Raw genomic sequence first — 57,671 nt, 5'->3', positions numbered from 1 at the left:
TGGTGTGATTGCTGACATCGCTGACTCCTGTGGTGGCTAAGAGAAGGTGGCCCGACCTGTTGGTCGCCAGTGAAAAGATAGTCCATCCGCGCGCGGTTGTACCTCCGGGGCCACACTTTCAGAATACAGTAATTAACGACCGCAGCGATTTCGTTAAACAGCAAGGCAATGGCTTTTATATTGTTAAGCATAAACTCAGCTTGTCAGTTTATTCTTCCCGCTCACTGAGGGAGAGAAATAATGGCACAACATAATTTTGAAAATGATAATAAATATCATCAGCGTTCTGAGCAGGCGCGAAGGAGTACCCTGGTTAGCGTGGTGGTCAATATTTTTCTCTCCGCGTTGCAGATTGCGGTGGGAATATATTCTGGTTCCCAGGGGTTAATTGCCGATGGCATGCACTCTTTTTCCGATCTGCTCGCCGATGGCGTCGTGCTGGTGGCGAATAAAAAGAGTCGCCGACCGTCTGACCACGATCACCATTATGGCCACTGGCGTTATGAGAACGGCGCCTCTCTGGTCCTCGGCGCGATCCTGGTGCTGGTCGGGGTCGGTATGCTGTGGTCTGCCGCGGGTCATCTCGCGCAACCGCAGACGATTCCGCCGGTGCACAGCGTGGCGCTGTGGATGGCGCTGACGGCGCTGGTGGTCAAAGAGGGGCTGTTTCGCTATATGCTGGCGGCCGCCAGGCGGCTGAACTCCTCGCTGCTCATCGCCAACGCCTGGCATGCCCGCTCAGACGCCGCGTCATCACTGGTGGTGGCGCTGGGGATTATCGGTAATCTGGCCGGGTTCGCCTGGTTCGACCCGCTCGCCGCGCTGGCGGTAGGGCTGGTGATTACGCGGATGGGCTATCGTTTCGCCGCCACCGCGCTGCACGATTTAATGGACCGCGCTGTCGATGAAGAGACGCAGCGGGCAATCGCCGGCACGCTGCGGGCCACGCCGGGCGTGGCGGGTCTGCACGATTTGAAAACCCGTAAGGCGGGGGATCTGGTGCTGGTGGATGTCCATCTCGAGGTAGCCGGAGAGCTGTCGGTCGCTGAAGGGCATCAGATTGCCCGGCAGGCGCGGGAGCGGGTCATGGCGCAGCATCCGGTGCTTAATGTGATGGTGCATCTCGATCCCTGCGCGGCGGTTGCCAGTTCGCCGGGGGAGGCAAACTGCCTGACGTCATAAGCGGAAAATAGACTGGCTCAGCGGTTATTTTATCCCTGAGCCATTATTCCTCGCGCCTTCCGCCCGCGCATTGATTGCCTGAACGATAAATAAGGCTCATACTGAGCCGGCCATTACCATCGCTAAATAATGGCGCAGATCTGCCCGTTGCAGTTAACGATAAAATAAACCAATCGGTTCATAGATAATCTCTATTCTTTATTTCGAGATAATGACCAGAGCGGTAATTCAGGAAGTCAGACAATGATCATTCGGCCAGAACAACACTGGTTTCTTCGCCTATTTGACTGGCACGGCTCCGTGCTGTCAAAAATCATCTTTCGTCTGCTGCTTAATGTGCTGATGTCCATCATCGCCATTATCAGCTATCAATGGTACGCGCAGCTGGGGATCCACTTAACGGTGGCGCCGTTCAGTCTGCTGGGCATCGCGATAGCGATTTTCCTCGGCTTTCGCAACAGCGCCAGCTACAGCCGCTTCGTCGAGGCGCGCAATCTGTGGGGGACGGTGCTTATCGCCGAACGCACCCTGGTGCGCCAGCTGCGCAATATCCTGCCGGCGGAACACGATGCCCATCAGCGCATCGTCAGCTATCTGGTGGCCTTCAGCTGGAGCCTGAAGCACCAGCTGCGCAAAACCGATCCGACGGCTGACCTGCGGCGGCTGCTGCCCGAGGAGAGGGTGACGGAGATCCTCGCCAGTTCGATGCCCACCAACCGGATCCTGCTGCTGGCCGGTAACGAAATTGGCCAGCTGCGCGAGGCGGACAAGCTGAGCGACATCACCTACGGGCTGATGGACAATAAGCTCGATGAGCTGGCGCACGTGCTGGGCGGCTGCGAAAGGCTGGCCACCACCCCGGTGCCGTTCGCCTATACCCTGATCCTGCAGCGCACCGTGTACCTGTTCTGCACGCTGCTGCCGTTCGCCCTGGTCGGGGATCTGCACTACATGACGCCGTTTGTCTCGGTCTTTATCTCCTACACCTTTTTATCCTGGGATTCGCTGGCGGAAGAGCTGGAGGATCCTTTCGGCACCGCCGCCAACGACCTGCCGCTGAACGCGATGTGCAACACCATTGAGCGCAATCTGCTCGACATGACCGGTCAACATCCGCTGCCGGAGACGCTGCGTCCGGACCGTTACTTCAACCTGACCTGAACCCCTGCGCGCCGGGCAGTTTCCGCTGCCCGGTCATCACTTTCCCGTCCCCGCGTGACCCGCCGCGCAGAGGGCGGCGATAAAAGCAAAATTTGCAAATAAGTTAAATTTAACACCCGATAGATAACATCAATTATACAGATTTGTGGCGTATGTTATTATTCGGTTAACAAACGCAGTACCTACGCTTTCCCATCGTACTATCCTTGAGAAACAGCATTCTTATCAGGTGACGCCGCGCACACCTCGCCTCGTCGCCGGAGTCGTCGCACGCTTTTTTTCGGCCGGCGGCGGCCAGAACAGAGCAGCAGGAGTAAAAAGATGACCAATAAAAGACGCGCGGTTCCCGGTGTTCACCCCTATGACGGTCCGGCAGGCGGATGGGGCGCGCTGAAGGCCACGGCCATTGCCGTGCGTACCCAGATGGATGCCTTCGAGGCGCCCGCCACGCTGCTGCGAACTAACCAGCCGGATGGGTTTGACTGCCCGGGCTGCGCCTGGCCGGATAAAGAGCATAAATCCACTTTTCAGTTTTGCGAAAATGGCGCCAAAGCCGTTACCTGGGAGGCGACCACCAAACGGGTGACGCCAGCGTTCCTCGCGGCTAACACCGTGACCTCCCTGCTGGCGAAAAGCGATTTTGAACTGGAGGGCTATGGCCGCTTAACCCATCCTTTGGTCTACGACCGCGCCAGCGATACCCTGCGACCGGTGGCGTGGGAGGCGGCCTTCGCCCGTATCGGCGAGATCCTTCGCGGCCTGCAGCCAGATGAAGTTGAATTCTACACCTCCGGACGGGCCTCCAATGAAGCGGCGTGGCTGTTTCAGCTGTTTGCCCGCGAGTACGGCACCAATAACTTTCCCGACTGCTCTAACATGTGCCATGAATCTACCAGCGTGGGCCTGCCGCAGTCGATCGGCATTGGCAAAGGCACCGTCTCCCTCGACGATTTTGACCAGACCGAGCTGGTGATCTCCATCGGCCATAATCCGGGCACCAACCATCCGCGGATGATGGGCACTCTGCATGAGCTTTCCCGCCGGGGTGTGCCGATTATCGTTTTTAACCCATTGCGTGAGCGGGCGCTGGAGCGTTTTGCCGACCCGCAGAACGTGATGGAGATGGCGACATATCGCTCGACGCCGATCGCGTCGACCTACTACCAGGTACGGGCCGGCGGCGACGCGGCGGCGCTGAAAGGGATCGCCAAAGCGCTGCTGCAGCTGGAGGAGGAGCAGGGCCAGGTGCTCGACCACGCGTTTATTGCGCAACATACCCAGGGGTTCGCCGCCTTCGCCGAGGATCTGCACGCCACCCGCTGGCAGGATATTGAGCAGGAGTCCGGTCTGACGCGCGAGTCGCTAACCCAGGTCGCCGTGGCCTACGCCAAATCCACGGCCACCATCGTCACCTACGGCATGGGCATCACCCAGCATAATAAAGGCACCTCCAACGTCCGGCTGATTGCCGACCTGCTGCTGATGCGCGGCAATATCGGCAAGCCAGGAGCCGGGATCTGCCCATTACGCGGCCATTCAAACGTGCAGGGAAACCGCACCGTCGGGATCAGCGAAAAACCCACTGCGGCCTTCCTCGACAGCCTGCAGCGGGTGATGGGGATCGCGCCGCCGCGGCATCATGGTCACGATGCGGTGAAGGCGCTGGAGGCCATGATCGCTGGCGACGCCAAAGCCCTGATCTGCCTCGGGGGCAACTTCGCCGTGGCGATGCCGGATCACGAACGCGCTTTCCCGGCGATGCGCAACCTTGAGCTCAGCGTTCACGTCGGCACCAAGCTCAACCGCTCGCACCTGTTGACGGCGAAAGAGACCTTTATTCTGCCGTGTCTGGGCCGCACCGAGCTTGACCTGCAGGCCAGCGGCCGACAGTCGATCACCGTCGAGGATTCGATGTCGATGGTACATGCCTCCTCAGGCAAGCTTAAGCCCGCCTCGCCGACGCTGCGCTCGGAGCCGGCGATTGTCGCCGGTCTGGCGAAGGCCACTCTGCCGGCCAGCAAAGTCGACTGGCTGTATCTGGTGGAAGATTACGACCGCATTCGCGATCTGATCGAACAGACCATTCCGGGGTTCGAGGATTACAACCAGCGCATTCGCCACCCCGGGGGCTTTCGCATGCCGCTGCCGCCGACCGAGCGTATCTGGCCTACCGCCACCGGCAAAGCCATGTTCTCGGTTTTCAAAGGCGTGCATGAGAACGTGGTGGTGGAGGGAGAGGATGTGATGCGCTTAGTGACCCTGCGCAGCCACGACCAGTACAACACCACCATCTACGCTATGGATGACCGTTACCGCGGCGTTTTTGGCCGTCGCGACGTGCTGTTTATGAACGAGCAGGATATGGCCGACCAGGGCCTGGAGCATGGCGATCGGGTGGATATCCACACCGCGCTGCCGGGCAGCGCGTTGACGCTCAGAGATATCACCGTGGTGGCCTACGGCATCGCGCCCGGCACCGTCGGCGCCTATTATCCGGAAGCCAACGTGCTGGTGCCCTTGAACTATCTGGATGAAGAGAGCGGTACGCCCTCCTATAAGTCAGTTCCTGTCCGCCTGACGCTGCGCTCGAAAGAGATTCGCCCGCTGGCTGGCGCGCGTTAAAGAAGCAGGGCGTTGGGCGGCGTCGCGCCGTCCTGCGCCCCGTCGCCCCTCCTGTCCTCGCTTGAATTTATCGGTGATGAAACTAACATTCTGGTAACCTGTGCGCGGCCCCGGGGGTGAACGGCGGGGTTCAAACGGGAAAGAGAATGGATATTAAGCAACTCAAGTATTTGATCGCGCTCGATCAGACGCGCCATTTTGGCCAGGCGGCGGCAGCCTGCCATATTACCCAGCCAACCCTCTCCATGCGCATTCGTAATCTGGAAGAGGAGCTGAACCTGACCCTTATCCAGCGCGGGCAGCGCTTTGAGGGTTTTACCCCTGAGGGGGAGCGGATCCTCGCGTGGGCGCGGGCGGTGCTTGCCGCCCATGACGGCCTGGCGGCGGAGGCGGCCATCTGTCGCGGGCAGATGGTCGGCCAGCTGCGGGTTGGTATGGTGCCACTGGCGAGCCTCAACCCGATGCAGCTGATTAAACCCCTCGCGGAGAAATACCCGGCGCTGCAGTTCAGCCTGCTGTCAATGACCTCGGAGCAGATTATCGATGGCGTCAGCCGCAACCAGCTGGACCTGGGGATCTGTTACCTGCAGCATCTGGATGAACGCCTGTTTAAGATCGCCCGGCTGCCGCAAACCCGGATGGGACTGCTGCACGATAAACGCCATTTCGACTTCAGCGCCGGGACGCCGGGCTGGGATACGCTGGCGGCGCTGCCCCTTGGCTTTCTGACCAAGGGAATGTACTACCGGGAATCCATTGAAATCAGCTTTAAGGCCAAAGGGCTAACCCCGACGTCTGTCTTTGAAAGCGATTCAACGTTTCAGATTATCCAGGCGGTGCAGGCGGGGATCTGCTGCGCCATTATGCCGCTTAACAACGGCCTCGAAGCGCTGAGCGATAATCTTGAAATTCTGCCGATCGCCGAAACCCAGGTCGATTCGCAGCTGGCGCTGATTATGCGCCAGCAGGAGCCGGTCTCGTCCCTGGCGGAAAAATGCTTCGCCGAGGCGCAGGGGATTTTTGGCTGAGGCCAGCCTCAGATATTCTCCAGTCGAATGCCCCGGGTTCTCGGGCCGAAGATCCCCACCGACAGCATCACCATCAGCATACTGACGACGATAAAGCTAATCACCCCCGGCGTGCCGGCATATTGCAGAATAATGCCGATCAGGATGCTGGTCACCGCGGTCGAGAGACGACTGAACGAGTAGCAGAAGCCGACGGCGCGGGCGCGAATATGGGTCGGGAAGACCTCGGCCTGGTAGGCGTGGTAGCTGATGGTCAGCCAGGCGTTGGACCAGGTGATCATAAACCCGCAGATCACCAGCAGGATAGGATTGTTTTGCAGCGCAAACAGGGTGCCGAAGATGACGGTCATCAGCGCGGAGAGTACGATCTGCCACTTGTTCTCAAAGCGATGCACGAAGCGGGTGCAGAACAGGCAGCCCAGCGGATAGGCGAGGGTGATAAAGAAGGCGTACAGCAGACTGTGGGTGATACTGGCCCCCTGACCGGAAAGCAGCGCTGGCAGCCAGTTGCCAAAGCCGAAGAAACCGATCGCCTGGAAGAAATTCATCACCATCAGCATCAGGGTTCGCTGCCGGTACTGCGGCGCCCAGATTTCGCCGAAGGTGCCGCGTTTGACGACGCTCTGTGCCGCCTGCACATGCTTCGGCGACGGCGTCAGGCCGCAGCGGGCTTCCATGGCGCACATCACCGCATGCGCTTCATCATGCCGCCCTTTGCTTTCCAGCCAGCGGGCTGACTCCGGCAGCTTTTTGCGGATAAACCAGATCGCCAGCGAGAACAGCGCACCGAAGATGATCACCCAGCGCCAGCCGCTGAGGCCGAAGAGGGTGGTTGGCACCAATATCCAGGACATCAGCGCTACCGCCGGAACCGACAAGAACTGAATAAAGAAGGCAAAGGCGAAGGCTTTATTGCGCAGGTGGGTAGGTACCCATTCGCTGAGGTAGGTGTCAATGGTCACCAGCTCAATGCCGAGGCCGATTCCCACCAGAAAGCGGAAGAAGATCACTCCTTCCGCACTGCTCTGGGTCGCCATCAGCAGCGAGAAAAAGCCGTACCAGGCGAGCGCCACCATAAAGGTCAGGCGGCGCCCCAGCTTGTCCGCCAGCGGCGCCAGCAGACTCGCGCCGATAAACAGCCCCATAAAGGTGGCGGAGGCAAAGGCCGCCTGATCGGCGATGCCAAAGATCCCCGCCGCGCCGGTGTGGAAAATACCCTCCGCCAGCAGGCCCGCGCTGATGTACCCGGTCTGGAACAAATCGTAGAGCTCAAAGAAGCCGCCGAGGGAGAGTAGGGTGATAAACGACCATAACCCGAAGGAGGCGGGCAGCGCGTCAATGCGTCCGGTTAAGCTGGCGTGCGGTTGTCCTGGCGAAGCATAGGGCGATTCGCCGAGAACCTGGGTGGTAGACATGGTGTTGTGTTCCTCAGGAAGAATGGTTTGCCTGCTAATGTTAAGTGATTGTTAATAGTTTTAAATTTTTAATCTTTAGCGTTAACGGCAATCTTTAGCGTAAGATCGCGCCATGCAGGGTAAAAGATGATATTCATGCTGCTTTTCGCCGCACGCCAAGGGAAGAATTGAAGTAAATCACCGTGGGCGGCAATGTTCTCCGCCAGGCTATGTCGCGCTGCGCAGGGCCAGGCCCAGGGCCAGACAGAGTAAACGAATCCTCACTGGCGGCGTTTTCCCGCTTTACCCGCTATTGCGCCGGGCTATAATGTGCCCACTTTCATACAGGAGTCATGCGTTGGACAGTCATCCTTATTGTTATTCTCCGGCAAGTTAACGCGACTATTTTCGCTGCTTGCCGAACCGGCGGGCAGCAATCTTTGATTACCGGATTGCCTCCCTGAATGTAGTGATTCGCGACCGAACGCGAGAGGCATCGTTATGTTTCTGTTTCCCACCACCTTATTTCCTCCACCATCATCCGCCCGCTAATTGCCCGGCGCGGCTGAGCGCGACATCAATACATTTTTATTGCTTTCTGTTATCTGGAGGAAGGCGCGATGGTATTTCCTTATATGACACATTTACTCGCGGCAATGCTGCTGGGAGCGCTGATCGGCGCGGAAAGACAATGGCGGCAACGTATGGCCGGTTTGCGGACCAATGCGCTGGTGGCCACCGGCGCGGCGGTGTTTATTCTTAGCGCGATGTCGGCCTCGCCGGACAGCCCGGGGCGCATTGCGGCGCAGATCGTCTCCGGTATCGGCTTCCTGGGGGCGGGAGTGATTATGCGCGATGGCATGAACGTTCGCGGCCTCAATACCGCCGCCACCCTGTGGTGCTCGGCCGGTATCGGTGTCCTTTGCGGCCTGGGGCAGTTCTGGAACGCGACGGCGGCGACGCTGATTATTCTGTGCGCCAATATCCTGCTCCGCGAAGCGGCGCAGCGTATTCATGCCTTGCCGGGCGCCGGTGACGAAGAAAAACGCTATATCTTACGCGTCACCTGTTTGCGCGAGCATGAAAAGGCCGTGCGTCAGCTGCTGCTGAATATTGCTCAGCAGCAGAGGTTCACCCTGCAGGGATTACAGTCGGCGGCAGCAGACACGGCGGATCAGCTGGAGATTTGCGCGGAGCTGATTAGCCATAAGCAGCATCAGAAAACGCTGGCGCAGATTATGGCGCAAGTGGGCGTTCAGCAGAACGTCACCTCGGTACACTGGCGCGTCGGAGAAGCGTAGAGACAGGCGGTGGGGCAGCGGAAACGGCCGCTGGCCGCGCGATTCGCCAACCCGTGGTAAAGCGGCTAGAATGGCCTCCTGCCGGAGGTTATAAGAATGTTAAATAATGGATGTGTGCCGTCGGAATCTGGCCAGACTATGACGACGGCTGATTTTCGCTTTACCCGCGTGATGGCCGAGCAGGCGGCGCGTGCCCGTCTGACGCTGGACGACGATCAGCTGTCGCTCATCGCTCGCCTGGACGCCCTGGGCCAGCAGCTGTTGTCCGCGCCCGGCACGCCGCAGGGACTGTACGTCTGGGGACGCACCGGGCGAGGGAAAAGCTATATTCTCGATCACTTTTTTGCCAGCCTGCCGCTTGCCGCCCGGCGTCGGGTCCATTTTCATCACTTCTTCCGCGAACTGCACCAGCGGCTGAATGCCCCCGGCGCGCCCGGCCTGCAGACGGTGATGATGCAGATGACCTCCGGCTGCCGCCTGCTGTGTTTCGACGAATTTCATCTTCACGACCCCGGCGACGCCATGCTGATGAAGGCGCTGCTGGAACACCTTTTTCAACGGGGCATCGTGCTGCTGGCAACCTCTAACTACCCGCCGGAGATGCTGCTGCCTAATCCGCTGTATCACGATCGCTTTTTACCGTCGATCGCGCTGATCCGCGCCCACCTGGCGGTCGTCGCACTTAACGGCGAGGAGGATTATCGCGAACGGCATCTGAGCCAGGATAACGCCTTCTGCAGCGGGCGGCTATGGGTTAACCCGGGCGAATCACAGCGTCAGCTGTACGAGCTGCCCTCGCTGCCTGCCGAACCGGTCCCGCTGGAGGTAGGCTACCGCACGCTGCAGGCGGCCGCGGCGTCACCCGCCTTGCTCCATTTCTCTTTTGCCCAGCTCTGCCAGGCCGCCACGGCGGTGATGGACTATCTGGCGCTCAGCGAACGTTATGCCGTCTGGTTACTGGACGAGGTGCCGCCGCTAGCCACGGTAGGGCCGGCGGCCCAGCAGCGCTTTATCAACGTGATTGATGTGTTGTATGAAAAGCAGATCCGCCTGCTGCTGGTGACCCGCTGCGACCTGGAGACGCTGGTGGCCGGGGTGGAACTGGAGGATATTCAGCGAACGCGGAGCCGCCTGCAACAGCTGCCGCGGGCGGTATAAAAAAAGCCCCGGCGGGTGCCGGGGCGAGGGGATCACAGGTCGAAACGGTCGAGGTTCATCACCTTGGTCCAGGCGGCGACAAAGTCATGCACCAGCTTCTGCTGCCCGTCGGCGCAGGCGTACACTTCCGCCAGGGCGCGAAGGACCGAGTTGGAGCCAAACACCAGATCCACGCGGGTGGCGCTGTACTTCGCTTCGCCGGTTTTACGGTCGCTGCCGGTAAACAGCTCCGCCCGATCATCGGCCGGTTTCCAGACGGTGGCCATATCCAGCAGGTTGACGAAGAAGTCATTGCTGAGCACGCCGACGCGGTCGGTAAACACCCCGTGTTTGCTGCCGTCGTAGTTGGCGCCCAGCACGCGCAGTCCACCCACCAAAACCGTCATTTCCGGAGCGGTTAAGGTCAGCTGCTGCGCTTTATCGATCAGCAGCGTTTCCGTCGACACACCGCCCTCGATGCGACGGTAGTTGCGGAAGCCATCCGCCAGCGGCTGCAGCAGGTCAAACGACTCGACGTCGGTCTGCTCAGGCAGGGCGTCGACGCGGCCAGGGGTAAACGGCACGTTGACGCTGACGCCAGCCGCCGCCGCAGCCTGCTCAACGCCGACCACGCCAGCCAGCACGATGATATCGGCCAGCGACGCTTTGCCGGAAGCTCGCTGGATCGCCTGTAGGGTCGGCAGCACCCGGCTGGCGATAGCATTGACCGGCCAGTCCTTCTGCGGGGCCAGCGCCAGACGCGCGCCGTTGGCGCCGCCGCGCTTATCGCCGCCGCGGAAAGTGGAGGCGGAGGCCCAGGCTACCGATACCAGCTCACTCACCGACAGGCCGGCGCCGGCGATGGCGGTTTTCAGGCTGGCGATGTCTTCCGCGCTCGGCTGATGGGTGGCCGCCGGCAGCGGATCCTGCCAAATCAGATCTTCTTTTGGCACTTCCGGCCCGAGGTAACGGGATTTCGGCCCCATATCGCGGTGGGTCAGCTTGAACCACGCCCGGGCGAAGGCCTCGTTAAAAGCCTGCGGGTCGTTGAGGAAGCGACGGGAGATCTTCTCAAACTCCGGGTCGAAGCGCAGGGTCAGGTCGGTGACCAGCATGGTCGGTTTGCGCTTTTTCCCCGGGTTAAACGGATCCGGGATAATTTCCGGGGCGTCTTTGGCTTCGAACTGGATAGCGCCCGCCGGGCTGCGGGTCTGCACCCATTCGTATTTGAACAGGTTCTCGAAAAAGTAGTTGCTCCACTGGGTGGGCGTCTGCGTCCAGACCACTTCCAGACCGGAGGTAATGGCATCCGCGCCTGCGCCGCTGCCGTAGCTGGAGTGCCAGCCCAGGCCCTGTGCTTCCAGCGGCGCGGCTTCCGGCTCGGCGCCGACGTGGCTGGTTTCTGCGGCGCCATGGGTTTTACCCAGCGTGTGGCCGCCGGCGATCAGCGCGACTATTTCTTCATCGTCCATCGCCATATTGCCGAAGGTGGCGCGAATGGCCGCGGCGGCGGACAGCGGCTCGCCGCTGGCGTTCGGTCCTTCCGGGTTAACGTAAATCAGCCCCATTTCGGTGGCGCCGATGGCCTGTTTCGCCAGGCTTTCCGGGTGACGGTGGGCCAGCCACTCTTTCTCATCGCCCCAGTCAACGTCCAGATCCGGTTCCCAGACATCTTCACGACCGGCGCCAAAACCGAAGGTGCGGAAGCCGGCGTTTTCCAGCGCCACGTTACCCGCCAGCATGTAAAGGTCGGCCCAGGAGATTTTCTGGCCATATTTCTGTTTCACCGGCCACAGCAGACGGCGGGCCTTATCTAGGCTGACGTTGTCAGGCCAGGAGTTCAGCGGCGCAAAGCGCTGCTGCCCACGACCCGCGCCGCCGCGACCGTCAACGGTGCGGTAGGTGCCGGCGCCGTGCCAGGCCATACGAATAAACAGACCGATATAGCTGCCCCAGTCTGCTGGCCACCACTCTTGCGAATCGGTCAGCAGCGCTCTGAGGTCAGCCTTCAGCGCGGAGTAATCGAGCTTTTTAAACTCTTCCCTGTAGTTAAAATCCTCACCCAACGGGTTGGAACGACTGGAGTGCTGGTTCAGCAGATCGACACGCAGCTGGTTAGGCCACCAGTCGCGGTTGCCGGTGCCGCTGCCGGCGCTCTGCTTGGGCGTCTCGGCGTGGAAAGGGCACTTTCCGGCGGATGCGTTGTTGGATGGGTCGTTAGACGTGCTCATATCAGGCTCCGTTTGCTTTTGTGAATGCCGTTACGATATACACTGCTACCAATAAGCGATATTTGAATGAGTCTACGGATTTAATAGCTAATTCCGTTCAACGAAGGGCGAAACACCCTCTTATATGACCTGGCGGATCCAGGGGTAAAAAATACACCTCACCATTAACCATAGACGTAACGAGACGGCAAAGGAAACGATCTGCGTCAATCGGGCCGAAGGAATGCTAATTGTTTGAGATATGACAATTTTACTATGAGAAAAGGATGAGGGTTTTCCGCTGAGCGAGCGTAACGAATGCCCGGCGCAGGGGTTGTTGGCGGACACAGAATAAGCTAATACTTAGACACCATGTGACTGGCGCTAAAGACAGAATACTGTTGGGGAGCATGGTCGACGTCGCCGCGCGCCTGGGCATTACCGCTATCTGGAGATAAGTTATGCCTGAATTCGCTTCATTAATGGCCTTTGCCGCGGTGGCGCTGGGATTAGTGTTAACCCCCGGCCCCAATATGATGTATCTCACTTCGCGTTCGATTTGCCAGGGAAAACGCGCTGGCTTTATCTCCCTTGCCGGGGTTGCCGTGGGCTTTTTCTTCTATATGCTGTGTGCCGCTTTCGGCATTACCGCGTTGGTTTTCGCGGTCCCTTATGCCTACGATGCCTTGCGTTTATGCGGGGTCGCTTATTTGCTCTATCTGGCGTGGCAGGCGATAAAACCAGGAGGGAGGCCGATATTCGCGGTGCGTGAATTACCTGCGGACAGTGGGCGTAAGCTGTTTCTGATGGGATTTATCACCAGCCTGGCGAACCCCAAAGTTGCTATCCTCTATTTGTCCCTGCTGCCGCAGTTTATCACCCCCGGACTCGGTAGCGTGCTCAGCCAGTCGTTAATGTTAGGCTGTACTCAGGTATTAATCAGTGTGGCGGTGAACGGCCTGATTATCTTGCTGGCCGGGCAGGTGGCGTTATTTCTTAGCCGGCGGCCGGGCTGGCAACAATTTCAACGCTGGCTGATGGCGACGGTACTGGCCGGAATGGCGGTTAAGATCGCTTTTGAGGCCAGAAAATAACCGGGTTTGTCGGGAAAAGGGAGGCCAGCGATATCCGTCGCTGGCTAACCTCGCACCCTGACGCCTTTCTGCCACAGAGAAAGGCTCTCCAGGCTCTAACATGCTGAAACATTTCTGCCAGATCATTAGCAACCTTTCAGTAGGGCTAACGCCGCGATAAGGCTATGCTTCCCGGCCGTTACGCCGTTGGCTTTTCCCGTGATCCAGGTGATGTACCGCTAATGCCCCTTTTGAGAGATGAAATTCGCGACCACTCCGCGGAAGAGATGCTGTTTATCCGCCGGGCCGCAATCGCCTTTCTGCTGGTGGTGGTCTGCTTTGGCGTGCTGATTTTCAACCTCTACCATCTGCAGGTGGAGCAGCACGATTTCTACCAGACCCGCTCCAACCAAAACGATATTAAAATGCTGCCCATCGCCCCCAGCCGCGGGCTGATATTCGATCGCAACGGCATACCGCTGGTGCAGAATATTACCCTGTATCGCCTGCAGGTGATCCCGAGCAAAATTCCCGATATGGCCGCGCTGCTGCAAACCCTGACGCCGATTGTCGACCTGACGCCGGACGACATCGCCAGCTTCCGCGACGATATGCACCACAGCAGCCGCTATAAAGCGGTTACCCTCAAATCCGACCTCAGCGACGTGGAGGTGGCCCGCTTCGCGGTCAACGAATTCCGTTTCCCCGGGGTGACGGTGGAGAGCTATCAGCAGCGTGAATACCCCTACGGCGCAGAGCTGGCGCACGTGGTGGGCTATGTGTCGAAAATCAACGACAGCGACCTGCAGCGGCTGGCGAAAGATGGCGAAGAGGAGAACTATGCTGCCGACCACAATATCGGCAAGCAGGGGATCGAGGGTTATTACGAAAAAGCGCTCCACGGCACCACCGGCTACCAGGAGGTGGAAGTGGACAACCACGGCCGGGTGGTGCGTCTGTTGAAAGAAGTACCGCCGGTGGCCGGGAAAAACCTCTACCTGACCCTTGACCTGCACCTGCAGCAGTATATTGAGTCGGTACTGAAGGGGCAGCGCGCGGCGGTGGTGGTGGTCGATCCCCGGGATGGCGGGGTGCTGGCGATGGTCTCCAGCCCCAGCTATGATCCTAACCCGTTCGTCAAAGGTATCGGCTATCAGGCCTATAAATCGCTGCTGGATAACCCGGACCGGCCGCTGATCAACCGCGTCACCCAGGGGCTGTATCCCCCGGCCTCGACGGTGAAGCCCTATATGGCGCTGTCGGCGCTCTCCGCCGGCGTGATCACGCCGAACACCACCTTCTTCGGGGCGCCGACGTGGACCCTGCCGGGCACGCAGCGTCGCTACCGCGACTGGCTGAAAACCGGCCACGGCATGCTCAACGTGACCAAAGCCATTGAAGAGTCGGCGGATACCTTTTTCTACCAGGTTGCCTTCGAGATGGGCATCGACCGGATCCATGAGTGGCTGAGCAAATTCGGCTACGGCCAGTCCACCGGCATCGATCTCAATGAGGAGTATAGCGGGGTGCTGCCCAGCCGGGAGTGGAAACAGCGAGTGCATAAAAAGCCCTGGTACCAGGGGGATACCATCTCCGTCGGTATCGGCCAGGGATACTGGATCGCCACCCCCATCCAGATGGTGAAAGCGCTCACCACGCTCCTGAACAACGGTAAGGTGCAGGACCCGCATCTGCTCTATTCGATGAAGCAGGGCAATCATGTGGAACGCTATCAGCAGCCGGCGAACCTGCCGCAGGTGGGCGATCCAAAATCCCCGTACTGGGGCATTGTGCGCAACGGCATGTACGGGATGGCGAATTTGCCCAACGGCACCGGCTACAAGCTGTTCCATACCGCGCCGTACCAGATTGCGGCGAAGTCCGGGACTTCGCAGGTGTTCAGTCTGAAGCAAAACCAGACCTATAACGCCAAAATGATCCCGGTGCGTCTGCGGGATCACATCTTCTATACCCTGTTTGCCCCTTATCAGCATCCGAAGGTGGCGATGGCGCTAATCCTGGAGAACGGCGGCGGGGATGGGGTGGTGGCCGGACCGACGGCGCGCGCCATTCTGGACCATATTTTTGTCCCGCAGCAGGCGCCGGCGGCCGCAGCCGACGTGCCGCAGCGGGAGAGCGCGGACGCCCAGTAAGCGGCTGGACTTATTCCGCAGGCGCATCGTTCATAGAAATTGGTTATTTGTCCCGTCATCTTCCCGGCGGCATAGTATTTTAGGGAACATGACGAGCGAGGAGGAAGGGTGACACGTAACCGATTATTGCTGGTTCAGACCGGGACGCCGCCGGCAGCCATCCGTGAGGAGCATGGCGATCTGCCGCGCTGGTTCCGCACGCTGCTGGCGCCGTGGCAGGCGCAGCTCACCGCGGTACGGGTGTTTGAGGACGAGCCGCTGCCGGCGCCGGATCGCCAGACGGTGGCGGTGCTGACCGGCTCCTGGGCGATGGTGACCGACCGTCTGGCATGGAGCGAACGGACCGCCGACTGGGTCCGTCAGGCGGTGGCTATCGGCATGCCGCTGTTCGGCGTTTGCTATGGCCATCAGCTGATGGCTCATGCCCTGGGCGGCGAGGTGGCGTATCATTCCGCCGGACGGGAAAGCGGCAGCCAGACCGTTTCGCTATCGCCGTGGGGTGTCGACGACCCGCTGCTGCGGGGCCTGCCGGCCGCATTTCCCGCGCATCTGAGCCATTTGCAAACCGTGACCCGTCTGCCGGAGGGGGCCACGGTGCTGGCCGCATCCTCCCACGATCCCCACCAGATCGTGCGCTACGGGCCGCACGCGGTCTCCACGCAGTTTCACCCGGAATTCACCGCGCCGATTGCCCGCTCGCTGATCCGCTACCGGGAGGCGGTGCTGCAGGCGGAGGGCATCGACGCGAAGCGATTACACGATGAAGTGCAGGAGAGCCCGCAGGCCGCGGCGATCCTCTCGCGCTTCGTCAGTGCCTATCTGACCCCTGATGCCCCCGGCCATTAATCCCCGGCAGTGAACAGTACCTGCCAGCGGCGACGACGGCGGGACATCTCGTAGGCCAGGTCGTCGACCTCTTCAACGCGCAGCGCGTCAGCCGTCTGCGGCGTCAGCTCCGCTAAACCATACTTCTGACGCAGGACGGCCAGCGCTTGCGCCTCGGGCGGCGTCCGGGTGCGAACCTGTGCGGCCAGGCGCTGCTGTAGCGGCCTGAAGGTCGCTTCATCCAGCGGCGGCAGCTGGCGCAGAAAGGTGTTGCAACAGCGCAGCAGCGCCACGGCGCGGCGATCCGGGGACTGGAGCGCCATCAGCAGCCCGTCGCGATCGGCGACGCGCTGATAGCGGCAGCTCACCACATAGCCGATCTGCTGCTCCACCCGCAGGCGCTGGAAAAAGAGTGGCTCACAGCGCTGCGCCAGCACCCGCAGGGCCGCCAGCGAGGCGCCTTCCGGCAGCGGAATAAAGACCAGCAGCGCTGTATCGCCCCCGGGGAAAGTCAGCCGTTCGACGCCGCGGCGGCAGGGGCCAGAGAGGTTGCCCGGCGGGTTAACCCGGGCGCTAAGCAGGCTCAGCTGTCGCGCGATCCACTGCGCATCCTCTGCGCTGCCGCCGGTCAGAGCCGCCAGCCAACCTTCCTGATGCTCTGATGCGCCCAACCGATCGGGGAGCAAAGCCATGAGATGACGGATAGCAATACTCTCCGGCGGCGGGGCCAGCGGGGCGACCGGGAGTGCGAGCTGCCGCACAATGGCCTGCAGAATCGCCGCCGGCCGTTGGCCGGACGCTGGCCACTGCAGGAGCAACTGCCAGCTGCCGTCGACGCGATGCCACTCGCCGCGGCCCCCGGCGTGGCGCAGCGCGGCGAGCAGCGGGCGCAGCTGTTCCCCGCGCGCCAGCCCTTCGGCCATATCGGGCGAGCAGTAGAAGGGCGGTCGGAGCAGGAGCCTCGGCGGCTCGCCCGGTGACGGGAGGTGGAGCAGCGGCGCGGCTTTCTCCGGGTTTTCCGCGGCGAGGCCGCCAGCGGCTTGCGGATAAAAAGCGAATTCCAGCGCCGGGTCAGAGACCGGGCGGCGCCACCACCGGCTAAGCGGCAGGCTAAAGCCCTGGGTGGCAACAGGCTCCCCTGGGGAAATGGTCTGGCAGGCCAGGCTGACCGTGGGGGCGGCCTGCAGGGCGGCGCAAAAATCGGCGAACCCGACGGGCGGCCCGCCGGGGGCAAAGCCGAATGCCCGCTGGCGCAGCTGATCGAGGGGCGACAGCGTTTGAAAACGGCGCCAGGACAGCTGATAGTAGTGTTGCTGCTGGTCTGGCGTCGTCTGCCGTAGCGCCTGCAGCCAGTGGGTTATCTGCTGGTCGACCTGTTCCGGCCGGTCGCTGGCGAAGACCAGCGCCAGCCAGCCGAGGCGCTGATCCTGATACAGCCAGCTCAGCGCCACCTCTTGCGCCTGGCCACGCTGGCGTAGCCCGGCCATCAGGCTGCCAGGGGCTTCATCAAGCAAAAACTCGCGCAATAACGTGACGTTGTCACTTAAGGCGATCAGCGGGCAGCGCCACAGCGCGGGCTGGCTGGAGACCGCCAGCTGCAGTGCAGTGGACTCGCCCAGGCGCAGCGGCAGCGCCGGCGGCGGAGCCTCGCCTGCGGCAAGCCCGACGGCGAAACGGGCCGCCAGCTCGCCGAGCGCCTCCAGCGACTGCGGCCCTTGCAGCCAGAGCTGCATCCGCCGGGCGACGTAATGGGTGTGGTGAAAATCACGTAACGCCGCCTGCAGTGCAGGGAGATCGCCCGCCAGCACGTCGGCATTGCCTACCTGAAAGCGGCGAAAGGCCGCGGGCGCGCTGGCGGCGTGGCGCACGGCGGCATCCCGGCGCGACGGCTCATGCTGCTGGATCAGGCGGTACTCGGCGTCAATCACCGCCACTTCACGCTGAATATCTTCCCTGAGCAGCCGCGGCGCCTGCAGCATCTCCTGTAGACGCGCGACACCGTCAGCCAGACCATCGGCGGCGACCTCGAAAAAGAACGCGCTGTGGCGGGCCAGGGTGGTGGCATTCACGCTTCCGCCCTGGCGCTGCACCCAGCCCATCAGCCGGTCATCATCCCGGTAGCGCTCACCGCCGTAAAACAGCAGATGCTCCAGCAGGTGCGCCAGACCGGGAAAGCGCGATGGTTCGTGGTGGCTGCCGGCGGCGACCCGCGCCAGGGCCGCGGCGCGATCGGCATGCGGCTGATGGACCAGGGTGGCCTGCAGGCCGCCCGGCAACGTGACGGTGCGTGTCGCCAGCGTCATTACAGGTCCCGGGTTTTGTAGATCAGCTGCGAGCGGGTACGGTTGCGGAACTGCAGCTGGCTGACTTTTATGTCGCTGCAGGCCGCTTCGCGCCGGGCGTCGAGGATTTTGTGATGATGCGGCGATTTGCTGCACACCGGGTCGGCGTTATCGGCGCTGCCGGTCAGCATAAAGGCCTGGCAGCGGCAGCCGCCGAAGTCTTTCTCTTTTTCATCACAGGAGCGGCACGGCTCCGGCATCCAGTCATACCCGCGGTAGCGATTGAAGCCGAACGAGTCATACCAGATCGACTCCAGGCTCTGCTCCAGCACCGACGGAAACGCCACCGGCAGCTGACGCGCGCTGTGGCACGGCAGGGCGGTGCCTTCCGGGGTAACGCTGAGGAAAATCGATCCCCAGCCGCCCATGCAGCCTTTCGGCCGCTCTTCGTAATAGTCCGGGGTGACAAACAGCAGGTTGGTGAGATTGCCGCTGGCGGCCATTTTCTGCCGGTAGTCGGCGACCACCTGCTCGGCGCGGGCGATCTGTTCCCGGGTCGGCAGCAGCCCCTCGCGATTGAGGAACGCCCAACCGTAGAACTGGCAGGTGGCCAGCTCAACGTCATCCGCTTCCAGCTCAATGCACAGCGCGATAATTTTATCCAGCTGATCGATGTTGTGCCGGTGAAGAACGAAGTTGAGCACCATCGGGTAGTCGCGCGCTTTTACCGCCCTGGCCATCGCCAGCTTCTGCTGGAAGGCTTTTTTGTTACCGGCCAGCGCAGCGTTGAGCACCTCATCGCTGGCCTGGAAGCTAATCTGGATATGGTCCAGCCCGGCCTCGCTGAAGGCGTCAAGTTTGCTCTCCGTCAGCCCTATGCCGGAGGTGATCAGGTTGGTATAGAATCCGAGGTCGCGCGCGGCGCGGATCAGCTCTGGCAGATCTTTACGGGTCAGCGGCTCGCCGCCGGAAAAGCCCAGCTGTACGCTGCCCATCGCCCGCGCCTGGCGAAAGACCTCGATCCATTGTTCGGTGGTCAGCTCCTTGTCCTGTTGGGCGAAGTCCAGCGGATTCGAACAGTAGGGGCACTGCAGCGGGCAGCGGTAGGTTAGCTCCGCCAGCAGCCACAGCGGCGGATTGACGGCGGGTTTACTCTGGCTCACGGCAGGTGATCCACTTCTGTTGACAGGCTATCTGCAGGAACTCGATGACGTCGTCATCGACGCCACCGGCTTCCGGGAAGCGTTCGTTGAGCACGGCGATAATTGCCGCGACGTCGCGCCGGCCATCGACCAGCTCGAGGATCGCCGCGGCGGTCTCATTGAGTTTAGCCATTCCCTCCGGATAGAGGATCACATGGCTCTCCTGGGCAGCTTCCCACTGCAGACGGTAGCCGCGACGAAAGGCGACGATGGAGGTTTTTTGCATGGTTACACCAGTCGGGTCGTGTGCCAGGCCGCCTTGTCGGTGACCGTATGATAGGGCGGGCGCTGCAGGGCATAGGCCATGGTCATGGCGTCAAGCATCGACCATAAAATGTCGAGCTTAAACTGCAGGATCTCCAGCATCCGGTTCTGTTTTTCAGCGCTGTCGCAGTAGGCCTTCGCCAGCGCCAGGCCATGCTCCACGTCGCGGTTGGCCTGGCTCAGACGGCTGCGGAAGTAAAAATAGCCTTCCTCTTTGATCCACGGGTAGTGCTGCGGCCAGCTGTCGAGGCGCGACTGATGGATCTGCGGGGCGAACAGCTCGGTCAGAGAGCTGCAGGCCGCCTCCTGCCAGCAGGCGCGACGGGCGAAATTAAGATAGGCATCCACCGCGAAGCGCACGCCGGGCAAGACGTGGCGCTCGCTGAGCAGATCGTCGCGGCTCAGACCGACCGCTTCTCCCAGCCGCAGCCAGGCTTCAATCCCGCCGTCCTCGCCATGGCTGCCATCGTGGTCGAGGATCCGCTGCACCCATTTGCGCCGGGTCTGCGCGTCCGGGCAGTTGGCCATGATCGCCGCGTCTTTCAGCGGAATGGTGGTCTGGTAGTAAAACCGGTTCGCCACCCAGCCCTGAATTTGCTCGCGGGTCGCGTCGCCGTTATGCATGGCGATGTGGTAAGGGTGGTGAATATGGTAGAAGGCGCCTTTGGCCCGCAGGGCCTCTTCAAAGGCCTGCGGCGACAGCGTGTCGGTGATCAGCATGCGGTTTCCTGAAGGGTGATAGCCATCCCGTCCCAGCTCACTTCAATCCCCTGTTGCGTCAGCGCCTGGCGCTGGGGAGACCGCTCGTTAAGGATCGGGTTGGTGTTATTGATATGAATAAGAATTTTACGTTTTGCCGACAGGGAGGCCAGCAGGGCCATCATCCCGTGCTCATCACCGAGCGCCAGGTGGCCCATATCGCGGCCGGTATTGCGCCCAACGCCGGCGGCCTGCAGTTCGTCATCCTGCCAGACAGTGCCATCGATCAGCAGACAATCCGCTTTTTGCAGCCATGGCAGAATGGTCTTATCCGGTTCACCGAGCCCCGGTGCGTAGAACAGCGTCTGCCCGTTGCGGCGGTTTTCGATAAACAGCGCCACGTTATGGCCCGGCAGCGGCCGGTCGCGATACGGTGAATAGGGCGGCGCGTTGCTGGCGATAGGCACCGCGGTAAACTGCAAATCAGGACAGGCGTCAACGGTAAAAGGCTGCTGCGGCGCGATGGGGTGATGCACCAGGCCGCCGTTCCAGTGTCGAAGCATGGTAAACACCGGGAAACCGGTGGAGAGATCCTCATGGACCTCCGGGGTGCACCACACCTGGTGCGGGCAGCCTTCGCGCAGGCTCAGTAACCCGGTGGTGTGGTCGATCTGGCTGTCGGTGAGAATAATGCCGCCGATATGCGTTCCGCGCAGCACGCCGGCTTTATTTAACTCGGGCGTGTGGGCGATCTGCTGACTGATATCCGGCGAGGCGTTGCACAGCACCCACTCCTGACCGTTATCGCTGACGATGATCGACGACTGGGTGCGGGCGCTGGCCTGGATCGTGCCGTCGCGCAGACCCTGGCAGTTGGCGCAGTTGCAGTTCCATTGCGGGAAACCGCCGCCGGCGGCGGAACCGAGGACTTTAATGAACATGAAGACGGACCGGGTAATGTAAAAAGATGCCCGCGCGAACGGCGGGCGGGGCGATTAGCGGTTAGAAATGTACAGCGTCACTTCCAGACCGAGACGTAAATCGATAAAAGCAGGTTTCTTCCACATGTTTTGTTCCTCTTAAAAATGACCACAGGCCTCACGGATAATGCAGGATCTGTGACGGCCGCCGCATATTGCGCTTCACCGGGTGAGAGATCAACCCGGAATCTGTAAGGATTTAACTTTATGTTTACAATATAACCTATTGTTGCCAAACATGTTTTAATACCCGCAGCCAGTTACGCCACAGCAGCTTATCCAGCACCAATTGATCATTGCCGCTGTCACGCAAGGCATTGATTAGCAGCGGTAAGCCGGCCACATCCCCCAGCGCGTCCGGCAGGGTGACGCCGTCAAAATCCGAACCGAGGGCCACATGATCCTCACCCATTATGTTAATAAGATAGTCGATATGCCGGACGATGGTGGCGATGGGCGTGTCGCTATCGCGCCGTCCGTCGGCGCGCAGGAAGGCGTTGCCGAAATTGACGCCCACTACGCCGCCGCTGTCGCGGATCGCCCGCAGTTGCCTATCGGTCAGGTTGCGCGGCTGCGGGCACAGGGCGTGGGCATTGGAGTGGGTGGCCACCAGCGGGGCGGTGGAATGGTGGGCGGTATCCCAAAAAGCCTGTTCATTCATGTGCGAAACATCGATCTGCATCTTCAGGGCGTTGGCCTGGGCGATGAGCGCGATGCCCTCGCCGGTAAGACCCGGCCCGCTGTCCGGGCTGCCGGGAAAGGCGCCGGTGACCCCGCAGCCGAAGCGATTAGCGATATTCCAGAACGGACCGATGCTACGCACCCCGGCGCGATAAAAGTCCTGCAGATCGTCGCCTTGCGCGTCGAACCCGCCGGCGCCTTCGATGTGCGCCACCATCGCCAGCGCTTTATCCTGACGACAGCGTTCGATATCCGCCGCGCTCAGGCACAGCCGCGCGCGGCTGGCGTCATGGGCGCAAATCGCCTTGAGAATAGCCAGCTGCTGCCAGAGGATGGTTAATGGATCCCACGCCTGGCTGGCGTACTGCGGCGCCATACGGGCGATGTACTCCTGCGGCGGCACAAAGAGGGCGAACAGGCCGCCGGCCAGACCGCCCTGGAGAATACGCGGATAATCGAGGTGGCCGTTCTCTATCCCGGCAAAGAAGGCGGTCACCGGATCCTCGCGATGGTGAAGCCAGAGATTCAGCAGCAGGTCATTGTGACCATCAAAAATCGCCATAGCGGGCTCCTGGGTTATCAGGTGGTAAAAATGGCTGACACGGTAGCGGATTTATGCCCGGGGGCAAGCAGAAATTCACAAGCCCGCAACAATTGCCAACGTGAACTGTGTATCACACTGTATCCCGCGGCGGGTTCCTGACATTAAGAGATAAAAATGGCCCCGGTCGGGCACATGGCGGATACAAATTTCCGCTTAACTGGTCACGTACTCTCTTGACGAAGATAAAAGGTGAGAAAGCGATGAACAGATTATCCCTGATCCGGTATACCAGCGCCGCGGCGCTGGGGTTATCCACCCTGTGGTCCGCCGCCGTTTGCGCCGCTGAAGACGCGGGGGCGTTCGACAAAATCCACCAGATCCACGCTGGCGATCTGAATATTGGCTACGTGGATATCGGTCCGCGGGACGGCCAGCCGGTGATTCTGCTGCACGGCTGGCCCTACGATATTCAGAGCTATGCCCAGGTGGCGCCGGCTTTAGCGCAGAAGGGTTACCGGGTGATTGTGCCGTATCTGCGCGGCTACGGCGCCACCCGTTTCCTGTCGGCGAAAACGCCGCGTAATGGTCAGCCGTCGGCGATGGCGGCCGATATTGTCCATTTGATGGACGCCCTGAACATCAGGCAGGCAGATCTGGCCGGCTTTGACTGGGGGGCGCGCACGGCGGATATCGTCGCCGCGCTGTGGCCGCAGCGGGTGAAATCCCTGGTCTCGGTGAGCGGGTATCTGATCAGCAGTCAGCAGATTGGCGAAAAACCGCTGCCGCCGCAGGCGGAGCTGTCGTGGTGGTATCAGTTCTATTTTGCCACCCCGCGCGGCGAAGCCGGTTACCGGCAGAACACCCACGACTTTGCGAAATTTATCTGGCATCAGGCGTCTCCGCAGTGGCAATTCAGCGACGCGACCTTTGCCAAAACCGCCCAGGCGCTGGATAACCCGGACCACGTGGCGATCACCATCAGCAACTACCGCTGGCGCCTGGGGCTGGAGAAGGGGGAAGCGAAGTATGCCGGCTATGAACAACGGCTGGCGGCGCTGCCGCCGATAAACGTGCCCACCATCACTCTGGAAGGGGCGAATAACGGCGCGCCGCATCCGGCTCCGGCCAGCTACCGGGCCAAATTTACCGGTAAATATGAGCACCGGGATCTGCCGGGGGCGGTAGGCCATAACCCGCCGCAGGAGGATCCGACGGCGTTTGTGCAGGCGGTGGTGGACGCCGATCGGTTGTAACCCGCGACTTGCCGGCGGCGCGACGTTGCGCTTCCGGCAACACGGCTTATGCTTGTGAAGAGTTTATTTTGCCGCAGGAGCAGCCTTTGGAGCGTATTGACCACATCCTGGTCGTCGATGACGACCGCGACATCCGGGAACTGATTGTCGACTATCTGGAAAAATCGGGATACCGCGCCAGCGGCGCGGCGAACGGCAAAGCCATGTGGTCGGTGCTTAAAAACCATCAAATCGACCTGATTGTGCTGGATATCATGATGCCGGGCGAGGATGGCTTAACGCTCTGTCGCCAGCTGCGCGCTAACCCGCAGCAGGATATTCCGGTGCTGATGCTCACCGCCCGCACCGACGACAGCGACCGGATCCTCGGCCTCGAGATGGGGGCGGACGACTATCTGGTGAAGCCCTTTGTGGCCCGCGAACTGCTGGCGCGCATCAAGGCCATTTTACGCCGCACCCGGGCGCTGCCGCCCAACCTGCAGATCACCGAGGCGGGCAGGCTGATCGCGTTTGGCGACTGGCTGCTCGATACCGCCGCCCGCCATCTGCTGGACGACAGCGGGGCGATTGTCGCCCTCAGCGGGGCGGAATATCGACTGCTGCGGGTGTTTCTCGACCATCCCCAGCGGGTGCTGAACCGCGATCAGCTGCTTAATCTGACCCAGGGACGCGACGCCGAACTGTTCGAACGGTCAATCGACCTGCTGGTGAGCCGACTGCGTCAGCGCCTGCGGGAGGATGCCCGGGAGCCGGCCTATATTAAGACGGTGCGCAGCGAAGGCTATGTGCTGTCGGTCCCGGTCTCCATCCGCGAGAGGCATGAATGAGGTTCTGGCCCGTCTCGCTGCAGTCGAGGCTGATGGCGCTGCTGTTTCTGGCGCTGCTGCTGGCGAACACCTTAACCCTGTCGCTGCTGTTTTATGAGCGAATGAGCAGCGCCCGCAGTGTGATGCTGGGCAATCTGGCGTCTGATGTCGCCACCAGCGTGGCGATCCTCGACCGTCTGCCGCCCGCTGAACGCCCGCAATGGCTGCCGAAGCTGGCGCGCGGCAACTACCGCTATCAGCTGGACGCCGGCGAACGCGGCGACTACCCGGACAGCTGGCGCGCCCGGGACGCGGCGCGCTCCCTGCAGGAGGCGCTGAGCGCACAATATCCGGTGAGTATTGTGGCGATCCCCGGTCCGCGTCAGCATATCCAGGCCCATATTACCCTCCACGATGGCGCCCCCTTGACCCTCGACCTGTGGCCGAAGCTACCGCCCATCGCCCGCTGGCTACCGGTGGTGCTGATCGCTCAGTTTGTCCTCCTGCTGGCCTGCGCCTGGTACGCGGTTCGCCAGGTACTGCTGCCCATCACCCGTTTTACCCATGCGGTGAATGCGCTTGAGCCGGCCAGCGACACGGCGGGAACCATGGCCGAGCAGGGGCCGGAGGAGGTGTGCCGTGCCGCACGCGCGTTTAACGCGATGCAGACCCGCATCCACGATCATCTGCAGGAGCGGGCGCGGATCCTCGCCGCCATCTCCCACGATCTGCAAACGCCGATCACCCGGATGAAGCTGCGGGTGGAGATGGCCGACCAGCCGGAACTGCGCGACAAACTGCTGCAGGATCTCGACAATATGACCCGCCTGGTGCGCGAAGGTATCGCCTTCGCCCGCACCTCGCAGCCGCTGGCGGAGGCGCGCCAGCGGCTTAACCTTGACGCCTTTCTCGACAGTATCGCCTGCGATTATGCCGACGTTGGCCGGCCGGTGCGGTTTTGCCCCGAGGAGAGCGCCGGAGTGGTGTGGATCCCACCGCAGGCCCTGCGTCGGGTGATGACTAACCTTATCGATAACGGGCTGAAATTCGGCGCCACGGTAACGGTAACCCTGACCCGCGACGCCGCCGGGGATATCACTATCCATGTGCTGGATGAGGGGCCGGGGATCCCTGAGGCATCGCTGCAGGCGGTGCTGCAGCCCTTTTTTCGCCTGGAGGCCTCGCGCAATCGCGATACCGGCGGCACCGGTCTGGGACTGGCGATCGCCGCGCAGCTGGTCAGCCAGATGAACGGCACGCTGCGCCTGTCCAACCGCCCGCAGGGCGGGCTGGACGCCAGCGTGCGTCTCGCCGCGCAGGGATTGTATCCTGCTGTATCTCCGGCGCAGTTGGAAAACTAAGCCGACAATTCTCCCGCTTTCCTGACACATCCGCCCTACATCTCCTTGCTGTAATGTCGTGGCTGCCACTCCCGGCAGCGACGACACAATGAGGAGAAGGCGATGTCGATATTAATTGCGTTTTTCGGTGGGATGTTAACCCTGCTGAGCCCCTGTACGCTGCCGGTGATCCCGCTGCTGTTCGCCAGCGTCCGGGGCCGCCGGGGGCAGCTGGCGATCATGCTGGCGGGAATGGCGCTGATGTTTGGCGCTGTCTCGTGGCTGGTGACGGTCACCAGCGGCTGGGTGGTCAATCTGACTCTGGTTGGACGCAGCCTGGCGCTGGCGTTCTTCGCCCTTGTCGGGCTGAGTCTGCTTTCGCAGCGCATCGCACAGCGGCTGACTTCACCGCTGGTGGCGCTGGGGAATCAGCTTAACGACGCCAGCTCACGCCAGCGCGGCTGGATCGGTTCGTTGCTGGCCGGGCTGGCGGTGGGTCTGCTGTGGGCGCCGTGCGCCGGGCCGGTACTGGGGGCGATACTGAGCCTGGGCTTTGTGCATTCGGGCCAGGCGACCACCGGTGGGTTGCTGCTGGCCTACGGCAGCGGCGGGGCGCTGATGTTATTCCTGCTCGGGTGGTGCGGCGCGACGTTGATTGCCCGTCTGCGTCGCGGGCTGGCGTTCGGCGAACGGCTGCGCCGGCTGGCGGGGGTGGCGATGCTGGCCTCGGTGGCGCTGATCGCCAGCGGCGGCGACCGCTATTTGCAAAGCGCGGGAGGGTGGAGTCAGGCGCTGGAGCAGCGGCTGGCCGCCCGTCTGCCGCAGCCGACGCAGAAAATGGTTCTGCAACCGATCGCTATGCCCGAGCCCAGCAGCGCCATGCCTTCGCTGGTGGGGGGCAGCGCATGGCTCAATAGCCCGGCGTTAACCCCGGAGCGTCTGAAGGGCAAAGTGGTGCTGGTGGATTTCTGGACCCGGGAGTGCATCAACTGCCAGCATACCCTGCCTTACGTGCGCGACTGGGCGAACAAATACCGCGCGGCCGGGCTGGTGGTGATTGGCGTGCATACTCCTGAATATCCCTGGGAGCGTTCGCTGCCGCTGCTGCGCCAGGCGGTGAAGGAGTGGCGAATAACCTACCCGGTGGTGGCGGATAATGAGTACAGCATCTGGAACGCCTTTGGCAATCAATACTGGCCGGCGCATTACATTTTTGACGCTCGCGGGCAGCTTCGCTATACCGCCTTCGGCGAAGGGGATTATGCCCGCCAGGAGCAGGTGATCCAGCAGCTGTTGCAGGAGAGCAAAGCCTGACCCGCGGCGCAGGCCTCTGGCGGATGGATCCCTCCAGGCCTTATACCTGATGCCGGGCGGCGCTGCGCTTGCCCGGCCTACGGGGTTACGGAGCCGCGTGTAGGCCCGGTAAGGCGCAGCCGCCACCGGGCACTGAAACGGGAACGGCGCAGAATACCCCTTGCCGGTGACTGCCGAACGGTTCCCTCTCCCTTCGGGAGAGGGTTAGGGGAGTTATCGTGACACTGTCACCTTTCAACCCACCCCTGCAGGGCCTCGGTCATCAGTTCGCCGAGCAGCGCGACCGCGGCGGAATGGGGTTCCTGACGCGGGGTTTGTTGCAGACTGACGGCCAGACTGCCAGGGGATGGCAGCAGTCCGCCGGCGGGGCGCAGATTGCCGGGCATGCCGATGCGGGTGCGAACCGTCAGCCCCAGGCCGGCCTGCACCGCCGCCCAGATGCCGCTCAGGCTGTGGCTGACGAACACCACCTGCCAGGGGATCCCAGCGGCATCGAGACAGGCAATGGCGCGGGAACGCATCAGGCACGGGCTGTCGAACATCACCAGCGGCAGCGGCTCGCCGGACGCCAGCAGCGCGCGAACGTCAAAGTCAGGATGCGCAATCCACGCCAGCGAACAGCGGCCCAGCCCCGGACCCTGATCTTCGGTTTGCCACAGCAGCGCCAGATCCAGCGTCTCCTCCGCCAGCGCCTGGCGCAGCGGGCCATTGCGATCCACCCTCGCGACTATCCGCACCTGCGGATGGTGGCGGGTAAACTGCCCAAGGATCCCCGGCATCAGCGATTCGCCAAAATCTTCCTGCATGCCAAGGTGAATTTCGCCGGTGAGCCGCTCGCCCTGCAGCGCGCGCAGGGTTTCATCATTGAGCGCCAGCAGCCGTCTGGCGTAGCTCATTAACTTTTCGCCTTCCGCGGTCAGCGCCAGGTGCCGCCCCTGCTTAACCACCAGCGCGGCGCCGCACTGGCCCTCCAGCTTTTTAAGCTGGGCGCTGACGGCGGAGGTGGAGCGCGCCAGACGCTGCGCTGCCAGGGCGAAGCTGCCGCACTCCATGCCGGTCACAAAGCTGCGCAGGGCGTCGAGATCGAGGCCGGGTAAGCGTTTCTCCATTATCATCCTTATTACCGGGACGTTAGATTCTGGCGATTGCCATTATCGGGACCATACTGTGGCATCGCGGCGGGCAGGCGTCAACGGACCTACGGCGAGAAGCGTAGAAGCGCGTCGGTAGCGCAGGCAGGAATAAAAAAAGCCGATAAGAGAACTTATCGGCTTAGTACTGGCTGGGCTGGCCGCTGAGCGGGGCGACAGGCGCCGCCTCGCTCAGGCAGATTATTGCGCCAGCAGCTCCTGTGCGGTGCGTTCCACCAGGTTAAGCAGAACCTTCACATCATCCAGCGTCACCACCGGGTTCAGCAGGGTCAGCTTCAGGCAGGTAACGCCGTTGTGCTCGGTCACGCCGACGTTAGCGCGGCCGGAAGCCAGCAGGGCGTCGCCGACGCGCTGGTTGAGCAGGGCGATTGCCGCCGCGTCGCTCTGCGCCATCTGCGCCGGACGGGAACGGAACAGCACGCTCGCCAGCTGCGGCTGCATCACCAGCTCCAGCGTCGGCTGAGACTTCACGTACTCCGCGACGTTTTTCGCCATCGTGATGCCGTGATCGATGATCGCCGCATACTGTTTCTGGCCCAGCGCTTCGAGGCCCATCCACAGCTTCAGCGCATCGAAGCGACGGGTGGTCTGCAGCGACTTAGACACCAGGTTCGGTACGCCGTGTTCTTCATCGAACTCGGAGTTCAGATAGGCCGCCTGATAACGCATCAGCTCGTAATGGCGGGCATCCTTCAGCAGGAACGCGCCGCAGCTGATGGTCTGGAAGAACTGCTTGTGGAAGTCCAGGGTAACGGAATCCACCAGCTCCAGACCGTCAAGGTAGTCACGATACTGCTCAGACAGCAGCAGCGCGCCGCCCCAGGCTGCGTCAACGTGCAGCCAGATCTGATGCTCCGCGGCGATACCGGCGATGTCGCGCAGCGGGTCGATAGCCCCCGCGTCGGTGGTGCCGGCGGTGGCGACGATCGCCATGATCTGCTCGCCGTTAGCCTGCGCTTGCGCAATCTTCGCCTGCAGATCGGCCACGTCCATCCGCGCGAATTCGTCGGTTTTCACCAGCGTGACCGAGCGGTAGCCGAGCCCCATCAGCGCCATGTTCTTCTGCACCGAGAAGTGGGCGTTTTCGGAGCACAGTACTTTGTACTTGCGGATATCCCCCGGCAGCCCATCCTGCTGGATGGAGTGTCCCTGACGGGCGAAGAAGGCGTCGCGCGCCAACATCAGCCCCATCAAGTTGCTCTGGGTGCCGCCGCTGGTGAAGACGCCGGCGTCGCCTGCCGGATAGCCGACCCGGGCGCGCAGCCACTCGATCAGCTTCATCTCAATGATGGTCGCCGACGGGCTCTGGTCCCAGGAGTCCATGCTCTGGTTGGTGGCGTTGATCAACACTTCCGCCGCCTGGCTAATCACCAGGCTCGGGCAGTGCAGGTGCGCCACGCACTGCGGGTGATGCACCGACAGACTGTCTTTCAGGAAGTACTCGATTGCACGGTCAATCGCCGCCTGGTTACCCAAACCCTGTTCGTTAAACTCAAGGGAGATACGCTCACGCAGTTCGTCAACGCTTTTCCCCTGATACATCTCAGGTTGCTTCAGCCACTGCACAACGGCCTGACTGGTCTGCTCGATAACCTGCTGATAGGCCTCAACGCTCTGCGCCGAACCAGCAAGAATCGGATTCAATGTGGACATGGTGGTCACTTACTCCACTCAGACCGGTTTTACGCCGGCGGCCAGCAGGGCCTGTTCAAATTTGTCGAGGAACACATCCAGTTCCGCGTTGCTGATCAGCAGGGACGGCAGCAGGCGCAGCACGCAGCCGTGACGGCCACCGCGCTCCAGAATCAGGCCCGCTTCAAAGCATTTCTTCTGCAGCAGGGCGGAGAGTTCGCCGTCAGCCGGGTAGCAACCCATGTGATCCTGCGCTTCGTTCGGCTTGACGATTTCGATACCGATCATCAGACCGAGACCGCGAACGTGGCCGATTACCGGGTAGCGTTTCTGCAGCTCCGCCAGTTTGCCTTTCAGCAACTCGCCCTGGGCGGCGACTTTGTCGGCAATCTTGTTGTCGCGCAGATGACGCAGGGTGGTCAGGCCGGTAGCCATCGCCAGCTGGTTGCCGCGGAAGGTGCCGGTGTGGTGACCTGGTTCCCAGGCGTCGAACTGCTTTTTAATGCCCAGCACCGCCAGCGGCAGACCGCCGCCAACCGCTTTCGACATCACGATGATGTCCGGCTGAATACCGGCGTGTTCGAAGGCGAAGAATTTACCGGTACGGGCAAAGCCAGCCTGCACTTCATCGACGATCAGCAGAATGCCGTGCTCTTCGGTCACTTTGCGGATGCGCTGCAGCCACTCGACCGGCGCCGGGTTCACGCCGCCTTCGCCCTGAACGGCTTCGAGGATAACCGCCGCCGGTTTACGGACGCCGCTCTCCACGTCGTTGATCAGGTTTTCGAAGTAGTAGGTTAGCGCTTTGACGCCGGCTTCGCCGCCGATGCCCAGCGGGCAGCGGTACAGGTGCGGGTAAGGCATAAACTGGACTTCCGGCATCATGCCGTTGACCGCCGCTTTCGGCGACAGGTTGCCGGTGACCGACAGTGCGCCGTGGGTCATCCCGTGATAGCCGCCGGAGAAGCTGATCACCGCGGAACGGCCGGTGTATTTTTTCGCCAGCTTCAGCGCCGCTTCCACGGCGTCAGCGCCGGAAGGACCGGTGAACTGCAGGCAATACTCTTTCCCTTCGCCCGGCAGGCAAGAGAGCAGGTATTCGGAGAAACGATCTTTTAACGGGGTAGTCAGATCGAGAGTATGTAACGGCAAGCCGCTGGTAATGACACTTTGGATGCTCTGCAATACATCAGGGTGGTTGTGGCCCAGAGCGAGAGTACCGGCGCCGGCGAGGCAGTCCAGGTACTGTTTGTTATCCGCATCCGTCAGCCACACGCCTTCAGCTTTAGTGATAGCCAGCGGTAACTTACGCGGGTAACTCCTGACATTCGATTCAAATTCGGCCTGACGGGCCAAAAAGGTTTCGTTGTTTGCGTCTAATAAATCAGCACGTAAAGTATCAATACGGACTTTATCCGTCATCATATCACTCCCACAACCAGCATTGCGGTTGAACGCTGGTTGAATAATTGGTGTAAGGAATTGAATTGGCATTCATAAAGCGCGCACAATATATGGCTTTTTAAATCCGCATTCAACGTTTTATTGATTGCGTTATTTTGACGCTATTCTTACCGGGGTAAAAATTAACATAACCTGCTGAATTATAATAAAAAAACCCAAGGTAACGATAACCCTTTAAAGTGTAATTATTAGTGAGAAAGTCTCTATATTTTTATTGCCGCTGCGTTAAAGCGCTGACGGAAAGCCTTCCGTCAGCGATAGCAAGAGTCAATGCAGCTCAACCGCATAATTTGTTAAAGGTGTAACTTTTTTCACCAACTTATTGTTATATAAAAACTGTTCGTAAGTGCCATAGCGCGCTTTATCCAGCGCCGCCGGATCGGTGGCGAACAGCGGCACGGTTTGCAGCCACGCCTGATGGTTAAGCTCGGTCTTCAGCTCCGGGTGCGCGGCGGCGAACGCCTCCCAGCTCTCCTGCGGATGGGCGCGCAGGTAGCTGACCCCGGCCTGCAGGGCGGTGAGGAATTTACGGATTTTCGCCTCATGAATCGCGTCGCGGTGGGCGACAATCACCAGCTCGTCATAGGCCGGCACGCCGTAATCTTCGACGTTCATCACTACCGGCGTTTTGCCCTGCAGCTTCAGCTCCTGCGCTTCTATATTACGGTAGCCGCCGATGACCGCGTCCACCTGGCCTGCCAGCAGAGCGCTGGTCAGCTGAAAATTGACGTTGACCAGCTTGATACTGGCCGGATCGATCCCCGAATGCTGTGCCATGGTCGCCAGGGTGGCCTGCTCAATGCCGCTGACCGAGTAACCCACCTTCCTGCCTTGCAGATCCGCCGGGGTTTTGATCTGCTTATCGAGGGCGATCACCGTATTCAGCGGCGAGTTGATCAGGGTGCCCACGCGCACCAGCGGTAATCCTTCGTCAGCGAAGAAGTGCACCTGCGGCTGATATGTGATGGCCAGGTCTGCCTGACGGGCGGCCACCATACGGGGCGGCAGCGCCGGATCCGACGGAGGGACAATCTTGACGTCCAGACCCTGGGCCTTAAAGGCGCCGATCTGCTCGGCCACCATAATCGGCGCATGGTCGGGGTTAATATACCAGTCCAGCACCAGGGTGAGCGGTTCATTGGCCAGCGCGTGACCGCTGAGCAGCGCCGTCAGGGTTGCCCCGGCGAAAAGCGACGTTTTCATCTGTTTTCCTTTATTACTTCATGATTATTCCGGCGACCAGTCGATCAGCCGGTGCAGCAGGGTGTCTACCGCCAGCCACAGGAAGAGGGTCAGCAGCACTAAAATAAACAGCGCGGCGAAGCAGATATCGGTTTGCAGCCGCGCGTTGGCATTGAGCATGACGTAGCCCAGTCCCTCGGCGGAGCCGACCCATTCGCCGATAATGGCGCCGATGGGGGCCACCGCCGCCGCCATGCGCAGGCCCGAGCCCAGCGCCGGCAGGGCGGCCATCAGGCGGACATGCCGTAGCTGAGCGCCAAAGGAGGCGTTCATGCTGCGCGCCAGATCGAGATAGTCGTGGTTGACCCGTCGCAAGCCGTCAAAGAAGGCGGAAGTGACGGGAAAGAAAATCACCAGCACCGCCATCGCCACTTTGGCGCTCATGCCAAACCCCAGCCACAGCACCAGCAGCGGGGCGAGGGCAAAGACCGGGATCGCCTGGCTGGTGAGCACCAGCGGCATCAGCCAGCGCTGCAGGCGCGGGGAGAGGATCATGCCCAGCGCCAGCGTGACGCCGAGCGCCACCCCCAGCGCCAGGCCGCTGAGGATCTCGCTGAGGGTAATCAGCGTGTGCCAGCCGAGATAGGCGCGATTGACCCACAGCGCCTCGGCGACCGCCGCCGGGGAGGGTAAAAGAAAGCGCGGAATGCCGCTGCGGCTGGCCAGCCCCCAGAGAAGCATCAGTCCGCAGAACACCATGCCGCCGCGCCAGAGACGTCCGCTCATGAGTGGGCCCTCATCAACTGCTGCAGCAGCGCCGCCTGGGCGTTCAACAGCTCGGGCGCGTCCGGCGCGCGCGGCGGCGCGCCGGTGAGGTGATGGCTGTCGTCGATCTCCCCGTCGGCGGCCGAGAGGACCAGCAGACGGTGGCTCAGCCGGCAGGCTTCCAGCGGATCGTGGGTGATCAGCACCACCGTCCGCCCCGCCAGCAGAGTGGCCGCGAGGGTCTGAATGCGCGTGCGGGTGAGGGTGTCCAGCGCCGAGAAAGGCTCATCCATGAGCACGATGGGCCGGTCCTCATACAGGGTGCGGGCCAGCGCGGCGCGCTGACGCATCCCGCCGGAGAGCGTCGCCGGCCGGGCGTCGGCGCAGGAGGCGAGCTCCACCTGTTCCAGCAGGGTGGCGACCCGGGCGTGATCCACTTTCTCACCGCGCAGCCGCGCGCCGAGGGCGACGTTCTCCCGAACGCTCAGCCAGGGGTAAAGCAGATCTTTCTGCCCCATCCACGCCAGGCGGCCGGGTATCGGCTTGCCGTCGCTGGCGACCACTTCCCCGCAGGTGGCGGGGGCCAGGCCGGCCATGACCCGCAGCAGGCTGGTTTTTCCGGCCCCGCTGGCGCCGAGCAGCGACACCCACTGGCCGCCGGGGACCGTCAACGACAGATTGTCGAACAGGCGGCGGTCGCCGAAATGGAGGCTCAGATTGCGGACCTCGATACCTGGCGCCGTCACGCCCGGGACTCCGCCGCGGCGTTGAGCCCCATCTGCCAGAACTGCGCCTCAAGGCGGGTGGCGGTGGTGAAGATGTCGCTCAGTTCAGTGATTCGGGACTCGCTTCCACGCTGTTGCCACACGGTCTCCAGCAGCGCCAGCGCGGCGCTGACGCCCTGCAGATAGCCTTCATCGCCGTAGTTGCGGATCCACGAGGCGTAAGGATTGTCGTCCAGTCGGGTGGTGGGGTGATGCAGCAGGCCCAGACCGATTTCGGCGTAACCCGCTACGCAGGGCATCAGAGCGACCAGCAGATCCAGCGCGTCGCCTGAATGGCCGATATCCAGCACGTAGCGGGTATAGTTGATGGTTTCCGGCGCTTCGGGCTGGGCGGCCATCTCCGGTTCGCTAATGCCCCACTGGGCACAGTAGCCGACGTGCAGCGGCACTTCGTTAAGAATGGCGTTCATGGAGGCGGCCGCGGCGCGCATCTCCGGCAGCGTGCGCAGTTTACTCACCAGCAGCGCGTAGCTGCGGGCGAAATGGATCAGAAACAGATAATCCTGGGTGAGATAGCGACGAAATGCGCTTTCAGCAAGGGTGCCTTCGGCGAGCTGCCGGACGAAAGGGTGCGCCACATAGTGCTGCCAGTCAGCGGCGGCCAGCTGGCGTAAACGGCCATAAAGACCTTGGCTAAAAGCGGGAACAATCACAGGACCTCCAGTTGTGCAGGGGAGATCCGGGCGTGCAGGGGTGTGAACAGGCAATGGCGGTAATGCTGGCAAAATTGCCGACCCGTCCCTTCGCTGGCATGACCCAGATCAGGTTCAAAGGGTTCGGCTTGCGCCATCTCAGCCCTCACGGGACACCCCTCGGTAGCGCTATGTTATACGACATTCACCTTATGAATACAATCATCGCGCCGTCCGGCGGAGCGAAGGCGGCTTTCTGTGACGGCCAGCTCTTTTTTGTCCAAAAATACCCAAAAAACAGGCCACTGCGCGTTGGTGAGGGTTCTCCGGTTACGTTATATTTTCCTTATTCCGTTGTAATAATCCTGTTCGCCACGCGTGTCGTGCGCGCCCCAACGCCCTGGAGTGAGCATGAAATTCCCGCTGTCCACGCTGGCGCTTCTGTTCCTGTTGTGCCCGCCTGGCGATGCCGCCGATCTGTTCGATGCGGAAGATGGCATGCTCGACATGAGTCAGTATCTGGCAGAAAACCGTTACGGTTTTCTGCCGGTGCCGCTGGCGATAACCGAGCCGGCCATCGGCTATGGTGGCGGACTGTTTGGCCTGTTTTTACACGGCAAAGGTAGCCGGGAGGGCGGGCAGTTTATTCCTCCGCCGCTCACCGCTTTTGGCGGGGCCGCCACGCAGAATGGCACCTGGTTTATTGGCGGCGGTCATCGTCACACCTGGCAGCATGATCGCATTCGTTACCTGGCGGGCGCCGGCTACGCTAACGTCAATCTGGATATCTATTCCGGCGATACTGGCGACTTCAGCCATGCTAAACCGGTGCAGACGCAGACCAAAGGCGTCGCCGCGCTGCAAAAGCTGCTGTTTCGCCTGGGCGACACGCCGTTGTTCCTCGGAGCCTCCCAGGTGTATGCCCGGGCGGATGTCTCTACCGATAATCCACGGCTCAACCGGGTGTGGCAGCAGGTGCTCGGGCAAAACAGCACCTCTTCGGCGCTGGGGGTGGTGGCGGAATATGACACTACCGATAATATTTTCTATCCTCAGAGTGGGTTAGCACTGAAGGGGGAATATCGGTTTTTCCGTTCGCTGCTCGGGGGCGATTATCACTACAACACTTTTTCGCTGGACGGAAAGGTGTTTATTCCGCTCAGCCAGACGCTGACCCTGGCGGTCGCGGGCAATTATCAGTCCTTAACCCACCATGATAAGCATCTGATGCCGATGGCGCGTCCTTATATCGCGTTGCGCGGGATTTCGCGCTACCGCTATCAGGGCGACTACGTGGCCACGGCGCAAACCCAGCTGGCCTGGGCGGTTACTCCGCGCTGGATCCTGCAGGGATTCGTTGGCGCCGGGAGCGCCGCTGACGCGGCGGATACGCTATGGGAAGAGTCAGAGGTGGCATGGGGGGCCGGTTTTCGATACCTGATCGCGCGACAGTACGGTTTACGTACCGGGATTGACGTGGCGTTCAGCGAGCATGAACAGGCGGTCTATTTCAATGTCGGTTCGGGTTTATAACTACACATGAGAACAAAAATGAGATCATCCGGCGCGGTGTTAACGCTGCTGTTAGCGGCCTGGGGCACGTCGGCTGCGGAGCCGGACGAGAGCGACAGCTATTTTCCGAACTGGGGCGAGGAGGCTCGCGCCAGGGGATATTCCATTCCGTTACCTTACGGCGTCAACCTGAGCTATATGAATATCCGACAGGATATCATGGTCGACAGTATTACCTTTTCCGGGCTTAAGCTCGGCAACCATCCCATTCCCAGCGATATGTTTGCCATCGATGCCGGGCACACCCGCGAGAAGAGCAAAACCGAAAACCTGCGCCTTGATATGTGGGTCTTTCCGTTCCTCAACGTTTACGGACTGGTGGGGCATACCCGCGGGTCGTCCGTCTCCCAGGTCTCAGTGGATTCAGATCCGTCGCAGTTTCGCGGTCTGGACCGGGTCATCGCCGGCGCGGTTCATCAGCTTTATCAAAGCGGAAAGCTGCAGAATATTGATTTTACGCTTGATTTTAAAGGCACCACCTGGGGGACCGGCTTTACGCTCGCCGGCGGCTACGGCAACTGGTTTGGGTTGGTGGATACTAACTACACCCGCACCGACTTCGATATCCTCGACGGCAGCATTTCGGCGGTCACCGTCTCGCCGCGCGTCGGCTACCGCTTCAGTTTTCAGGGGATTGACGGGCCGTCCCATCTCAGCCTGTGGGTCGGCAGCATGTATCAGGACGTGCAGCAGGAGTTTAAGGGCGATCTCGCCGACCTGCACATGCCGCCAGAGCTGCAGCCCCTAATTGCCGCGGTCAATAAAGACGGCGAGGGCAAATTCGACGTTAAGCAAAAGCTGACCTCGCCGTGGAATATGCTGATTGGCGCCCAGTATGAAGTCACCAAAAACTTTAACGTGCTGACTGAATTCGGTTTTAACGACCGCAATAGCTTCTTTGTCTCCGGTGAATACCGCTTTTAACTAAACCTGCAGGCGCCGTCTGCCGGTAAGATGCGCGTTCTTTTGTTGCTGTGGAGAGGCTGTTGATGCGTAAAGCCTTATGGCTGTTATTCGCGCTGGCGCTGCCGGCGCTGGCGCAGGACCCGGTATTGCCCGCGGTGACGGCGATCCATCCGGTTCCCACCCTGGGCGAGCTGTCGCCGCCGGAATCGCTGCGGCCATGCTGCGCCTTTGGTTACGACCTGCACGTGCGGGCGGTGGGCATCCCCATCCCGGTGTACCAGATTGGTAACGTGCTGACTCTGGATTCTCTGGGCAAGCACCATTACAACGACAGCGCGCTCGGGGCGGTGAAAAATCTGCTGGGACTGAGCGAGGAGCAAAACGGGCTTATTTATACCCGTCGCGGCGGGTTTATCGATATTGCCCATGTGCGCGACACGGCGGATTACACCTTTTATCTGTTCAATCGCATTTCGCCGACGCTGGGCCAGGCGGGGCGCATATTCTACAGCGAAGAGCTGGGGGTGCGCCGCGTTCAGCTGAATGCCTTTACGCCGCCGCCGGGCGTCAGGCAGCGCTATCAGCTGGCGGCCTGGCTCGCCGGGCATCTGGCCTTCGAAATCGCCCAGTGGCATGAGATCGCCCAGTGGTATGGCTTCCAGTCGGTGCCGGGGTTTTCTGAGGAGATCTCCGCGTTTTCGCCGGAAGATCTCTATTCCAATTTACTGGGCGCCAGGCTGGCGATTAACGTCATCCTTAGCGGCCATGGCGGGTCAGTGGAAGCGTATAACCAGGCCATGGAGGCGGCGCTGAAAAAGGCGCTGACCCGGCTGATGGTGGCCACGCGAGGGGAGACGGAAGCGATGTTCCAGCGGATAGATGGCGACTGGTGGAACAGTCGCCGACGGGTGCCGGATAAATTTCTGGTGCTGAAGCGTAATTACGACCTGCAGGAAAACCGGCTGCCGACGCCGGTCCCTTTCGAAACCATGCCGCCATATCGCCTGACCATGCCCTCGCAGGTGGCGGGGTTCCGCTTGCGCGACCTCGGCGAGCTGCAGATCTACCCGGGGCACGATATGCAGGCTCTACCGGCGCCCGAGCAATACTATGGCGCCGCAGCGTTTCAGGGGCTGGCCGATCGCGCCCGCGAGGCCGATAAAACCCAGCTGGCGCGCATTGAAAAGTAACGTGGAAGGCTCAGGGCGAGGCCCTGAGCCGGCGAGTTAGCGGAAGTCGACCCAGCAGGCGCCGTTGTCGGCCGAGCGCACGCAGTTTTCCACCCAGCGGACGCCAAACGCCCCGGCGCGGGCGTCCGGATACCAGAAGTCGGCCAGCAGCGCTTCGTCGCGCCGGTCCGCGGCGTCCATAGCGATGGCGAAGCGGCGATAGAGATTCGACCAGGCCTCGAACAGCCCCTCCGGGTGACCACCGCCGATGCGATCATCCTGACGCGCCAGCGGATCAAGATAGTCCATGCCTCGCTCCAGAATGCGCGCTGGCTCGCCCTGCACCTCGTAACGCAGCTGGTTGGGCTGTTCATCCCACCATTCGAGACTGGCCTTTTCTCCCACGATGCGCACCTTTTGCCCGTGCATGGAGCCGCAGTTAACGGCGGAGCTCCACAGCGAGCCGATGGCACCGTTGTCATACTCCATCAGCACCTGCGCGTTATCCTCCAGCGGCGCGCGGCTTTTGACGAAGCTTTGTCTGGCGCACATCAGCCGGGCGATCTTCAGCTGCGGGGCCATGGTTTCGACCAGAAACAGCGGGTGGGTGGCTAAATCCCCCAGCACATAGCTGGGGCCGACGAAGCGGGGATCGACCCGCCAGCGGGTACTGGCGTTTTCCTGCTCCACCGGCTGGGCGTGGAAGCCATGAGCAAACTGCATATTGACGATACGGATGTCGCCCAGCAGTCCGTCGGCGATCATCTGCCGGGCCTGGAGGATAAGCTGATGACCGGCATAGCCGTAGGTCACGCCGATGATTTTGTGCTGCCGCTGGCTGAGGGCCACCAGGTCGTCCGCCTCTTCGCTGCTGAAGCACAGCGGCTTTTCGCACACCACGTGCAGCCCGGCCTCCAGCGCCGCCCGGCAGATGGCATAATGGGTGTTATTCGGCGTGGCAATCGACACGGCCTGAATACCGTCCGGGCGGGCAGCCTCGCCGCGAAACAGACTCTGGTAGTCGGCGTAACAGCGATCGGGATCCACCCCCAGCTGTTGGCCGAACTGGCGCCCGCGTTCGGCATCAATATCAAAGGCGCCTGCCAGCAGCGCAAAGGTGTTATCGCGCAGGGCGGCAGAGCGGTGAATATAGCCGATCTGGCTGCTGCCGCCGCCGCCGACCATGCCCCAGCGCAGGGTGCGATCGAGAGGTCTTAAACCGTTAATCATGGGGTGTCTCCTGTCAGAATCCAACGTCGCGCAGATAGCGCAGGCTCTCCGTGACCGCCTGCAGGCTGCCTGCGGCATGGCGCGGATCACGCTCTTGTTCAATGGTTATCCAGCCCTGATAGCCGCGGCGGGCAAGGAAATCGTTAATGGCCGGGTAGTCAATGGCGCCGCTGCCGAGCGGGCACATCACCCCTTCGGCGCAGGCGGTGAAAAAGTCGATGCCTTCGGCGATGGCGCGCTGGTAAACCTGCGGATCCACATCCTTGAAGTGCAGGTAGTCGAGCCGCGCGTAATAGCGATCCAGCCAGGTGAGCGGATCCATTCCGGCGTAGTAGAGATGCCCGGTATCCAGACACAACCCCGCCACGTCGTGCGGGATATCGTTGGCCAGCCGCTCGATTTCATCGGCAAATTCGATGCAGCCCCCGGCGTGGGGATGAATAACCGCCCGCACACCGTACTCCCGCCAGGCGAGGGTGCTGAGGGCGGTAATGTGCGCCATCATCCGCTGCCAGTCCTGGTCATTGAGGCGCGGAGCCAGCGCGCTGCGTCCGGCAAATCGCGCCCGCTCGGGGTTGCCGAAGTCGATAATCACCAGATAGGGCGGCTGGAAAGGGTGCCCCGGGATAGGTTCGGCGGCCGGAACCTGAGACAGATTGCGGCATATTTGATGGGTCAGCGCCTCCAGAGTGGGGTAATGGGCCTCGCTCACCAGATCGTCAAAGATCGTCCCGGCGACCAGCGACAGCTGATGCTGGTCCAGCGCCGCGCGCAGGCTGGACGGGTCGGTGGGCAGGTAGCCCCACGGGCCGAGCTCGATGCTGCGATACCCGGCCTGCGCCGCCTCCTTCAGCACGGTAGCCCAGGCGGGAAGGTCAGGGTTTTTCGGGTCATCCACACCCCAGCTGCAGGGGGCGTTGGCGATAGGATGTGTCATGTCGGCTTCCTTTTTTCACAGGGGATGCCGCAGAGTATTGAATGAAAATTTCATAGCCAACAATATTGGAATGATGATTTTATGATGGCCATCATGATTTATATTGAGGTTGTTTTTGATAGTTATTTATCAAAATGAGGCGAGGCGTGGTTCAGGCGTGAGGCAGCCCCGTTGGCGACGGGGCGAGTGTTTACATATTTTCTTTGGTGATGATATCGAAAAGCTGAGGGTGCGAAATCACGTCGCTGGGCGGCCGCGAAACGGCTTCCGTCATGGAGCGCAGGGTGGCGGCGGCCAGGTCATCCAGCCGGTGGTTGAGAATGACATCGATGGTGCCGTCGATCAGCGCCAGTTCACTGCCGCTTAGCGGGCCATGGCAGACCAGGGTGACGGCCTGCTGGCGGCCGCTGTCGCGCAGCGCCCCGACAATTCCTTCGACGCCGCCGCAGGGAGCATAGATCGCCTGCAGGGCCGGGTACTGGCTGAGCAGCTTTTCCGTTACGCTTCTGGCGACATCCGCCCGTTCGTGGCTGCGAACCGGCTCGAGGATCTGCTGCCCTTTACCCTGCTCACGCAGGCAGGAGCGGAAGCTGATCTCACAGCTTTCCTGACAGGTAAAACGATTATCGCCAATGATAATGGCTATTTCGCCTTCGCCACGGCATAAGCGGTCGATAAACCAGGCGGCGGTGCGCCCGGCTTTTTGGTTATCGAGGCCGATATAGCCGCTGCGCTGGGGAACCGACAGATCTGAAAGTAGAGTGAATACGCGAACGCCGCGGGCGGCGGCCCGGCCCACCGCATGGCGAATCAGCGGGTGATCCAGCGCCACCAGGCCGAGCACCTCCACCTCATCGCTGAGCCGGTGAATGGCCTGGGCCATTGCTTCCACCGCATCAATGGCAAAATGCAGGATCGCCGGTGTCTCGCCTGCCGGTAGCCACGGCGCGGCCTCTCTTGCCAGCGCCCTTGCCAGCGGCAGGTAGAAGGAGTGGGTCTCCTGCAGCAGAATAAAGCCCATTCTGACGGTAACCGGCGCTTTGCCGGCGGCCAGGCGATAGTGCGGCTGTTCGAGCGTAAACCCCAGCCGCCGGGCGGCCTCCAGCACGCGGTACGCGGTCGATTCCTTCACCGCCGCGCGCTTGTTGAGTACCCGGTCGACGGTGGCCACGCCGACGTTAGCTTCACGCGCTATGTCGGAAAGCGTGATTTTGCTGGTGGATTTTTTCACTGTGATGACCATTAAAAATGAGCGTTATGATAGAAACTATCACGGTAACGCTGAGCAGAACAGCGACAATCTGCGTGCCACGGCACAAGCCTGCGTTCCTGCCGCGTAAAGTGTGACGGGTATACACAGTCTGTGATCAAAAGCGACTACCTGTTCTGGCATTGCTGCTATGCTATTGAAATAAAATTAATAATAAAGGCAGTGTCGTCTTTGTCGGTTAAACCGTGCGCAAAGTCGCTCCGGGTGGGCGTCGCTGGGCCAGGAACCGACTATACTTGCCGCGCACGCGCGTAATGACGGTTACTCGATTATTTTTGCTATCACTTTATGCCAGCGTCAGGGCTGCACTGAATGATGTGCCGTTCCGCGCCGGGAGTGGGTCGGTTTGGGGCCTGTATGTTATTAAAAGAACTGGCTGTTTTTGATGTATTAAGCACCCCGATCTGGGTAGTCCATCCTTTTACAGAGTGTGTGGTCTATGCCAATCAGGCTTCCCGGACGCTGAGCGGCGATATGTCGCTGAATGAGATGCGCAACGGTATCTATTCCACCTGCCCGGAAACGCAGCTGCAGCATTATTTGCGCTATCTCGACGCCATGACTGAGATATTTGAAGTCTGGACGCTGCAGACCGCCAAAGGGTTGCAGTCGGTATATTGTAAAACCACCCTGGTGGAGACCGAGGACAGCGGCACCTTACTGTTATTCGAAGCGGTGAAGCTGCTCGCGCAAAATCAGTCGATTCATACCGGCTCCCGCCGCTACCAGCGGCGGAACAATGGCTTTTTTGCCCGCTTTTTTATGACCAATACCGCACCGATGCTGTTGATCGATCCTCAGAAAGAGGGCCGGATTGTCGATGCCAATATTGCCGCGCTGCGCTTTTATCATTATTCCGATGAGGAAATGCGCACTAAACATACCTGGCAAATTAATACCCTGGGTCGGGATGTGATCCCCATTATGAATAACATTGCCAATATGCCCGGCGGTCATAAGCCGCTTAATTTTACTCATATTCTGGCTGACGGTTCGCTGCGCCATGTTCAAACCTATGCCGGGCCGGTGGTGCTATATAATATTCGGCTGATGTTATGCATCATTCACGATATCACCGAAGAAGTGCTTCTGAAAAAAGAGCTGGAATTTTCCGCCGCCCACGATCCCTTAACCGGACTGCTCAATCGCCGCGAATTTTACCGGCTCGTCGATGCGCCGTCGTTTATCGGCCATGGTTTTTGTCTGCTGCTAATCGATATCGATCATTTCAAAAGTATTAATGATATTCACGGTCATCAAAAAGGCGATGAAGTCCTGTTGGTGATCTCCCGCATTCTGGAAACCTCGGTGGACCGCGAAGATAAGATATATCGCTGGGGAGGCGAGGAGTTTCTGCTCTTTTTGCCTCATTCGCCGATCGCCCGCGCGCTGATGGTGGCGGAGGCTATCCGTCAGGCGATCAGCGAATATCAGACGCTGTCGGTCACCGTCAGCATTGGCGTTGCCGAGCATCATGATGGCGAAGCGATTGATCAGCTGTTTTACCGCGTCGATAAAGCGCTGTATGCGGCGAAAAATGACGGACGCAACCGGGTAACGCGCTTGCCGTCGGAAAACGTAGCGGCCCATTCCGGGCGGTCAGAATAGAGGTGGCGCTATTTATCGCCGTCTGATGCGCAGGCAGACTCGCCGGCTATACTCAGGGGAGTCCTGCCTGCTGATTTGGGCGGTAATCTTGTTTGCCTGCGGCTGAGGTGGCATGCGACTCATGGTGCGTTTTCTCGTTGTCCTGTCGGTAGTTTTTCTTTCTGCGCCGGCGACGCTGGCGGCGAACGGTCACGCCATCAAGCAGCGTGCCGATGCTGTCCTGACCCTGATGAGCTATACCGTGGTCCCCGACGTGACCGCCAGCGATCTCAATATTGGCTCCGGGAGCAACGACAAACACAACCTGGCCATTACTCAGTTTGGCGGCGGGGCGACCCTGAGCGAGTCGTTTCCTCTGTACCTTGAAGGTACGATGGGTTACAGCCGTTACGACCCGCGTTTTGTGGTCAGCAATGGCGAACAGACGCGGAATGTGCCCACCAAGTGGAACAGCCTGACCACCACCGGCGGCGTCGGCTGGGATTTTTCGCTGCACCGGGATCGCTTTGGCGGCAACCTGGTGCTGCGGCCGATCGTCAATGTGATGCTCGGCACCCTGGCCAGCGATGCGCGCCTCGGCAGCTGGGTAATTGAGCGAAAAACCAACGCCGATCTGCAGTTCCTCGACGGCGGTCGGTTCAATGCATGGGGGCTCGGCGGGGCGCTGATGCTGGATTATGAACGCTTCTCCGCCACCCAGGATATTGATGCCGAGCTGCGTTACTCCTATATGCAACTGCAAAGTTTCGGCAGCAGCGCCGAGGTGGTGCAGGGGGAGGCCAGCGCGGAGAATCTCGGTCTGTATCTGCGCCGCCGCGCGCCGATCGCTGACTGGACGCTGCTGGGCAATCCGCTGCGCTACGTGCTGGAGGGGGCGCATACTGCATATCTGGGCGAACAGCGAGGGGCGCTGGGCTTCTCCGGTTTAACGTCGCTGGGGATTGGCCTCGAGCTGGACAGCAGTAAATACCCGGTCTTTATCACCCGCACCCGGCTGGTGGCGCGCTATATGTTCGGCAATAACACCACGGGCTATGGCGTTGGACTGGCGATGAGTTTTTGAAGGCCATTAACCCAGCTGCCGCCGGCCAGCGCCTTCTTACCCCCGGGAGAGACCAGGGCGAAGGGGGTCCATAACCGTCCCCGCAGCCAGACGGTTTCCTCTCCCCCCAGTGTGAGGGCCAGGGTGAGGGTTAATCCTGACACCACACCCGCTCGCCGTTCACCCACGTCTCGCTGATATTACGCTCATCACCCAGGGTCATCAGTACGAACAGCTGCTCATAAATATCATGGCAGCGGCCCATCCGCAGACGCTGCAGCGGAGTGACCGCCGGGTCAATCACCACAAAGTCGGCCTCTTTGCCCGGCTGAAAATTGCCAATCTTCTCTTCCAGCCGCAGGGCGCGCGCGCCTCCGAGGGTGGCGTGATAGAAGGCCTCGCTGGCGCGCAGGCGATAGCTCTGCAATTGTCCTACCTTGTAGGCCTCGCCCAGCGTCCGCAGCATGCTGAAGGTGGTCCCGGCCCCGACGTCGCTGCCGATACCCATCCGCACCTGGTGCTGCCAGCAGGCGGGCAGGCGAAACAACCCGCTGCCGAGAAACAGATTCGAGGTCGGACAGAAGGCGACTGCGGAACCGGTGTCATGCAGGCACTGCCACTCGGCATCATCAAGATGGATCCCGTGAGCAAATACGCTGCGTTCGCCGGTGAGCTGATAGTGATGATAGACATCCAGATAGTGCGCATGCTCCGGCCACAGCTGTTTAACCCAGGCGATCTCCTCGCGGTTTTCACTGAGATGCGTCTGCAGCCAGGTATCGGGAAACTCGGCCCGCAGGCGCTGCACCGCCTCCAGCAACGCCGGCGTCGAGGTGGGAGCAAAGCGCGGGGTGATGGCATATCCCAGCCTGCCGCGCTGATGCCAGCGGCGGATCAGCGCCCGGGTCTGCTCGTAGCTCTCTCTGGCAGTTTCGCACAGATAGTCGGGCACATGGCGATCCATCATCACTTTCCCGGCGATCAGGCGCATATTGAGGCGCAGCGCTTCGCTGAATAACGCCTCCACCGAGGCCGGATGCAGGGTACAAAACACCAGCGCGGTGGTGGTGCCATGGCTTATCAATTGATTTACAAAAAACTGCGCTATCTCCTGGGCATACTCCGCATTGGCAAACTGGCTCTCCACCGGGAAGGTGTAAGTGGTAAGCCACTCCAGCAGCTGTTCGCCAAAGGCGCCGATCATCTCGGTCTGCGGATAGTGGACGTGGGCATCGACGAACCCCGGCAACAGCAGCTTGCCCCGCAGGTCAACATAGCCCTTCAGCGGATGCAGAAAGGCTTCACCCTCCTGCCATGGCAGCAGCGCGACAATTTTTCCGTCCTGTAAGAACAACAGGCCATCATCGAGATAGCGGGCGTGGGCGGCCACCTCATCCGGGGTCTCCGCCACGCCGGCGATATCAAAAAATGCACCGCGCACCGCGGTCTGGTAATCCATCATCGAACCTGCCTTCTCTTAACGCTCTGGGAATAGTGATAAACAGCAAGATTGATGCCAGTTTGCAGCCTGCCGCGGCCAGACGCCGCGGCAGAAGGGGGAAGGTTACACTTTTTGCGCCACCGCGCCGGAGCGGAAGGCGGCTTTCGCCTGCACTTCGCGCTCGTCGCGAGCCAGCCAGCGGTAAGTGGTCGCGCCGAGGAAGACGCCGATAAACCAGCTGAAGTTCGCCACTTCATGCAGGGCCGGAATAAAGCTGATAATCAGCCCCAGGCCCACCGATGGCAGCAGGGCGGCAATGGCTTTCGGGTTAAAGCCGTTGCGGTACCAGTATTTACCCTTCGGCGTATCGTCAAACAGGTCGTCCACCGACACCCGGCCACGTTTGATCAGGTAGAAGTCGGCGATCAGGATGCCAAACAGCGGGCCAATAAAGGCGCCCAGCACGTCGAGGGTATAGTGGATCAGCTCCGGTGAGTTAAACAGATTCCACGGCGTCAGGAGTATCGAGCCCACCGCGGCGATCATCCCGCCGGCGCGGAAGCTGATTTTCTGCGGCGCGCAGTTGGAAAAATCGAAGGCTGGCGAGACGAAGTTAGCCACGATATTGATGCCGATAGTGGCGGTGATCATGGTCAGCAGGCCGATGGCCACCGCCAGATCGTTCCCAACGCGGCTGACGGTTTCAATTGGATCGGTGATCATTTTGCCGAACAGCGACTGGGTGCCGGAGACAATCACCACGGTGACCACCGAGAACAGCAGGAAGTTGAACGGCAACCCCCAGCGGTTGCCGCGGCGGATCTCGCCCATGCTTTTGCCGTAGCGGGAAAAGTCGCCGAAGTTAAGCAGCGGCCCGGAGAAGTAAGAGACGACCAGCGCCGTGGCGGTGATCATCTGCCAGGTCTGCTCGCCAGCGCTGAGGGATTTGCTGGCGAGGGTAAAGGAGATCCCATCCAGACCGGTCTTGTATACAATCCAGCCGGCCAGGGCCAGCATCACCACATACACCGCCGGACCGGCGATATCGATAAAACGCTTGATGGCGTTCATGCCGTGCCAGAAAACCATCGCCTGCAGCAGCCACATGGTGGCGAAGCAGAGCCAGCCGAGCGTCGACAGCCCGAGGAAACTGCTGCTGGTCAGCGCGGCAAGGGAGGGCCAGAACTTGAGCAGGACCAGCATCAGGGCGTTCGCCGCCAGATAGGTTTGAATACCGTACCAGGCGAAGGCGATTAGCCCGCGGATCACCGCGGGGATATTGGCGCCGAAGACACCGAACGCCTGACGACAGATCACCGCGTAAGGCACCCCGGCCATCTGGCTGGGCTTCGCCACCAGGTTAGCGCACAGCTGCACAATACAGATGCCCACCAGCAGGCAGAGCAGAACCTGCCAGCTGGCCAGCCCAAGCGTAAAAAAGCTTGCCGCCACCACGTAGCCGCCCATGCTGTGCACATCCGACATCCAGAACGAAAAAATATTGTACCAGCTCCAGTTCTGGTCGCGGGTGGGCGCCAGATCGTCATTACATAGCCGCGGACTGTAGCCGGCGGCCGCCTCGTGAGTCTTCGTCTGCTGCGTGTGGGATGAATGTGGCATGAAACCTGCTCCTCTGAATGAAAACCCTTTTGATATGGATTGCTGAGGCTATTGCAGGATCCAGGCCAGAATGATGAATCTTGTATACAAAAAATAAATTTTATGTATACGATCTGCTATCGATAAGTGAAACCGGAGTGGGTTAATGAATAATGAACATCGTCTCCAGGCCGCGCCAGCGCTGCAGGATAAGGACGAAAGCATTTACCAGGCGCTGATGACGGCTATCGTCGAACATCAGCTGCCGCCTGGCAGCAAACTGCCGGAAGAGGCGCTGGCGGAAGTGTTCGCCGTGAGCCGCACCGGCATCAGAAAAGTGCTGCAACGACTCGCCGCTGTGCAACTGGTCACATTAACGCCCAAACGTGGTGCACACGTCACCAGCCCGAGCGTGGAAGAGTCCCAGGCGATCTTTCGCACCCGGGCGCTGCTTGAGGTCGCGAATCTGCCCGATGTGATCGCGCGCTGTCAGCCGCCGCATCTGGCGGCGCTGGAGAACATTATTCAGCGTGAGCAGCAGGCTCATGAGGCGCACGACGGCCCGGCGGCCATCCGCCACTCCGCTGACTTTCACATTCAGCTGCAGGCTATCTCCGGCAACCCGGTGCTCACTGAGATGGTGACCCGCCTCAGCCAGCGCTCCTCGTTAGTGATTGCCGCCTGGGGCGCACCCTGGCGCCAGGGCTGTCGCTGCGACGATCACCAGCAGCTGGTCGGTTTGCTGCGGGATAAAGCCCTACAGCCGCTCAGCGAGGCGCTGATGCACCATTTTGATCATATTGTCGCCAGCCTGTGCTTCGAGCGCGATGGCGTCAGCCTGCCCGATTTTTCCCGGCTGTTCGCCGGTCACAAGGAGTCGTGATGTCTTCTGTTTGTATACAAGTGATAAACCCCAACACCAGCCTGGCGATGACCGAAACGATAGGCGCCGCCGCGCGCGCGGTCGCCGCGCCGGGCACCGAGATCCTTGCGGTCTGTCCTCGCGCCGGCGTGCCGTCAATTGAGGGCCATTTTGACGAAGCCATCGCAGCGGTCGGTGTGCTGGAGCAGATCAGGGCCGGACGCGAGCAGGGGGTGGATGGACATGTGATCGCCTGCTTCGGCGACCCGGGGCTGCTGGCAGCGCGCGAACTGGCCCAGGGGCCGGTGATCGGCATTGCGGAAGCGGCGATGCATATGGCGACGATGGTCGCCACCCGTTTCTCCATTGTGACCACGCTGCCGCGCACGCTGATCATCGCCCGTCATTTACTGCACCAGTACGGATTTCATCAACACTGCGCGGCGCTGCACGCCATTGATTTGCCGGTGCTGGCGCTGGAAGACGGCAGCGGCCTGGCGCAGGAGAAAGTGCGCGAGCGCTGCATTCGCGCGCTGAAAGAGGATGGCAGCGGGGCGATAGTCCTTGGCTGCGGCGGGATGGCGACCCTGGCGCAGGAGCTGACCCGCGAGCTGCGGGTGCCGGTGATCGATGGCGTCAGCGCGGCGGTGAAGATGGTGGAGTCGCTGGTCGCGCTGGGGCTGGCGACCAGCAAGCACGGGGACTTAGCGTTCCCGGAGAAAAAGGCGTTAAGCGGGCAGTTTCAGTCGTTAAATCCATTTTAAAAGGGGCAGAAGATGGTTGAGAACCAGGAACACTATCCTCGCGATCTGCGAGGTTATGCAGGGCAGCCGCCGCACGCGCGCTGGCCGGGCGGGGCGCGGATCGCGGTGCAGTTCGTCCTCAACTATGAGGAAGGCGCTGAGAATCACGTCCTGCATGGCGATGCGGGTTCGGAACAGTTCCTGTCCGATATCATCGGCGCCGCCAGCTATCCGGCGCGTCATATGTCGATGGACTCGCTCTATGAGTACGGCAGTCGGGCCGGGTTCTGGCGGATCCATCGCGAATTCAGCCAGCGAGGACTGCCGCTGACGGTTTTCGGCGTGGCGATGGCGCTGGCGCGCCATCCGGAGATTGTGGCGGCAATCAAGGCCGCGGATTACGATGTGGTCAGCCACGGCTGGCGCTGGATCCACTATCAGCACATGGATATCGCCGAGGAGCGCGAGCATCTGCACAAAGCGGTGCAGGTGCTGACCGACCTGTTCGGCAAGCCGCCCACCGGCTGGTATACCGGCCGCGACAGTCCCAACACCCGCCAGCTGGTGGTGGAGCACGGCGGCTTTGACTATGACAGTGATTATTACGGCGATGATTTACCCTTCTGGAGCGAAGTGGCCTGCAGCGACGGCAGCCGCCGACCGCACCTGATCGTGCCTTATACCCTCGACGCCAACGACATGCGCTTTGCCACCGCCCAGGGGTTCAACACCGCGGAGCAGTTTTATACCTATCTGAAAGACAGCTTTGACGTACTGTACGCCGAGGGAGAAACCGCGCCGAAGATGATGTCCGTGGGGATGCACTGCCGGCTGCTTGGGCGTCCGGGTCGTTTCCGCGCGCTGCAGCGATTCCTCGACTATATCCAGCAGCACGACAAGGTGTGGGTCTGCACCCGGCAGCAGATCGCCGACCACTGGCGCGAGGTTCATCCGTATCGCGGGTAGCCTGCTGCCCCTTTTCCTGGCCCTCTCCCCGGGGAGAGGGCATCACCCGATCGCGACTCTTGCACCGATAAACCCTGAAAGACGCCGTGATGAATCGTGATTATTGAATCAGCATGGCGAGGAGTACCAGGAACAGTAGCAGGACATAGATGCGTGCATACCATACATCCGGTACCGCAGGGATAGCCCGGCGGCTAAACGCTATCCCGGCCCAGCCGGTCAGGACGAGCAGGCCTAGAATTTTCAGGCTGATAAAACCCAGAAATCCGCTCAGCGGAATGCTGTGCCAGCCAATGACGGCATAGGTCACAGCCCCGCATAGCGCCACGGGCAAAGAAAGCGGGTTGGATGCGCTAACGCACTCCTGCATCTCATACCCGTGTCGCCGTAGCAGGGGCACCGTCATGACGCTGCCACCCACGCCCAGCAATGCGGCAATCATACCGATAACCATACCGCCGCCAGTGACCACTGGCAGGGACAGCCGACGCCGAGCGCTGCCCCTGAAGAAACCTTTGCGCAACAAACAATCGCTGATGGTTGCCAGCATATAGAGAATAAACAGCGCGCGAACGATCTTCTCGCTCAATATCCCCGCCAGACAGGAGCCGACCACCGCCCCCATGGCAATAAACCATAACAACGGGAACAGCGTCTGCGCGGCAAGCCTGCCCGCCCGCCAGTTTCGATAGCTGACCCAGCCGGCGTTAAATATCATTACCGCCGTTGAGGTAGCCACCGCGACATGCATGGCGTTTCCCGCGAGTTCCGGCAGCCGAAGCATCAGTTGATAGACAAAGGGCACCACCACAAAGCCCCCTCCGAAGCCGAACAGCACGGTGGTAATGCCGGTCGTAAAGCCTGCCAGTGCAATAATAACGATATCATTCAACAGAATATCCCCGCCCTGAAAATGAGCGAGCAGCTTATACCGGTCGCGTACAGCTTCCCATTTGCACAGCGCTCAATTACCTTTGTAAATCGGTCAAAGGGAGACAGGTGTGCGCAACGTAAAAATTGACGAGGTCGATCGGCTCGATCGCGAAGTGGTGGCGTTAGGCAATGACTATGCGCAAGGGTATATTCTGCCCCCGCACCAGCATCGTCGCGCACAGCTGCTGTACGGCGCGACCGGACTGATGTATGTCACTACGCAGGACGGAGAATGGGTGGTTCTTCCGCAACATGCTGTCTGGATCCCCCCTGAAACCGTGCACGCTGTCAGATTTGTGGGGGTGACCACGCGCAGCTTATATATTGAGCCAGATTGTGTGTCCGCTTTCATTAAACACCATCGTTGCGAAGTGATCAGCGTCTCGCCGCTGTTGCGCCAGCTACTGCTGGAGGCTGTGGATTTACCACCGTTGTACGACAGCCCACGCGATCGCATGCTGATACAGTTGATGTTGCTGGAACTGGCCGCCATGCCGGTCCGCGAATTTGACATTCCGTTGCCACAGCATCCGGCGCTGCTGGCGCTTTGTCAGGCTTTTTTGCTTAACCCCACTATCCATGATCCTGCGGCGCGCTGGGCCAGGGCGCTGTTTATGAGTCCCAGTACCTTTCGCCGCCATTTCCTGAAGCAGCTGGGCCTGTCATTTTCCGCCTGCGACAGCGAGCCTGCGTGGTGAGCGCCCTGGCATGGTTGATAGCAGGGAAACCGGTGAACGAAGTGGCCTTATCCCTCGGATACGACAATGCGTCCTCTTTCGCCACCATGTTCCGCCGCGTGACCGGGCAACCGCCGTCGTTTTATCACCCAGCCTGATGCTCAGGGGAAGGGGGCTCCCGGCAGCATGTGTCGGCAATGAATGTCACTTTCATGGCGTTGCTATGCATTAACGCAGCCATAAGACAGACACCTGGCTTGCGTCTTCAGGTACCCCAACATTTAGTGGTGGCTACCTCGATGCGGTTTATCTATTCTGCCTGTAACCATGAGAAGACCGGAATCTCTCTTTGTGAACCATCTAATCTTTGAAAAAGTCATCATCATCTTCATTCTCGTCCTGTGGGCATTCGATACATTCAGAACCAGGAAAAGAAAACGTTTTGATCCTGCCATTGAAGCGGCTGATGCCAGAGAACGTTATCAATGGCGTTATTTCAGATGGGGTTTTCGGATCATACAAGTGGTAGCGGGAGTGTATATCTTCGTACAGCTGATTCAGGTTTTACTGAGATAGAGGCCGCCGGCAGGGGCTACTGAACATAATCCGTGTAAGCGACACGTGTTCCTGTTTTTCGTTGAGAGCTGAGAACTTGCCAGCATATAAACGGGGTGTTTTTAGTTTGTAACATTTTAAACAACAGCATATGTGACCCTTCAATGATGCAAGTAATACTGGTTCGACACGCGGAAACAGAGTGGAATGTAAAAGGTATTATTCAGGGACACAGTGATAGCGCCTTGACGCTTCGTGGGGAGCGTCAAACAGCAGCCTTGCTGGCAGCGTTTGTAGCGAGTGATTACCGGGTAGAATGTGTTTACGCTTCTCCGCTTGGCCGGGCCTGGCAAATGGGACAGCGCCTGGCGGAGAGTTTTCATTGTTCACTGATAGCTGAACCAGCTCTGAAAGAACAGGCTTTTGGTCAGTTTGAAGGTATGACAACCATAGAGCTCCTGCAGAATAATCCAGACGCCGCAGAAGCGTTATTCAACCTTGATGCAGAGTATTGTCCGCCAGAGGGTGAGTCTCTCTCACATGCTTCGCAGCGAATTATGCATTTTTTAACCAATTTGGAAAAAAAACGTCATCATCGAACAATATGTATTGTGTCTCACGGACAGGTCATTCAGGGTGTGCTTGCGATGCTAAAAAGTGGTGCTGTGGATGATTTTCACCGGTATGCACAACCCAACGCGAGTTACTCCGTGTTCGAACTGATTAATGGAAGATGTACCGCCCTAAAATGGGGGATCGCGACGCATTTACGTCACCTGGATTAAACAGTCTGACTTACCCCAGATTCCTGCTGTTCATGTTTGCTGTTCTTCCTCAGTTTGTCGTTCCCGTCGCGGGTCCTGTCTGGTTGCAATTGCTTGTTCTGGGGAGTATTCAAAAGCGGGCTGGAATGGTTTCCCTGGGTTCAGTCGCGATGGCATCAAGGACGTTTGGAAACGGCTCTTAACACCCGGGCGATATCAAATGGCAGGAACGGTGTACAGGCGTTGTCATCCGCATGATGTTTAGCGGGCCGGCATAGTATCGACATCAGCCCGTTAAGGTATACACAACCTGTAAACCCGCTGTCCGCTTCTCGTTCAGACTGGAACTTAACCTCAGTTGGTTCGTCCGCTCTGTGCCAGAAGCGGACGTTAGCTATATTACTTTGCTTTGAAATCGCTACTAGGCGGTTTTCCTACGTCCTTTTCCAAGTATTCGGTAAAACGTGAATTCTACCAAGATAAACATAAAAAGCCGTCCCTAATGGGACGGTCTAAAACGAAAAGGTGAATGCGATTTTGCAGCTAAAGACATCTAAAACCATACAACAATAATTCATAACTTTTCATTGTCAACAAACAAAGGCTATGACGCTAATCGACTTTTGAATTACTCAAATAGTCTCTCATCCCCTCATCGATTGAATCTTTATGAAAAATAGCATTCATTTCATTATGAACAGCCTTCAATATTTCATCGACTTGCAAAGATAATTTTAGCAGCTCACCTTTTTTTTCATCCGTATCAAATATCTTCCTGGTACCATCAGGGACTTCCAGTTTTTTTGCTTCGTCAAAATTATGCCATAACCAATCAAGCCAGCGCTGTGTTTCGCTTAGTATAGCAAGTTCATAGAAGTGACCTTTTAAGAGGTTGCCCATATCCGCATGATACATAATAGAAGCAATATCAAAACTACTGAGATTTATTTCTATATTTTCCTCATGTGCATCCGCTTTAATATTTTTAAGTAATCTTATAGACTTCCTTAATCCGCCTAGCGTTGTGTTGCAGCGGCTCTCAATATAATTAATGTGAAGGAATGGCGTATTATAAATACGCTGATTATCCCTTTTGTTTAAAATTGCCACTCCTCTGTCAACTTCATTGCCCGTATCTTGATATCTGGCATTATTCCACCAAACAGCCGGGACGACATCCACATCTCTGGCTAAAGAGCCGCCAGTTATTTTTACTGCTTTAGAGTTTTCAGTGTCTATCTTTGCCGCCGGGAAAGCAGCCCTGAGGCTATCTTCAATTTCTTCCCGTAGGATCTGGAGTACATCTACAGCTTTTTTCTTGGATAAAACATAACTATTTGCTTTGCTTCCTTCGTTTGAAAAAATGAATAGCTGTTCATCAATAGTAAGAATATCTACATCACTAACGCCTTTAATATGGATGTTAAGCGGTACAGACCCCTGCAAACGAAAGGATGCTGAAATTTCCTTTTTTTCCAATCTGTTAGATAGTTGATTTTCTATCCTTTTCCCTGTTTCGATGCTAACCCTTGTATAAACTGGATCAACTTCCTGCATGGCACCTAATGCATATCTCGTAGCTGATTTCCCTGAAGCCATGCTTTCCCAGGCTTCTTGTTGTAGAGATTTTGCTAGTAAGATCTCTCTGCTTTCAAGTCCGCGGTCCATCGCAAATATTTCATTTATTCCTTTTCTTCGTGTTTTTAAACGTTCGATTCGCGATGAAAAGTTATCGGCCATGTTATAATCTCCTGAGTTTCATTGTTCCAAAGGTATTCCGACCTCTACCATTAAAATATTCGCCATCAGCAGTTGTCAGATTTTTATCAAAAATTAATTCTGCAAATCCCATATGCGGACTTAACTCTTTTTCGTTTATCCTCGGATCACTCCTGTAGTTGTAAACTAACCGATAACCTATTTCTCCATCATTTATAATGGAGGCCGCTATGCTGTCAGAACCTGACTGCGAGGTTTGCAACCGTATATGAACTTTATCCCATGACTGGAATATTTTAATTTTAGCACTCCATAAAAAAACATCTCCTTCCTTGTTTTCGCCGCGTCCTTCACAATCCCACTCTCCTGACAAATTTGGGACGTTTATAACTTTTGATATTAATTTCCACTTCCATAACCTTGAATCAAAAATCCAGTAGAGAATTAGATACATTGTACCTGCACTAATGAGGGAAGAGACCGTTGGGGTCATTACAGATTTCATCTCAATATAAGAATTATTTTCAAGGTAAGTTAAAATAAGGAAAACTAAAACCCCTGATATCAGAGAAGCTAATGAACCAATTATTTTACCTACTTTACTCCTGTTAAAACCGCTTATAACAATATATTCATGGCTTTTCATATGAGTCCTGAAAGTATGATAGTGATAGATGTACCGTTAAGTTCTTCCTGAAACTGATAACATTATCTTATAAGAATTATCCCAATTCCACAGAATTGTAGAATTTCCTTTTAAAACAGAACCATATGATCAGTTGCATAAAGTTTCCATACCAGTTTTAGCAACAGATTTGCCAATTCGGTAAAACTAGTTTTGGAGAATGGACCCCACTGCGGCGGTCAACACTAAATCTCATGCCTATCTCAACTTGACGGCATGTCAGATATAGTGATCGGCGGTGATTTTCAGGGTAAAACCCGCAGTTTTCCCAGCTGCGGTATTCGGAAAAATTCGGTAGTAGCGAGGTTCAATCACAAAATGTCTATTTTGATATAAAGCCAATGTCCGCTCCTCGCTCATAGCGGACCTTCAAATCAGTTAGTTCGTCCGCTCTGTACCAGGAGCGGACATGACAAGCTCAACCCGATGGCAAGCTCACCGAGCATGACATTATGCTTGCGCTGCTTTGTAACGTGCTTCCAGCTTATCCAAAAAGCCAAAAAGTACTTGATTCATTTCACTGTAATCGTGCGCCCGGAGCGCTTCAGGCGTGTCAACGAAACGATATTCTGCTGCACGGCTCAGGTCTTTCTCAGAATGAGCGATCAGCCGCTCTACAACGTCCAATGTGAGCTCCATGTGGCACTGGAAACCAAAGACGCGGTCTGAATAGGCAACGATCTGCCGCGGACAGCCTTCGCTGTAAGCGATAATTTTGGCCTCTGGCGTCAAACCTGGCATATCGTTATGCCAGTGACCCACTGCCAGTGTTTCCCCAAAGTGAGAGAACATCTCATCCTTCCTGCCGTCTTCGGTCAATGTGATCGGGAATTTGCCAATCTCTTTTTCCGGGCTATGAGAGAACGGTGCGCCCAGCGCTTCACCGATTAGCTGTGAACCCAGGCAAATACCGATCACCGCCTTACCGGTTTTAACCGCAGAAGCAATCAGCGCCTGTTCCGCTTTAGCATTAAAGTGCGGGCACGCTTCAAGCGTTGTGTCCGGATCTTGCGGACCGCCCATAACGATAAGAAAATCGATGCCTTCGGCGTCAGCAGGTAGCCGATCGCCTGCATAGACGCGTGAGTAAGTTACATCATGACCCTGGTTTATTGCCCAGGTTGCATATGCGCCCGGGGCTTCAAAACTTTCATGTACGATAAAGTGTACGCGCATGAGGTTAAGCTCCTGTAATATCTTTGATGATCAGAATGATAAGTCACGCACCCATTGCCTAAGGCTCTTCTCCGGGTGGTTCCAGTTTCGATATGATAATGGCAGGGGCTAAATCTGAAATGCCAGGTAGTATAGATAAAGCGCCAAGACATGATGAGGCCACAGGCTGGTCCAGTACTGCGATAAGCTATCAACGCGGCGAGGCAGATCCTCCCCATCATCATGTTGAGGGGCAGCTACTCTTCGCCACCAGAGGGGTTATGCTGGTGCAAACAGAGAGCGACCGTTGGGTGATCCCTCCTCAGCGGGCATTATGGTTACCGCCTCTGCATATCCATAGTTACCATCTGCTTTCACAAACCGATCTCAGAGCGATCTATTTCAGCAGTAGCCTTATCGCAGAATGTACGAGCTTTACAAAGAGTCAGCAGGTGCATGTGATAACGGCTACGCCGTTAGTCAAAGAACTTATCGCAGGGCTGTTCAGTGAGGACTACGCCAGACCGATTCAACGGAAGATAGCTTTGTTGCTTCTGGAAATTCTCAGCGAGGCTCCACCTTTAACGATGGCGCTTCCCATGCCGAATGATGAGCGATTATACAGCGCGGCCAGATCGCTACTGGTCACTCAGCGCTGGGAAGCATCGCTGAGCGAGCTGGCTTTTATGTCGGCCATGTCGGAACGGACCTTTTCCCGCTTGTTTATGAAGGATACAGGCTTTAGTTTTAGAACATGGAAGCAGAGAGCCAGAATT

General features: G+C 59.3%; 49 protein-coding genes, 3 pseudogenes and 2 riboswitches (2 of these 54 only partly in view). Of the genes and pseudogenes, 26 read left to right on the top strand and 26 right to left on the bottom strand.

Annotation, left to right across the window (positions count from 1 at the left end; genetic code table 11):
- On the bottom strand, nt 1-18 hold the 5' portion of the coding sequence (locus tag ACLH1I_RS21655; protein ID WP_004202628.1) for an ABC transporter substrate-binding protein. Its footprint begins 669 nt before the window's first position; 18 of the gene's 687 nt are visible here — the first part of the coding sequence; its start codon is at nt 16-18; its stop codon lies off the left edge, out of view.
- Nucleotides 19-240: 222 nt separating this feature from the next.
- Here ACLH1I_RS21655 and ACLH1I_RS21650 point away from each other — a divergent pair, with 222 nt between their 5' ends.
- From ACLH1I_RS21650 to ACLH1I_RS21635, 4 genes are all read left to right on the top strand, one after another.
- Nucleotides 241-1,182: a cation diffusion facilitator family transporter gene (locus ACLH1I_RS21650; protein ID WP_004202626.1), complete on the top strand. Its 942-nt coding sequence runs from the start codon at nt 241-243 to the stop codon at nt 1,180-1,182.
- Nucleotides 1,183-1,425: 243 nt separating this feature from the next.
- Nucleotides 1,426-2,343, top strand: a complete 918-nt coding sequence (locus tag ACLH1I_RS21645) for a bestrophin family protein (protein ID WP_004202620.1) — start codon at nt 1,426-1,428, stop codon at nt 2,341-2,343.
- Between the two features lie 321 nt (nt 2,344-2,664).
- Nucleotides 2,665-4,965 carry an FdhF/YdeP family oxidoreductase gene (locus tag ACLH1I_RS21640; RefSeq protein ID WP_004202619.1) on the top strand — a complete coding sequence of 767 codons (2,301 nt, stop codon included), beginning with the start codon at nt 2,665-2,667 and terminating at the stop codon, nt 4,963-4,965.
- A 146-nt stretch (nt 4,966-5,111) separates the two neighbouring features.
- The gene (locus ACLH1I_RS21635; protein ID WP_004202617.1) at nt 5,112-5,993 is read left to right on the top strand and encodes a LysR family transcriptional regulator; all 882 of its coding nucleotides are present in this window, start codon (nt 5,112-5,114) and stop codon (nt 5,991-5,993) included.
- Between the two features lie 8 nt (nt 5,994-6,001).
- Here ACLH1I_RS21635 and ACLH1I_RS21630 read toward each other — a convergent pair whose 3' ends face one another.
- A complete protein-coding gene (locus ACLH1I_RS21630; RefSeq protein ID WP_004202615.1) occupies nt 6,002-7,408 on the bottom strand; it encodes an MFS transporter in 1,407 nt (468 codons plus the stop codon).
- 599 nt (nt 7,409-8,007) lie between these two features.
- Here ACLH1I_RS21630 and ACLH1I_RS21625 point away from each other — a divergent pair.
- Both ACLH1I_RS21625 and zapE read left to right on the top strand, forming a co-directional pair.
- Complete coding sequence (locus tag ACLH1I_RS21625; RefSeq protein WP_004202612.1) at nt 8,008-8,688, top strand: MgtC family protein; 681 nt, start codon at nt 8,008-8,010, stop codon at nt 8,686-8,688.
- A gap of 96 nt (nt 8,689-8,784) precedes the next feature.
- A complete protein-coding gene (zapE, locus tag ACLH1I_RS21620) occupies nt 8,785-9,846 on the top strand; it encodes a cell division protein ZapE (protein WP_032425868.1) in 1,062 nt (353 codons plus the stop codon).
- Between the two features lie 32 nt (nt 9,847-9,878).
- Here zapE and katG read toward each other — a convergent pair whose 3' ends face one another.
- Entirely contained in the window at nt 9,879-12,056 is a 2,178-nt protein-coding gene (katG, locus tag ACLH1I_RS21615) for a catalase/peroxidase HPI (RefSeq protein WP_004202604.1), read from the bottom strand.
- Between the two features lie 343 nt (nt 12,057-12,399).
- A riboswitch (ZMP/ZTP riboswitch) is annotated at nt 12,400-12,479 on the top strand.
- Nucleotides 12,480-12,496: 17 nt separating this feature from the next.
- On the opposite strand from katG, the gene ACLH1I_RS21610 reads away from it, so the two are divergent.
- From ACLH1I_RS21610 to ACLH1I_RS21600, 3 genes are all read left to right on the top strand, one after another.
- A complete protein-coding gene (locus ACLH1I_RS21610; protein ID WP_004202603.1) occupies nt 12,497-13,129 on the top strand; it encodes a LysE family translocator in 633 nt (210 codons plus the stop codon).
- Between the two features lie 221 nt (nt 13,130-13,350).
- A complete protein-coding gene (gene mrdA, locus ACLH1I_RS21605) occupies nt 13,351-15,261 on the top strand; it encodes a penicillin-binding protein 2 (protein WP_017900544.1) in 1,911 nt (636 codons plus the stop codon).
- Nucleotides 15,262-15,369: 108 nt separating this feature from the next.
- A complete protein-coding gene (locus ACLH1I_RS21600) occupies nt 15,370-16,107 on the top strand; it encodes a glutamine amidotransferase (RefSeq protein ID WP_109882894.1) in 738 nt (245 codons plus the stop codon).
- On the opposite strand, the gene pqqF is transcribed toward ACLH1I_RS21600, so the two are convergent.
- The 7 genes from pqqF to ACLH1I_RS21565 all read right to left on the bottom strand — a co-directional run bounded on the left by pqqF (nt 16,104) and on the right by ACLH1I_RS21565 (nt 22,756).
- Nucleotides 16,104-18,389, bottom strand: coding sequence for a pyrroloquinoline quinone biosynthesis protein PqqF (gene pqqF / locus ACLH1I_RS21595; protein ID WP_198080063.1), 2,286 nt, complete (start codon nt 18,387-18,389; stop codon nt 16,104-16,106). The genes ACLH1I_RS21600 and pqqF overlap by 4 nt on opposite strands.
- Nucleotides 18,389-19,531, bottom strand: a complete 1,143-nt coding sequence (gene pqqE / locus ACLH1I_RS21590) for a pyrroloquinoline quinone biosynthesis protein PqqE (protein ID WP_023318333.1) — start codon at nt 19,529-19,531, stop codon at nt 18,389-18,391. The genes pqqF and pqqE overlap by 1 nt, the downstream gene beginning before the upstream one ends.
- The gene (pqqD, locus tag ACLH1I_RS21585) at nt 19,518-19,796 is read right to left on the bottom strand and encodes a pyrroloquinoline quinone biosynthesis peptide chaperone PqqD (protein WP_004202592.1); all 279 of its coding nucleotides are present in this window, start codon (nt 19,794-19,796) and stop codon (nt 19,518-19,520) included. Before pqqD ends, pqqE begins: the two co-directional genes overlap by 14 nt.
- Nucleotides 19,797-19,798: 2 nt before the next feature.
- A complete protein-coding gene (gene pqqC, locus ACLH1I_RS21580) occupies nt 19,799-20,554 on the bottom strand; it encodes a pyrroloquinoline-quinone synthase PqqC (RefSeq protein WP_004143685.1) in 756 nt (251 codons plus the stop codon).
- Nucleotides 20,548-21,474, bottom strand: a complete 927-nt coding sequence (pqqB, locus tag ACLH1I_RS21575; protein WP_048324310.1) for a pyrroloquinoline quinone biosynthesis protein PqqB — start codon at nt 21,472-21,474, stop codon at nt 20,548-20,550. The genes pqqC and pqqB overlap by 7 nt, the downstream gene beginning before the upstream one ends.
- A gap of 54 nt (nt 21,475-21,528) precedes the next feature.
- On the bottom strand, nt 21,529-21,600 hold the full coding sequence (gene pqqA / locus ACLH1I_RS21570; RefSeq protein ID WP_002905689.1) for a pyrroloquinoline quinone precursor peptide PqqA: 72 nt from the start codon (nt 21,598-21,600) through the stop codon (nt 21,529-21,531).
- A 136-nt stretch (nt 21,601-21,736) separates the two neighbouring features.
- On the bottom strand, nt 21,737-22,756 hold the full coding sequence (locus tag ACLH1I_RS21565; protein ID WP_151628629.1) for a dipeptidase: 1,020 nt from the start codon (nt 22,754-22,756) through the stop codon (nt 21,737-21,739).
- A 242-nt stretch (nt 22,757-22,998) separates the two neighbouring features.
- Here ACLH1I_RS21565 and ACLH1I_RS21560 point away from each other — a divergent pair, with 242 nt between their 5' ends.
- From ACLH1I_RS21560 to ACLH1I_RS21545, 4 genes are all read left to right on the top strand, one after another.
- Nucleotides 22,999-23,991, top strand: a complete 993-nt coding sequence (locus ACLH1I_RS21560; RefSeq protein WP_096833360.1) for an alpha/beta fold hydrolase — start codon at nt 22,999-23,001, stop codon at nt 23,989-23,991.
- A gap of 86 nt (nt 23,992-24,077) precedes the next feature.
- Nucleotides 24,078-24,818 (top strand): response regulator, encoded by a 741-nt coding sequence (locus ACLH1I_RS21555; protein ID WP_017900551.1) that lies wholly within the window; start codon nt 24,078-24,080, stop codon nt 24,816-24,818.
- The gene (locus ACLH1I_RS21550; protein WP_198080062.1) at nt 24,815-26,158 is read left to right on the top strand and encodes a sensor histidine kinase; all 1,344 of its coding nucleotides are present in this window, start codon (nt 24,815-24,817) and stop codon (nt 26,156-26,158) included. Before ACLH1I_RS21555 ends, ACLH1I_RS21550 begins: the two co-directional genes overlap by 4 nt.
- Nucleotides 26,159-26,260: 102 nt before the next feature.
- Nucleotides 26,261-27,451, top strand: coding sequence for a cytochrome c biogenesis protein/redoxin (locus tag ACLH1I_RS21545; protein ID WP_032456107.1), 1,191 nt, complete (start codon nt 26,261-26,263; stop codon nt 27,449-27,451).
- 227 nt (nt 27,452-27,678) lie between these two features.
- On the opposite strand, the gene ACLH1I_RS21540 is transcribed toward ACLH1I_RS21545, so the two are convergent.
- The 7 genes from ACLH1I_RS21540 to tenA all read right to left on the bottom strand — a co-directional run bounded on the left by ACLH1I_RS21540 (nt 27,679) and on the right by tenA (nt 35,083).
- On the bottom strand, nt 27,679-28,572 hold the full coding sequence (locus tag ACLH1I_RS21540; RefSeq protein ID WP_032425865.1) for a LysR substrate-binding domain-containing protein: 894 nt from the start codon (nt 28,570-28,572) through the stop codon (nt 27,679-27,681).
- A 210-nt stretch (nt 28,573-28,782) separates the two neighbouring features.
- Complete coding sequence (locus ACLH1I_RS21535; RefSeq protein ID WP_072500748.1) at nt 28,783-30,264, bottom strand: pyridoxal phosphate-dependent decarboxylase family protein; 1,482 nt, start codon at nt 30,262-30,264, stop codon at nt 28,783-28,785.
- Between the two features lie 9 nt (nt 30,265-30,273).
- Nucleotides 30,274-31,659 (bottom strand): diaminobutyrate--2-oxoglutarate transaminase, encoded by a 1,386-nt coding sequence (locus ACLH1I_RS21530; protein ID WP_151385324.1) that lies wholly within the window; start codon nt 31,657-31,659, stop codon nt 30,274-30,276.
- A gap of 306 nt (nt 31,660-31,965) precedes the next feature.
- Nucleotides 31,966-32,901 (bottom strand): ABC transporter substrate-binding protein, encoded by a 936-nt coding sequence (locus ACLH1I_RS21525; protein WP_065803167.1) that lies wholly within the window; start codon nt 32,899-32,901, stop codon nt 31,966-31,968.
- Between the two features lie 24 nt (nt 32,902-32,925).
- A complete protein-coding gene (locus ACLH1I_RS21520) occupies nt 32,926-33,666 on the bottom strand; it encodes an ABC transporter permease (RefSeq protein ID WP_043519612.1) in 741 nt (246 codons plus the stop codon).
- Nucleotides 33,663-34,391 carry an ABC transporter ATP-binding protein gene (locus ACLH1I_RS21515; protein ID WP_043519611.1) on the bottom strand — a complete coding sequence of 243 codons (729 nt, stop codon included), beginning with the start codon at nt 34,389-34,391 and terminating at the stop codon, nt 33,663-33,665. Before ACLH1I_RS21515 ends, ACLH1I_RS21520 begins: the two co-directional genes overlap by 4 nt.
- Complete coding sequence (gene tenA, locus ACLH1I_RS21510; protein ID WP_032456106.1) at nt 34,388-35,083, bottom strand: thiaminase II; 696 nt, start codon at nt 35,081-35,083, stop codon at nt 34,388-34,390. The genes ACLH1I_RS21515 and tenA overlap by 4 nt, the downstream gene beginning before the upstream one ends.
- 68 nt (nt 35,084-35,151) lie before the next feature.
- Nucleotides 35,152-35,253, bottom strand: a riboswitch (TPP riboswitch).
- Nucleotides 35,254-35,473: 220 nt separating this feature from the next.
- Here tenA and ACLH1I_RS21505 point away from each other — a divergent pair.
- The 3 genes from ACLH1I_RS21505 (at nt 35,474) to ACLH1I_RS21495 (ending at nt 38,730) form a co-directional block, all read left to right on the top strand.
- The gene (locus tag ACLH1I_RS21505) at nt 35,474-36,595 is read left to right on the top strand and encodes a BamA/TamA family outer membrane protein (RefSeq protein WP_198080060.1); all 1,122 of its coding nucleotides are present in this window, start codon (nt 35,474-35,476) and stop codon (nt 36,593-36,595) included.
- Between the two features lie 18 nt (nt 36,596-36,613).
- Nucleotides 36,614-37,558: a porin family protein gene (locus ACLH1I_RS21500; RefSeq protein ID WP_151385323.1), complete on the top strand. Its 945-nt coding sequence runs from the start codon at nt 36,614-36,616 to the stop codon at nt 37,556-37,558.
- A 65-nt stretch (nt 37,559-37,623) separates the two neighbouring features.
- Nucleotides 37,624-38,730 (top strand): DUF4056 domain-containing protein, encoded by a 1,107-nt coding sequence (locus ACLH1I_RS21495; RefSeq protein WP_004202562.1) that lies wholly within the window; start codon nt 37,624-37,626, stop codon nt 38,728-38,730.
- A 36-nt stretch (nt 38,731-38,766) separates the two neighbouring features.
- Here ACLH1I_RS21495 and ACLH1I_RS21490 read toward each other — a convergent pair whose 3' ends face one another.
- The 3 genes from ACLH1I_RS21490 to ACLH1I_RS21480 form a co-directional block, all read right to left on the bottom strand.
- Nucleotides 38,767-39,939, bottom strand: a complete 1,173-nt coding sequence (locus ACLH1I_RS21490) for a Gfo/Idh/MocA family protein (protein WP_004202560.1) — start codon at nt 39,937-39,939, stop codon at nt 38,767-38,769.
- Nucleotides 39,940-39,952: 13 nt separating this feature from the next.
- Nucleotides 39,953-40,876: a TIM barrel protein gene (locus ACLH1I_RS21485; protein WP_049003889.1), complete on the bottom strand. Its 924-nt coding sequence runs from the start codon at nt 40,874-40,876 to the stop codon at nt 39,953-39,955.
- 190 nt (nt 40,877-41,066) lie between these two features.
- Complete coding sequence (locus tag ACLH1I_RS21480; protein WP_064150659.1) at nt 41,067-42,107, bottom strand: LacI family DNA-binding transcriptional regulator; 1,041 nt, start codon at nt 42,105-42,107, stop codon at nt 41,067-41,069.
- Between the two features lie 396 nt (nt 42,108-42,503).
- On the opposite strand from ACLH1I_RS21480, the gene ACLH1I_RS21475 reads away from it, so the two are divergent.
- Both ACLH1I_RS21475 and ACLH1I_RS21470 read left to right on the top strand, forming a co-directional pair.
- Entirely contained in the window at nt 42,504-43,754 is a 1,251-nt protein-coding gene (locus ACLH1I_RS21475) for a sensor domain-containing diguanylate cyclase (RefSeq protein WP_017900247.1), read from the top strand.
- 121 nt (nt 43,755-43,875) lie between these two features.
- Entirely contained in the window at nt 43,876-44,817 is a 942-nt protein-coding gene (locus ACLH1I_RS21470) for a hypothetical protein (RefSeq protein WP_064149999.1), read from the top strand.
- Nucleotides 44,818-44,947: 130 nt separating this feature from the next.
- On the opposite strand, the gene guaD is transcribed toward ACLH1I_RS21470, so the two are convergent.
- Both guaD and ACLH1I_RS21460 read right to left on the bottom strand, forming a co-directional pair.
- Nucleotides 44,948-46,258, bottom strand: coding sequence for a guanine deaminase (guaD, locus tag ACLH1I_RS21465; protein ID WP_151385321.1), 1,311 nt, complete (start codon nt 46,256-46,258; stop codon nt 44,948-44,950).
- A gap of 102 nt (nt 46,259-46,360) precedes the next feature.
- On the bottom strand, nt 46,361-47,857 hold the full coding sequence (locus ACLH1I_RS21460; protein WP_151385320.1) for an NCS1 family nucleobase:cation symporter-1: 1,497 nt from the start codon (nt 47,855-47,857) through the stop codon (nt 46,361-46,363).
- Between the two features lie 145 nt (nt 47,858-48,002).
- On the opposite strand from ACLH1I_RS21460, the gene ACLH1I_RS21455 reads away from it, so the two are divergent.
- The 3 genes and pseudogenes from ACLH1I_RS21455 (at nt 48,003) to puuE (ending at nt 50,407) form a co-directional block, all read left to right on the top strand.
- Nucleotides 48,003-48,719 (top strand): GntR family transcriptional regulator, encoded by a 717-nt coding sequence (locus tag ACLH1I_RS21455; protein ID WP_002905523.1) that lies wholly within the window; start codon nt 48,003-48,005, stop codon nt 48,717-48,719.
- Nucleotides 48,719-49,590, top strand: a pseudogene (gene hpxA, locus ACLH1I_RS21450) (allantoin racemase). Before ACLH1I_RS21455 ends, hpxA begins: the two are co-directional and overlap by 1 nt.
- Nucleotides 49,508-50,407 carry an allantoinase PuuE gene (puuE, locus tag ACLH1I_RS21445; RefSeq protein ID WP_223171644.1) on the top strand — a complete coding sequence of 300 codons (900 nt, stop codon included), beginning with the start codon at nt 49,508-49,510 and terminating at the stop codon, nt 50,405-50,407. Before hpxA ends, puuE begins: the two are co-directional and overlap by 83 nt.
- Before the next feature lie 100 nt (nt 50,408-50,507).
- On the opposite strand, the gene ACLH1I_RS21440 is transcribed toward puuE, so the two are convergent.
- Entirely contained in the window at nt 50,508-51,299 is a 792-nt protein-coding gene (locus ACLH1I_RS21440) for a sulfite exporter TauE/SafE family protein (RefSeq protein ID WP_151385319.1), read from the bottom strand.
- A 109-nt stretch (nt 51,300-51,408) separates the two neighbouring features.
- On the opposite strand from ACLH1I_RS21440, the pseudogene ACLH1I_RS21435 reads away from it, so the two are divergent.
- The 4 genes and pseudogenes from ACLH1I_RS21435 to ACLH1I_RS21420 form a co-directional block, all read left to right on the top strand.
- Nucleotides 51,409-52,175 (top strand): annotated as a pseudogene (locus ACLH1I_RS21435) (AraC family transcriptional regulator).
- A 193-nt stretch (nt 52,176-52,368) separates the two neighbouring features.
- Entirely contained in the window at nt 52,369-52,593 is a 225-nt protein-coding gene (locus ACLH1I_RS21430; RefSeq protein WP_151385317.1) for a hypothetical protein, read from the top strand.
- Between the two features lie 143 nt (nt 52,594-52,736).
- On the top strand, nt 52,737-53,357 hold the full coding sequence (locus tag ACLH1I_RS21425; RefSeq protein WP_004151880.1) for a histidine phosphatase family protein: 621 nt from the start codon (nt 52,737-52,739) through the stop codon (nt 53,355-53,357).
- Nucleotides 53,351-53,634: pseudogene (locus ACLH1I_RS21420) on the top strand (LysE family translocator); the annotation flags it as partial. The gene ACLH1I_RS21425 and the pseudogene ACLH1I_RS21420, both read left to right, overlap by 7 nt.
- Before the next feature lie 314 nt (nt 53,635-53,948).
- Here the strand turns inward: ACLH1I_RS21420 and ACLH1I_RS21415 are convergent.
- From ACLH1I_RS21415 to ACLH1I_RS21405, 3 genes are all read right to left on the bottom strand, one after another.
- Nucleotides 53,949-55,076, bottom strand: a complete 1,128-nt coding sequence (locus ACLH1I_RS21415) for a hypothetical protein (protein ID WP_049092440.1) — start codon at nt 55,074-55,076, stop codon at nt 53,949-53,951.
- 1 nt (nt 55,077) lies between these two features.
- Nucleotides 55,078-55,701 carry a hypothetical protein gene (locus ACLH1I_RS21410; RefSeq protein WP_048294886.1) on the bottom strand — a complete coding sequence of 208 codons (624 nt, stop codon included), beginning with the start codon at nt 55,699-55,701 and terminating at the stop codon, nt 55,078-55,080.
- Between the two features lie 489 nt (nt 55,702-56,190).
- A complete protein-coding gene (locus ACLH1I_RS21405) occupies nt 56,191-56,916 on the bottom strand; it encodes a type 1 glutamine amidotransferase (RefSeq protein WP_057215377.1) in 726 nt (241 codons plus the stop codon).
- Nucleotides 56,917-57,008: 92 nt separating this feature from the next.
- On the opposite strand from ACLH1I_RS21405, the gene ACLH1I_RS21400 reads away from it, so the two are divergent.
- Nucleotides 57,009-57,671: the 5' portion of an AraC family transcriptional regulator gene (locus ACLH1I_RS21400; protein ID WP_172971906.1), read on the top strand. The gene runs 138 nt beyond the window's last position; the window shows 663 of its 801 coding nt (coding positions 1-663); its start codon is at nt 57,009-57,011; its stop codon lies off the right edge, out of view.

Source organism: Klebsiella sp. 1SOBk10mer (genome assembly GCF_046602535.1).
GTDB classification, from domain to species: Bacteria; Pseudomonadota; Gammaproteobacteria; order Enterobacterales; family Enterobacteriaceae; genus Klebsiella; species Klebsiella quasipneumoniae.
The sequence above is the reverse complement of the archived record's forward strand: the minus strand, read 5'-3'. Positions and strand labels throughout refer to the sequence as shown.

Bases quoted from the DNA above. Each gene is read 5' to 3' on its own strand.
- ACLH1I_RS21650 (WP_004202626.1), top strand. From the start codon at position 241: ATGGCACAACATAATTTTGAAAATGATAATAAATATCATCAGCGTTCT.
- ACLH1I_RS21645 (WP_004202620.1), top strand. From the start codon at position 1,426: ATGATCATTCGGCCAGAACAACACTGGTTTCTTCGCCTATTTGACTGG.
- ACLH1I_RS21640 (WP_004202619.1), top strand. From the start codon at position 2,665: ATGACCAATAAAAGACGCGCGGTTCCCGGTGTTCACCCCTATGACGGT.
- ACLH1I_RS21635 (WP_004202617.1), top strand. From the start codon at position 5,112: ATGGATATTAAGCAACTCAAGTATTTGATCGCGCTCGATCAGACGCGC.
- ACLH1I_RS21630 (WP_004202615.1), bottom strand. From the start codon at position 7,408: ATGTCTACCACCCAGGTTCTCGGCGAATCGCCCTATGCTTCGCCAGGA.
- ACLH1I_RS21625 (WP_004202612.1), top strand. From the start codon at position 8,008: ATGGTATTTCCTTATATGACACATTTACTCGCGGCAATGCTGCTGGGA.
- zapE (WP_032425868.1), top strand. From the start codon at position 8,785: ATGTTAAATAATGGATGTGTGCCGTCGGAATCTGGCCAGACTATGACG.
- katG (WP_004202604.1), bottom strand. From the start codon at position 12,056: ATGAGCACGTCTAACGACCCATCCAACAACGCATCCGCCGGAAAGTGC.
- ACLH1I_RS21610 (WP_004202603.1), top strand. From the start codon at position 12,497: ATGCCTGAATTCGCTTCATTAATGGCCTTTGCCGCGGTGGCGCTGGGA.
- mrdA (WP_017900544.1), top strand. From the start codon at position 13,351: ATGCCCCTTTTGAGAGATGAAATTCGCGACCACTCCGCGGAAGAGATG.
- pqqF (WP_198080063.1), bottom strand. From the start codon at position 18,389: ATGACGCTGGCGACACGCACCGTCACGTTGCCGGGCGGCCTGCAGGCC.
- pqqD (WP_004202592.1), bottom strand. From the start codon at position 19,796: ATGCAAAAAACCTCCATCGTCGCCTTTCGTCGCGGCTACCGTCTGCAG.
- pqqC (WP_004143685.1), bottom strand. From the start codon at position 20,554: ATGCTGATCACCGACACGCTGTCGCCGCAGGCCTTTGAAGAGGCCCTG.
- pqqB (WP_048324310.1), bottom strand. From the start codon at position 21,474: ATGTTCATTAAAGTCCTCGGTTCCGCCGCCGGCGGCGGTTTCCCGCAA.
- ACLH1I_RS21565 (WP_151628629.1), bottom strand. From the start codon at position 22,756: ATGGCGATTTTTGATGGTCACAATGACCTGCTGCTGAATCTCTGGCTT.
- ACLH1I_RS21560 (WP_096833360.1), top strand. From the start codon at position 22,999: ATGAACAGATTATCCCTGATCCGGTATACCAGCGCCGCGGCGCTGGGG.
- ACLH1I_RS21550 (WP_198080062.1), top strand. From the start codon at position 24,815: ATGAGGTTCTGGCCCGTCTCGCTGCAGTCGAGGCTGATGGCGCTGCTG.
- ACLH1I_RS21545 (WP_032456107.1), top strand. From the start codon at position 26,261: ATGTCGATATTAATTGCGTTTTTCGGTGGGATGTTAACCCTGCTGAGC.
- ACLH1I_RS21530 (WP_151385324.1), bottom strand. From the start codon at position 31,659: ATGATGACGGATAAAGTCCGTATTGATACTTTACGTGCTGATTTATTA.
- ACLH1I_RS21525 (WP_065803167.1), bottom strand. From the start codon at position 32,901: ATGAAAACGTCGCTTTTCGCCGGGGCAACCCTGACGGCGCTGCTCAGC.
- ACLH1I_RS21520 (WP_043519612.1), bottom strand. From the start codon at position 33,666: ATGAGCGGACGTCTCTGGCGCGGCGGCATGGTGTTCTGCGGACTGATG.
- ACLH1I_RS21505 (WP_198080060.1), top strand. From the start codon at position 35,474: ATGAAATTCCCGCTGTCCACGCTGGCGCTTCTGTTCCTGTTGTGCCCG.
- ACLH1I_RS21500 (WP_151385323.1), top strand. From the start codon at position 36,614: ATGAGATCATCCGGCGCGGTGTTAACGCTGCTGTTAGCGGCCTGGGGC.
- ACLH1I_RS21495 (WP_004202562.1), top strand. From the start codon at position 37,624: ATGCGTAAAGCCTTATGGCTGTTATTCGCGCTGGCGCTGCCGGCGCTG.
- ACLH1I_RS21490 (WP_004202560.1), bottom strand. From the start codon at position 39,939: ATGATTAACGGTTTAAGACCTCTCGATCGCACCCTGCGCTGGGGCATG.
- ACLH1I_RS21485 (WP_049003889.1), bottom strand. From the start codon at position 40,876: ATGACACATCCTATCGCCAACGCCCCCTGCAGCTGGGGTGTGGATGAC.
- ACLH1I_RS21475 (WP_017900247.1), top strand. From the start codon at position 42,504: ATGTTATTAAAAGAACTGGCTGTTTTTGATGTATTAAGCACCCCGATC.
- ACLH1I_RS21470 (WP_064149999.1), top strand. From the start codon at position 43,876: ATGGTGCGTTTTCTCGTTGTCCTGTCGGTAGTTTTTCTTTCTGCGCCG.
- guaD (WP_151385321.1), bottom strand. From the start codon at position 46,258: ATGATGGATTACCAGACCGCGGTGCGCGGTGCATTTTTTGATATCGCC.
- ACLH1I_RS21460 (WP_151385320.1), bottom strand. From the start codon at position 47,857: ATGCCACATTCATCCCACACGCAGCAGACGAAGACTCACGAGGCGGCC.
- ACLH1I_RS21455 (WP_002905523.1), top strand. From the start codon at position 48,003: ATGAATAATGAACATCGTCTCCAGGCCGCGCCAGCGCTGCAGGATAAG.
- ACLH1I_RS21425 (WP_004151880.1), top strand. From the start codon at position 52,737: ATGATGCAAGTAATACTGGTTCGACACGCGGAAACAGAGTGGAATGTA.
- ACLH1I_RS21415 (WP_049092440.1), bottom strand. From the start codon at position 55,076: ATGGCCGATAACTTTTCATCGCGAATCGAACGTTTAAAAACACGAAGA.
- ACLH1I_RS21410 (WP_048294886.1), bottom strand. From the start codon at position 55,701: ATGAAAAGCCATGAATATATTGTTATAAGCGGTTTTAACAGGAGTAAA.
- ACLH1I_RS21405 (WP_057215377.1), bottom strand. From the start codon at position 56,916: ATGCGCGTACACTTTATCGTACATGAAAGTTTTGAAGCCCCGGGCGCA.